Genomic DNA, 57,671 nt, shown 5'->3' with positions numbered 1-57,671 from the left:
GGTCTGCGCGCGCTGTCCCGTGATGGTCGAGTGCAGGGAGCACGCGCTGCTGCAGCCCGAGCCGTACGGCGTCTGGGGCGGCCTCACCGCCGCCGAGCGCCGCGTGGTCCTCGCCCGGCGCCGCCGCCGCGACGTCGAACTGCAGAAGGCGGCCCGCTCGTCGGGGACGATAGCCGCGGCCGGCTGACCGTACGGCGATGGGGCGCCCCCTCCGCACAGGGGGCGCCCCATCGCCGTACGCGAGCCCGTGTGAACAGCCCGGCCGACGGCGCTGCTTCCGGTGGAGCTACTTCGCGCGGTCGAAGTCGATCGCGCTGTAGGCCCGCAGCTTCGCCAGCCGGTGCTCCGAGGTGATCTGCCGGACCGTTCCCGACTTCGAGCGCATCACGATCGAGTCGGTCGTCGCGGTCTCGGGGCGATAGCGCACTCCCCGCAGCAGCTCGCCGTCCGTGATGCCGGTCGCCACGAAGAAGACGTTCTCGCCGGAGACCAGGTCGTCGGTGAGCAGGACGCGGTCGAGGTCGTGCCCCGCGTCCACGGCGCGCTGCCGCTCCTCGTCGTCCTTGGGCCACAGCTTGCCCTGGATGGTGCCGCCCAGGCACTTCACGGCGCAGGCCGAGATGATGCCCTCGGGCGTGCCACCGATGCCGAGCAGCAGATCGATGCCCGTGCCCTCGCGCAGCGCCAGGATCGAGCCCGCGACGTCGCCGTCGGAGATGAGCTTGATGCGCGCGCCGGTCTCCCGGATCTCGTTGATGATGCCCTCGTGGCGCGGCCGGTCGAGGATGACGACCGTGACGTCCTCGGGCGTGACGCGCTTGGCCTTGGCGACCCTGCGGATGTTCACGGACACCGGGGCGTTGATGTCGACGAAGTCCGCGGCCTCGGGGCCGGTGACCAGCTTGTCCATGTAGAAGACCGCGGACGGGTCGAACATGGTGCCGCGGTCGGCGGCGGCCAGCACCGCGATCGCGTTCGTCATGCCCTTGGCGGTGAGGGTGGTTCCGTCGATCGGGTCCACGGCGATGTCGCACTCGGGGCCCGTTCCGTCCCCGACCTGCTCTCCGTTGAAGAGCATCGGGGCCTCGTCCTTCTCGCCCTCCCCGATGACGACGACGCCGTTCATCGAGACGGTGGAGACGAGGGTCCGCATGGCTCGTACCGCCGCGCCGTCGGCGCCGTTCTTGTCGCCGCGGCCGACCCAGCGGCCCGCGGCCATCGCGGCGGCCTCGGTGACCCGGACGAGCTCCAGGGCGAGGTTGCGGTCGGGGGCCTCGGACGGGACCTCGAGTTCGGACGGCAAGTGATGCTCGGTCATCGGAGCGCACCTTTCTGATACGAGACAAAAACTGCGCCCGTAGGGCGGCCTTGGAAGGGCGGTGGTGGGAGACGGGCGGGCGGCCGGTGAGGGTTCGGGCCGACTCTATCCCCAGTCCGACAAAATGAGCAGGGGGCCCCACGGATGAGCAGACCAGTACACCTGCGACGATGGGGACGTGGCAGGAATGAAAGGCAAGCAGTCGGTCCGGGACATGGTGTTGTCCCTGGGCCTGATCGGCATCGTCGCGGGCTTCATCTACGTCTTCATCCCCAATGACGACTCGGAGCCCCCTCTCGAACGGGTCGACTACCGCGTGGAGCTCCTCACGGCGCGCCGCGCGGCCGCCTATCCGGTGGCGGCGCCCGAGGGCCTGTCCCGGGAGTGGAAGGCGACCTCGGTGAGGTTCCGGGGAGACGACTTCGACGCGTGGCACCTCGGATTCCACGACCCCGACGGGGAGTACGTGGCGATCGAGCAGTCCACTCAGAAGCCCGTCACGTTCATCGAGGACGCCAGTCAGGGTGCCGAGGAGACGAACGTCGAACAGCGCATCGGCGAGCGGACCTGGAAGCGGTACAAGGGCGCGCGGTACGACGCGCTCGTGCTCCGCGAGAAGAACTCCACGACCGTGGTCACGGGCACGGCGTCGTTCGCTCGGCTGGCGAAGATGGCGGAGGCCCTGAAGACGTCGTGAGCGCGAAGGCACGGCAGCCGCGTCCCGCCCGACCCGGCACATGACGGAACATGCGAGAAGCCCCCGGCGCGGCCGGGGGCTTCTCGCATGTCCGGGGCGCGGCCGGGGGCTGCCCGGCCGGCACGGATCAGATCATCAGACCGTCGTGATGACCTGGTCGGCCTCCAGGCGCGGGGAGCGCGCGAACCAGGCGTCCTCGGCGGGCCTGCCGATGTTGACCACCATCAGCGGGGTGTGGTCGTCGTCGAGGAACTCCTTCTGGACGCCCGCGAAGTCGAAGCCCGTCATCGGGCCGGCGGACAGGCCGGCGGCGCGGACGCCGACGATGAAGTACGCGGCCTGCAGCGCGGCGTTGAGGGCGGCGGCGTTCTCACGCACCGGGCGCTCGCTGAAGAAGAGGTCCTTGGCCTGCGGGAAGTGCGGGAGGAGATACGGCAGCTCGTCGTGGAACTCGTTGTCCGCGGAGAGGATCGCGACGAGGGGGGCGGTGGCCGTCTTCGGCTGGTTGCCCTCGGCCATGTGCTGCACCAGGCGCTCGCGGGCCTCGGCGGAGCGGACCAGGGTGATGCGCAGCGGCGACTGGTTGAAGGCGGTCGGGCCGTACTTGACCAGGTCGTAGATCGCCTGCACCTGCTCGTCGGTCACCGGCTCGTCGGTGAAGGCGTTGGCGGTGCGGGCCTCGCGGAAGAGCAGGTCCTGGGCGGCGGGGTCAAGAACGAGGGACATGAAGAACAACCTTCTCGGGACGTGCGTCGGATCCCGTGGGATCAGCTGGCCCGTCCGACGATACGGCGATGAGGTTTAAGCTTCAACCAAAAGTGGAGCAGGGTGATCCGATTCACAGGGCACGGGGTCGCGGGGCAGGAGGGCCGCGGGGCACGGGGGCATAGAGCACGGGCGAGAGTCATGAAGCGCAAGTCGTGAGGCACGAGCCGTGGGCGCAGGCCGCGCGGTGCGCAGCTCGTGGGCCGGAACTCGCAGGACCCGGCCCGGCGTCGGCGGCTGTGGGCACGCCGCTGCGGAACCAGGGGTTCTCATCGCCGACCGCAGCCGAGCTGGAAGGGGTCCGCATTACTCGCGGAGGCGGTCCGGACAGGGTCCGGAGAGGGGTCCCGGACATTCGGGCCCGGCCCGCCTGCTCGGAGCCGCCCCCCGGTTATTCGGAGCCGGCCCGACCACCTCGGACCCGGCCCCGGGCCGGACCGACCGGAGTCCGGCCGGGGGTGGCGTGGACCTACTGGCCGTCGGTGGTGTCCGTCGCCGAGCCCGCCGTCGCCGTCTCCTCCTCGGCCAGGGCCGCGTCGAGGCGCGCGCGGGCCCCTTCCAGCCACCGCCGGCACACCTTCGCCAGCTCCTCGCCCCGCTCCCACAGGGCGAGCGACTCCTCGAGTGTCGTACCGCCCGTCTCCAGGCGTCGGACGACCTCGATGAGCTCGTCCCGCGCCTGCTCGTACCCGAGCGCCTCGTCCGTCTTGCTGGTCATGCGTCCACCCTAGGTTCTGTCTCGGACATCGGCTCGTACCGTGAACTCGCCCTCGGCGACGCGCGCCCGCAGGGGCTCGTCCGCCGTCACCTCGTCGGGGGACCGGACGGCGTGGCCGTCGGACTTCTGCAGGACCGCATAACCCCGTTCGAGGGTCGCGGCGGGGGAGAGGGCCACCACGCGCGCGTGCGTGTGCGTCAGCTCCGAGTCCGCGCGGTCGAGGAGATGCCCGAGCGTGCGGCGGCCGCGGTCCAGCAGCGAGGACACGTGGTCCGCCCGCTCGTCGACCATCCGGTGCGGATCCTCTATCGAGGGACGCGCCAGCGCGTGCGCGAGGCCCCTCTCCTCCCGGTCGAGGAACGACCGGACGCTGCGCCGGGCGCGGTCCCGCAGGAGCCGGACACGCTCGTACTCCTCGCCGACGTCCGGTACGACCTTCTTCGCCGCGTCGGTCGGAGTGGAGGCACGCAGGTCGGCCACGTGGTCCAGCAGCGGGTTGTCGGGCTCGTGGCCGATGGCCGACACCACGGGAGTACGGCAGGACGCGACCGCGCGTACGAGCTGCTCGTCCGAGAACGGAAGGAGGTCCTCCACGCTGCCGCCGCCGCGCGTCACGATGATCACGTCGACGTCGTCGAGGGCGTCCAGCTCCTTCACCGCCTGGACGACCTGGGGGACCGCGTGGACGCCCTGCACGGCGACGTTGCGCACCTCGAAGCGGACGGCGGGCCAGCGGTGCCGCGCGTTCTCCAGCACGTCCCGCTCGGCGGCGGAGGCCCGGCCGCAGACCAGCCCGACGAGCTGGGGCAGGAAGGGCAGCGGCTTCTTCCGGTCGGCCGCGAACAGCCCTTCCGCGGCAAGGGACTTCTTGAGCCGCTCCAGCCGGGCGAGCAGTTCACCGACGCCCACCGGCTTGATCTCGACGGCCCGCAGCGACAACTGCCCACGCGGCGCGTACCACTCGGGCTTCGCGTGGACGACGACGCGGGCGCCCTCGCTCACCACGTCGGCGACCGCGTCGAACACCTGCCGGTAGCAGGTCACGCTCACGGAGATGTCGTGCGACGGGTCGCGCAGCGTCAGGAAGACGACGCCCGCGCCCGGGCGGCGCGACAACTGGGTGATCTGCCCCTCGACCCACACCGCGCCCAGGCGGTCGATCCATCCCCCGATGAGCCGCGACACCTCACCGACGGGCAGCGGAGTGTCCGCGGACGTGTTGAGAGCCATGCCGCGAGCGTAGCGGCCGCCTCGGACAGCGCCGCCCATACGTGCGCGGCGGGGCGCGACCCCCGGCTCAGCCGGCCGCCGGCGCCCGCCCCCGCTGAACCAGCAGCACCACGAGCCCCACCGCGAACCACACCGCCCCCACCACCTGCGCCGCCCCGGACGCCTCGAAGATCACCAGGACGGTGATCCCCGCGCCGACGACGGGCACCAGCACATGCCGCCACCACACGACAGGCCCGCCCCGCCGCCGCACGGCGAACCAGCCGACCACGCTCGCGTGCAGCAGGGTGAAGGCGGTCAGCGCCCCGACGTCCACCACCGACACCAGGTGGTCCATCCCGTCGTCGCGCCGCGCCGCCCACACCGCGGCGACCAGGGTGATGACGGCCGCACAGGACAGGGCGACGCGCGGCACCCCGGAGTCCGTCCTCGACAGGGCGCGCGGCAGCCGCCGGTCCCGGGACATCGCGAACAGCAGCCGCCCCGCCGCGGCCTGCCCGGCCAGCGCCGCGAACGCCGCCCCGATCGCCTTGCTCACGGCCACCAGGTCGTGCAGCCACGTGCCGACCGAGGCGTCCACGGCGTCGTAGAAGGCCGATCCCTGCCGGACGGGATCGGCCGCGAGCTGCGCGGACGACACCGGCTCCAGGAGGGCGACCAGGTACGTCTGTGCGATGAACAGCACACCGGCGAGGGCGAGACAGAACAGCACCGCCCTCGCGACCTTCTCCGAACTGCCGGTGACCTCCTCCGCGAAGGAGGCGATCGCGTCGAAGCCCAGGTACGACAGCACGGCGATCGACACGGCTCCGAGGACCGCGGACAGCGCGAACGCCCCCTGGGAGCCGTCTCCGGAGAAGGGCGACAGCCAGCCCCGCTGTGCCCCGTCGCGCGCGAGGACCACGACCGCCGACACGACGAAGACGAGAAGGACCACGATCTCCATCGCGAGCACCAGGAAACCGACACGGGCCGCGGCCCGCACCCCCCACAGGTTCAGCAGCGTCGTGACGACGACCGCGAGCGCCGTCCACACCCACCGCGAGACCTCGGGGACCAGGGCGTTCATCGCGATCCCGGAGAAGAGGTACGCCACCGCCGGGATGAGCAGGTAGTCCAGCATCGCCATCCACCCGGCGACGAACCCCGCCTCCTTGCCGAGCCCCGCGCGCGCGTAGGCGAACACCGAACCCGCCTGGGGGACCACCCGCACCATCTGCGCGTAGCTGAATGCGGTGAACGCCATCGCGACCGTGGCGACGACGTAGACCAGCGCGACCGCCCCGTGCGACTTCGCGTCGAGGGCCCCGAAGACCCCGACCGGGGCCATGGGGGCGATGAACAGCAGGCCGTAGACGACCAGGTCGCGGAAGCCGAGACTGCGCCGCAGCCCCCTGCCCTCGTCGGCCGCGCGGGCCGGGGTCTGAGTGCCGGACATCCATTGCCTCCCGATGGTCGTGCCGTACCCCCCTCCCAGCTCCCCGGCCTCAGACCAGTCTCCCCAAGGAGGTGATCTTTGACCCGTCGGGCGCGGCCTTACGATGGGAGGCATGACTGCTTCTACCGGCCGCCGTGTCCTGCTCGCCGCCCCCCGGGGCTACTGCGCGGGAGTCGACCGTGCCGTGATCGCCGTCGAGAAGGCCCTGGAGCAGTACGGGGCCCCGATCTACGTCCGCCACGAGATCGTCCACAACAAGTACGTCGTGCAGACCCTGGAGAAGAAGGGCGCGATCTTCGTCGAGCAGACGGCGGAGGTCCCCGAGGGGTCCATCGTCATGTTCTCCGCGCACGGCGTCGCCCCCGTCGTCCACGACGAGGCCGCGGCCGGCCGGCTCGCCACCATCGACGCGACGTGCCCGCTCGTCACCAAGGTCCACAAGGAAGCCGTCCGGTTCGCGGACGAGGACTTCGACATCCTCCTCATCGGCCACGAGGGCCACGAGGAGGTCATCGGCACGTCCGGTGAGGCGCCGGACCACATCACGCTGGTCGACGGCCCCGGGGACGTGGCCAAGGTCGAGGTCCGCGACCCGTCCCGGGTCGTCTGGCTCTCCCAGACCACGCTGTCGGTCGACGAGACCATGGAGACGGTGGGCGCCCTCAAGGAGAAGTTCCCCCAGCTCATCTCCCCTCCGAGCGACGACATCTGCTACGCCACGCAGAACCGTCAGCTCGCGGTGAAGCAGATGGGCGAGCAGGCGGAACTCGTGATCGTGGTCGGCTCGCGCAACTCCTCGAACTCCGTGCGGCTCGTCGAGGTCGCCAAGCTCGCGGGAGCCCGCGAGGCGTACCTCGTGGACTTCGCCGACGAGATCGACGAGAGCTGGCTGGACGGCGTCTCGACGGTGGGTGTCACCTCCGGGGCCTCGGTGCCGGAGATCCTCGTCGAGCAGGTCCTGGAGTACCTCTCCACCCGCGGCTACGAGGACGTCGAACTCGTCAAGGCTGCCGAGGAGTCCATCACGTTCTCCCTGCCCAAGGAACTCCGCCGCGACCTGCGCGCGGAGGCGGCGGCTCTCGTGGCGGAGCGCACCGGTACCACCCCCTCGGCCGAGTGACTGTCCGTCGTACGACGTAACGTAGAGCCATGCAGATCTTCGGCGTGGACATCGGCGGATCAGGGATCAAGGGCGCTCCCGTGGACCTGGACCGGGGCGACCTGGCGGAGGAGCGCCACAAGGTGCTCACCCCGCACCCGGCGACGCCCGACGCGGTGGCGGACGGCGTCAAGGAGGTCGTCGACCACTTCGGCTGGACGGGCCCGGTCGGCATCACCTTCCCGGGAGTGGTCACCGACGGCGCCACGATCCGCACGGCCGCGAACGTGGACAAGAAATGGATCGACACCGACGCGCGCGCCCTGCTCGGCGACCGGCTGGGCGGCCTGCCGGTGACCGTCCTGAACGACGCGGACGCGGCGGGCGTGGCCGAGATGCAGTTCGGCGCCGGCCGGGACCGCCGCGGCACGGTCTTCCTCCTCACCTTCGGTACGGGGATCGGCAGCGCCCTCTTCGTGGACGGCGTCCTCGTCCCGAACACGGAGCTCGGCCATCTGGAGCTGAACGGCCACGACGCGGAGAAGCACGCCTCCACCAAGGCCAAGGAGGACCACGACCTCTCCTGGGAGCACTGGGCGCACCGCGTCCAGAAGTACCTCGCCCACGTGGAGATGCTCTTCTCGCCCGAGCTGTTCATCATCGGCGGCGGCGTCAGCCGCAAGGCCCAGAAGTTCCTGCCGCTGATCGAGGGCATCAGGGCGGAGATCGTGCCGGCCCAGTTGCAGAACAACGCGGGAATCGTGGGCGCGGCGATGCGGGCGGCGAAGGCCGGCTAGGCGACAGGCGGCCAGGCGACAGGCGGCCAGGCGACAGGCGGGCGCCCGGCTCGGGTGCCCGCCGTCTCGTGTGACGGGCCGTTCCGGACGGCGCGGCACCCGCGCCGGCGCGGCCCGGGCGGAGCCGGTCGGCCGTGCGAGACCGGCAGGCGGGCCGGGACGGCCCGAACCTCAGGCGGCCCGAATCTCAGGTGATCCGAATCTCAGGCGGCCCGGCGCCGCTGTGCGGCTCGGCGGCTCATCATCCGCACCTTGCGCACGGTCACGATGAGCCCCGCCACCAGCGTGCCCCCGTACAGCCATCCCGCGTGTGTCGCGAGCGCGGTGACCAGTCCCATCAGCCGGCCGCCGATGCCGCCGCCGCTGTCGGCGATCGGCAGCAGACCGACGGCGAAGGCGATGGGCACGGCGACGACCGCGGTGACGAGGTCGGCCCGCCGCACCCACACCGCGGTCAGCGCGCAGACCGGCAGGAAGAGGACGCCGTAGACGACGAGCGACGCCCCGAACAGCAGCTGGACGAGACAGGCCAGCGCGAACATCGAGGCGGCGCAGAACAGCCCGCTGCCCAGTCCGGTGAGCCGGGGGTTGGGAAACCGGCGCACCGCCTGCACGAGCGGTGAGACGGGCGCCGCGGTCCGCGGGACCCCGGCCCCGGCCTGCCGGGCCGTACGGGCACCGCCCCGCCCGGCCTGCGGGGGAAGGGGCGTGCCGCGCCGTGACGGCTGTGACTGGGGGGGACGCGTCCTGTGTTGCTCCACTGGTCCAACTTAGGTCGGGTTATGTGCGGAATGGGCCTCGAGACACGCCCTTTGGCCGACCTTGGGCAAGCGTTCGATACGTCGCCGGGGTGAGGTGCCGCACGCCGTAGACTGGTGGATCGGCCCGCGCATCACGAAGTGAGGGCCCCGGGCCCGTCCGAACCCCGGTTCTGTCGCCCCGGTCCTCGTCCTCCAACCTCACGTACGGGAAGTCGCAACGTGTCGCTCACGATCGGAATCGTCGGTCTGCCGAATGTCGGCAAGTCGACCATGTTCAACGCCCTGACCAAGAACGACGTGCTGGCGGCCAACTACCCGTTCGCCACGATCGAGCCGAACGTCGGCGTGGTCGGTGTCCCGGACGCGCGCCTCGCGAAGCTGGCCGAGATCTTCGGCTCGCAGAAGATCCTTCCGGCGACCGTCGACTTCGTCGACATCGCGGGCATCGTGAAGGGCGCCTCGGAAGGCGAGGGCCTGGGCAACAAGTTCCTCGCGAACATCCGTGAGTCCGACGCGATCTGCCAGGTCATCCGCGCCTTCCAGGACGAGAACGTCGTGCACGTCGACGGCAAGGTCTCACCGAAGGACGACATCGAGACGATCAACACCGAGCTGATCCTCGCGGACCTCCAGACCATCGAGAAGGTCCTGCCGCGCCTCCAGCGGGAGTCGCGCATCAAGAAGGACATCGGACCGAAGGTCGCCGCCGTCGAGGCCGCCAAGGAGATCCTGGAGAAGGGCGACACCCTCTTCTCGCAGGGCATCGTGCAGGGCTCCGGCAACGAGGAACTCCTCCACGACCTGCACCTCCTCACCACCAAGCCCTTCCTCTACGTCTTCAACGTCGACGAGGACGAACTGGTCGACGAGGCCTTCAAGGCCGAGCAGAGCGCCCTGGTGGCGCCCGCCGAGGCGATCTTCCTCAACGCCAAGCTGGAGGCGGACCTCGCCGAGCTCGACGAGGAGGAAGCGATGGAGCTCCTGGAGTCGGTGGGCGTCGAGGAGCCCGGCATGGCGACCCTGGCCCGCGTCGGCTTCGACACCCTCGGCCTGCAGACCTACCTCACGGCCGGTCCCAAGGAATCGCGCGCCTGGACGATCCAGAAGGGCGCCACCGCCCCCGAGGCCGCCGGAGTCATCCACACCGACTTCCAGAAGGGCTTCATCAAGGCGGAGGTCATCTCCTTCGAGGACCTCGTCGAGATGGGCTCGGTCGCCGAGGCCCGCTCGAAGGGCAAGGCCCGCATGGAGGGCAAGGACTATGTGATGCAGGACGGGGACGTGGTGGAGTTCCGCTTCAACGTGTAGCCGCCGCACGCCGCACGGTTGCGTCACCCGTGCAGGCGGTACCCGCGCAGACGGAAGGGGCCGGGCTCCGAAGAGTCCGGCCCCTTCCGCGTTCGCTGTGCTCACATGGTGCCGAGGTCTCAGCTGCCCGGGCGTACCAGGTGCGACTGGGGCAGGGGAGCAGGGCGGTCGTAGACGTTCTCCGGGGTCACGACCTCGGTGATCGCGCGGGCGACCAGCGAGGACGGCTCCTGGCCCTCGTAGGTGATGTCGGTGTTGAGGAGGATCACCAGGGTGGCCTTCTTCGAGGGCAGGTAGACCGTCACGCTCTCGTATCCGGGGATGGAGCCGTTGTGCCCGATCCAGCCGTCGGACTCGAAGATGCCGAGGCCGTAGTTCGTGCCGGGGTGGCCGGTCGGCAGCATCCTGAGCCGCTCCCGCTGGGTCTCGGGGCTGAGCAGTGTCCCGGTGGCGACGATCCTGGCCCAGCGGCGCAGGTCGTGCAGGTTCGAGATCATCGCCCCGGCCGCCCAGCCCCAGCTGGGGTTCCAGTCCGTGGCGTCCTCGACCTCGCCGCTCAGCGTCTGGTTGGTGTACCCGCGCGCGTGCGGCTCGGGGAACTCGGCGTCCGTGGGGAACAGCGTGTGGCGCAGGTGGGCCGGGCGCAGCACCCGCTTCTCGATGAAGTCGACGAGACGGTGACCGCTGACCTTCTCGATCACCAGGCCGAGGAGGATGAGGTTGCTGTTGGAGTACTGGAACTTCTTCCCCGGAGCGAAGGTGTTCCGGTGCTTGAAGCCGTACGCGAGCACCTCCCGCGGGGTGAACGAGCGGCTCGGGTCACTCAGCAGGTCGTGCGCGAAGTCCGCGTCGGCGCTGTACGGGAACAGGCCGCTGCGCATCTCGGCGAGATGACGCAGCGTGATGCGGCGGCCGCCCGGCACGCCGCCGATGTACTTCGCGATCGGATCGTCGAGCCGGATCCGGCCGTCGTCGACCAGCTTGAGCAGCGCGGTGACCGTGAAGGTCTTGGTCTCGCTGCCGATCCGCGAGAACAGGTCGGTGGTCATCGGCCTGCCGGTGGCGGTGTCGGCGACCCCGGTGGCGCGGACGTACCGTCCCTTGCCCGGCATCCACAGCCCGACGACGACGCCGGGGATGCCGGCCTCCCGGCGGACTTCCTCGACGGCCTTGTCCAGCCGGGCGGTCAGCTTGGGACCGAGACCGTCCGACGGGTGCCCGTCCTTGTCGGACGTCACGGATGTCACGGACGTCTCGGACGTGCCGAAGGACTCGGACCGGTCGATGCCCGCGGCGTGGACGGCCGTACCGGGCATCGCCGTCATCGGGGCCAGCACGGACGCCACGAGGAGTGCCGCGGTGAACAGCCGTCGGGAGGGGGTACGTCGCATGTGGGGGCGCCTCTTCCAGGTCAGGGGCTCTCGGACGGCAACGTCACCATCCGGACCCCGGGTGGAGGTCTCCGTCCGGTACGCGCTCCCGCGAGTCCACTCGTTCGGAGCCACCCGCAATTCCGGGACGGTCCTCGCCCGGGCTCTGTCAGTGGCCCGTGGAAGGATGTCCGCTCGATCGGGGTGTCCGGCACACGAGGGGTGTCATGGCGGAGGGCGAGGGGGCGGTCAACAGCCCCGTACCGGTGGGGCGCAGGGCGCGTGAGGTCGTCGCGCGGGCCGAGCGGTTGTCCGGGCTCGCGCGGGGCGTCCTCGCCGATCACGCCCGGGCGGTCGACCAGGTGCGTACGGCCCTCGCACCGCTCCTCGCCGAGCTGGTCGCCCAGGAGCTGGAGGGCATTCCCGTCTCCCGGCTGAAGGACGTCACCGAGGGGCGGCTGCGGCTCGGGGCCCTGGAGACGGCCGGATTCGGCAGCGTACGGCCGGTGTTCGAAGCGAGTCGGCACGAGTTGCGGCAGATACCGGGAGTCGGGGCACAGACCGCGGACCAGGCGCTCGCCGCCGCCCGGCAGATCGCCCGGGCGCTCGAGGAGACCGTGTCCGTGCGGATCGACGTCGATCACCCGGAGCCGCGGACCACCGCCCTCGTCATCGCGTTGCGGCGGATCGTCGAGGCGGGGCCCGAACTGCGCCGGGCCGTGGATGCCGCCGGGAAGGCGGAGCGGAGGATCGCGGCGCTCCTTCCGGTGGCACGGCCGGCGGGCGGGCGCCTGCGGATGGCCCTCGCGGGAGGGGCCGGGCGGGAGCGCGCGCTCACGGCGGTGGGCGAGCTGCGCGCGCTCGTCGCGGACGCCGTCTCCAAGGGCGTACCGATGCTGCTCACGCAGGCCTCCACCGACCTGCTCAGGGAGTCCGCCTCCGACGCCGAGGCATGGGTGGACTTCGCGCTGCGGTCCACGGAGTACTACAGCCAGCTCGCCTCGATCGCGGGCAGCGCACCCGACGTCGAGGCCGCCGAGGGCTTCCTGCCGGCGGAGGTCGCGGACCGTGTGCACGCGCAGGGACTCGACGACACCCACTGCCGGGTCTCCCTGCGCGGCTACCAGTCCTTCGGCGCGCGGTTCGCGCTCGCCCAGCGCCGGGTGGTCCTCGGCGACGAGATGGGGCTCGGCAAGACGGTCCAGGCCATCGCGGTCGTCGCGCACCTCGCCGCCGACGGGCACCGCCACTTCCTGGTGGTGTGCCCGGCGAGCGTACTGATCAACTGGACGCGCGAGATCCGCTCCCGCAGCACCCTGCGCGCGGTGCCCGTGCACGGCCCCGGCCGGCTCGACGCGTACGCCGAGTGGCGCGAGCGCGGTGGCGTCGCGGTCACCACCTTCGACGTGCTGCACAGCCTGCCGGACCCCAGGAAGGCCGAGAAGCACCCGCTGGACGCGCCCGCCGCGCTCGTCGTCGACGAGGCGCACTACGTCAAGAATCCCGACGCCCGCCGCTCCCGTGCCGTCGCGCGCTGGACGAACCTCTGCGAGCGCGTCCTGTTCCTCACGGGCACGCCGATGGAGAACCGCGTCGAGGAGTTCCGAACGCTCGTGCGCTACCTCCAGCCCGACCTGGTGCCCAGGATCCAGGGCAGCGACGCGGTGGCGGGGCCGCACACCTTCCGCAGGTCCGTCGCCCCCGCCTACCTGCGGCGCAACCAGCAGGACGTGCTCACCGAACTGCCGGCGCTGGTGCAGGTGGACGAGTGGGAGGAGCTCGGGGCCGCCGACCTGGACGCCTACCGCGAGGCGGTTGCCGCCGGGAACTTCATGGCGATGCGCAGAGCCGCGTACGTGCACGCCGAGAAGTCGGCGAAGCTCCAGCGGCTGCGTGAGCTGGTCGAGGAGGCCGCGGTGAACGGCCTGAAGGTCGTGGTCTTCTCCTACTTCCGTGACGTCCTCGCCACCGTCCGTCAGGCGCTGGGCGACGAGGTGCTGGGGCCGCTGGCGGGAGGCGTTCCGGCCGCCCGCCGACAGCAGCTCGTCGACGAGTTCACGGCCGCGCCCGGCCATGCGGTGCTGCTCTGCCAGATCGAGGCCGGCGGGGTCGGGCTCAACCTCCAGGCCGCGTCCGTGGTGATTCTCTGTGAACCGCAGGTCAAGCCCACGCTGGAGCATCAGGCCGTTGCCCGGGCCCACCGGATGGGGCAGGTCCGCTCGGTCCAGGTGCACCGGCTGCTCGCGGCGGACAGTGTGGACGAGCGGCTGCTGCACATTCTGGAGAGCAAGGCCCGGCTTTTCGACGCGTATGCGCGGCGTAGTGATGTCGCCGAGGCGACGCCGGATGCGGTTGATGTCTCGGACGGCACGATTGCTCGGCGCATCGTGGAGGAGGAGCAGGAGCGGTTGGCTGTCGCCGGTGGGGGTGTGTCGCGGGGCGACCGGGAGTAGTAGGGGAGGGGCGGCGGAGGTCGTTCTTCGGGTGCGGGTGGGTGGGGGCTGGTCGCGCAGTTCCCCGCGCCCCTTAAAAGATTGCGCAGTTCCCCGCGCCCCTGAGACGACTGCGCCGAGCGCCGTGCGCCGGAAACGGCCGGGCCGATCGCCGCGCCTCCGACAAGATTGCGCCGTTCCCCGGGCCCCTGAAGCGACTGCGCCGAGCGCCGTGCGCCGGAAACGGCCGGGCCGATCGCCGCGCCTCCGACAAGACTGCGCAGTTCCCCGCGCCCCCAAGACGACCGTGCAGCTCCACGCTCGCCCTAAGGCGACCGCGCCGTTCCCCGCGCCCCAAGAGACCGCGCAGCTCCCCGCTCGCCCCAGTGACGCGCCCCTGTCAGAGGCTCGCCCTAGTGACGCGCCCCTGTCAGAGGCTCGCCCCAGTGACGCGCCCCTGTCAGGGTGTCGTCGTCAAGCCCGTTTTCAAGCCTGCGCCGCACAGTGGTACCACCGCTGTGCGGGTGCCCAGGGTGCCCTCGCGTACTGCCGCCCAGCAGGCCACGCCCGTCGACTCCACGTACAGGCCGCGGGAGGCCAGGTCGGTCTGGGCGTGGCGGATCTGGTCCTCCGTCACGGTGAGGAAGGTGCCGCCCGACTCGCGTACCGCCCGCAGGATCTGGCGGGCCCGCGGCGGGTGCGGGATCGCGATGCCCTCGGCGAACGTGGGGGCCGCGGGGGTGACCCCGACCAGGTCGTCCGCGCCGTCGGCCCAAGCGTGGGCGAGCGGGGCGACGGCGGCGGACTGGACGGCGTACAGGGCGGGTCTGCGGTCGATCAGGCCCGCCGCGTGCAGTTCGGCGACGGCGAGGGCCGCGCCGAGCAGCAGTGTGCCGTTGCCGACAGGGACGACGATCACCTCGGGGAGCCGTCCGCCGAGGTCCTCCCACAGCTCGTGGACGTACGTCTTGGTGCCGTGCAGGAAGTACGGGTTGAAGACGTGCGAGGCGTAGAACGTGCCCTCCTCGTCCGCCGCCTCCCGGGCTGCCCGGGAGGCGGCCTCGCGGTCGCCCGGGACCACTTCCGGGCGGGCCCCGTGCGCCCCGATCTGCTCCAGCTTCTTGGCGGACGTGCCCTCGGGGACGTACACCGTGCACGGCAGCCGGGCGCGGGCGCAGTACGCGGCCACGGCCGTGCCCGCGTTGCCGCTGCTGTCCGCGACGACCTGCCGGGGCCGCAGCCGCAGGGCCAGCTCGGCGAGCAGGACGGCCCCGCGGTCCTTGAAGGAGAGCGTCGGCATGAGGAAGTCCAGCTTGGCCGAAACACCCTCGGTCAGCGGGACCAGCGGGGTGCGCCCCTCGCCCAGCGACACCGAGGGGCCCGACAGCGGCAGGCACTCCGTGTAGCGCCAGAGTGAGTTCACCCTGCCCGTCAGGGACTTGAGGGACGCCGGCGTGGGTGCGAAGTCCAGGTCGAGCGGGCCGCGGCAGACCGGGCAGCACCACGCGAGCGAGTCCGTGGGGACGCGCGTGCCGTCCACCGGGCAGAAACAATCCGGCAAGGGAGTCATCCCCGCAGGTTAGATGCCCCGATTGGTGACGGACTGTCATGGCTGGCATATGGCAGCTGCGTTACGTGTGTGCAGGCCTCTTGTGCAATTCCTGTGGAAGCCCCAATCTTTCGGCTGAGCGCAGGGTCGGCTTGTCGAACAATTTGGCATGTACCTGCCTTTGACGTGCCCGTGTGCCCCTGTGCCCGTGCGAACCGCACCACCTCGTGAGTGCTCGACCGCACCACCGTGTGTGCCCCATCCGCACCACCCCCCACCAGCGCACCACCGATTGAGGAGGATCCTCAGATGGCAGTGATGCGTCATGCCCGGCGAAGACTTGCCGGTATCGGCTCGGCGGCACTCGTTGCCGGCATCATCTCCGCGCTCCCGGCCCAGGCCGCGGACACCGAAGGCCGGATCCAGTACGCGGGCGCGCCCGACGCGATCGCGAACAGCTACATCGTGACGCTCCACGCGGACGCCGCGAAGGCCGGTTCCGCCGAGGGCAGGGCCCTGGCGAAGGAGTACGGCGCCACCATCGAGCGCACGTACAAGAAGGCGCTGAACGGCTACGCCGTCGAGGCCGACGCGGCCGAGGCGAAGAAGTTCGCCGCCGACCCGGCCGTCGCCTCCGTCGTCCAGAACCGTGTCCTCTCGATCGAGACGACCCAGCCCAACCCGCCCTCCTGGGGCCTGGACCGCATCGACCAGGCGGCCCTCCCGCTCAACCAGAGCTACACCTACGACGACACCGCCGGTGAGGGCGTCACCGCCTACATCATCGACACCGGCGTCCGCATCACCCACACCGACTTCGGCGGCCGGGCCTCCTACGGCTACGACGCCGTCGACAACGACAACACCGCCCAGGACGGTCACGGCCACGGCACGCACGTCGCCGGCACGGTCGGCGGCACCGCGTACGGCGTCGCCAAGAAGGCGAAGATCGTCGGCGTCCGTGTGCTGAACAACTCCGGCCAGGGCACCACAGCGCAGGTCGTCGCGGGCATCGACTGGGTGACGACCAACGCCGTCAAGCCGGCCGTCGCCAACATGAGCCTGGGTGGTGGTGCCGACACCGCGATCGACACCGCCGTACGCAACTCCATCGCCTCCGGCGTCACCTACGCCGTCGCGGCCGGCAACGAGTCGACGAACGCCTCGACGCGCTCACCCGCCCGCGTCACCGAGGCCATCACCGTCGGCGCCACCACCAGCACCGACGCCAGGGCCAGTTACTCCAACTACGGCGCGGTCCTCGACCTCTTCGCCCCCGGCTCCTCCATCACCTCCAGCTGGGGCACGAGCGACAGCGCCACCAACACCATCTCCGGTACGTCGATGGCGACCCCGCACGTCGCCGGAGCCGCCGCGCTCCACCTGGCGGACAACCCCACCGCGAGCCCGTCCGCCGTCCAGAGCGCGCTGGTCAACGCGGCCACCACCGGAGTCGTCACCAGCCCCGGCACCGGCTCCCCGAACCGTCTGCTGAAGGTCGGCGGCGGCACGACCCCGCCGCCGGGCGACCTCTTCGAGAACACCGCGGACTACGCGATCGCCGACAACTCCACCGTGAACTCCCCGGTCACGGTGAGCGGAGTCACGGGCAACGCGCCCGCCGCCCTGAGCGTGCCGGTGAACATCGTCCACACCTACATCGGTGACCTCCAGGTCCAGCTGATCGCCCCCGACGGGACGGCCTACACGCTGAAGGCGTACGGCACGGGCGGTTCGACGGACAACATCAACACCACGTACACGGTGAACGCCTCGTCCGAGGCCGCCAACGGGACGTGGAACCTGCGGGTGAGCGACAACGCCGCACGCGACACCGGGTACGTCAACTCGTGGGGTCTGCAGTTCTGATCCCGCAGGACCGCGCCCCTGAGCGGTGACGGTCGGTCGGGCCGCTCGTCGGCCCGACCGAATCGTCGCGCTCGTCCCCCGCGTTCCGTGTCCGTCCGTCCCGCGCTTACCATGCGGCCTGTCGTACGTCGGCATCCCTCGTCGTACGCCGGTTCTGGCAGCGCTCGGATCACCACACGGACGAGGAGCACGGTACTAGTGGAGATACCCCCGCCCCCCGGGCCACAGCAGCCCCAGGGGCAGCCGCACGGGCAGTACCCGCCGGCGGGTACGGGCCCGGGTCCGGGTCCGTACGGCGCGTATCCCGGACAGCCGGTCCCACCGGGGTATCCGGGGTATCCGGGGTATCCGGGTCAGCCGCAGGGGCCGGACCCGTACGGACACCAGCCCTGGGGGCACGGATACTCCCCGTACGGCGGCCCGGCGCCCGTCAACGGCCTCGCGATCGCGGCGCTCGTGCTCGGCATCCTGTGCTTCCTGCCGCTCGTGGGGCTGGTCCTCGGGCTCTTCGCGCTGGCGCAGATCAAGCGGAAGGGCGAGCGCGGCAAGGGCATGGCCGTCGCCGGGATGGTCCTCTCCGGCATCGGTGCCGCCCTCCTCGCGCTCACGCTCGCCACCGGCGGCGTGGCCGGGTTCTGGGAGGGCTTCAAGGAGGGGGCGCGCGAAGCGAGCGAGGACAGCGCCACCTTCTCCGTGGACAAGGGCGAGTGCTTCGACACGCCGGGCGGCTCCCTGGAGGGCATGGCCTACGACGTGGACACGGTGTCGTGCGAGGACGAGCACGACGGTGAGGTCTTCGCGAACTTCAAGATGGCGGACAGCCGTTACCCCGGTGACGACGCCATCACCGAGGCCGCCGACGACAGGTGCTACACGCTCCAGTACGCGTACGCGATGGACTCGTGGGCGCTCCCGGACGACGTCGACATCTACTACTTCACGCCCACCCGGGACAGCTGGAGTATCGGCGACCGCGAGATCAGCTGCCTGTTCGGCCACGTCGACGGGAAGAGCGGCCTGACCGGATCGCTGCGCCAGGACGCCACCACTCTCGACGCCGACCAGCTTGCCTACCTGAAAGCGGCCCAGGTCCTCAACGAGGCGATGGACTCCGTGCCCGACGAGGAGTACGTCGAGGACGACCTGCCCGGCCACAAGCGGTGGGCGGCCCGCGTCTCGGGCGCCATCACCGAGCAGGTCGGCCTGCTCCGCGGGCACGAGTGGCCCGCCGACGCGCGAAAGCCGGTCACCGCGCTGGTCGGGCACCTGGAGTCGGCGAAGGAGGAGTGGGCCGAGGCGGCGAAGGCGGCCGACGCCGACGCCTTCCACGAGCACTACGACAAGGCACTGGACCTCACCGACCCGCAGAGGACGGTGACGGCACGCAAGGCCCTGGGCCTCGCGTCGACGCCTCCGCCTTCCTACGAGGAGGGCGACGGCGGGGACGCCGGTACGGGGGACGGCTCGGGAGGCAGCGGCGCCGAGGTGTGAAGACGGCGGCAGTGGGGAGAAAGTGCCTGCGTAACGCCCTCGGCAGCGATCCGTCATCACATCGAGTGATTCTCTGGCCTTCACTTGCCTGGCACAACCCACGGTTGCCACCCTGTTGCTGTCTGTACAACTCGACGGGAGTGGCCAGTGACATTCGGTGAGCAGCCGGCGTATCTGCGCGTCGCAGGCGATCTTCGGAAGAAGATCGTCGACGGATCGCTGCCACCGCACACCCGGCTCCCGTCACAGGCCAGAATCCGCGAGGAGTACGGGGTCTCGGACACGGTCGCCCTGGAGGCCCGCAAGGTACTGATGGCCGAGGGGCTGGTCGAGGGCCGCTCCGGCTCCGGGACGTATGTGCGCGAGCGCCCGGTGCCCCGCCGTATCGCCCGCTCCGGGTACCGGCCCGACAGTGGCGCGACCCCGTTCCGCCAGGAGCAGGCCGACCCTGCCGCGCGCGGCACCTGGGAGTCGCACAGCGCGCAGGCGGAGGCGAGCGGCGGCGTGGCCGAGCGTCTCGGTATCCAGGCCGGTGAGCGCGTGATGTGCACGAAGTACGTCTTCCGGGACGCGGGCGAGGTGATGATGCTCTCCACCTCCTGGGAGCCCCTCGCCGTCACGGGCCGCTCCCCGGTGATGCTTCCGGAGGAGGGGCCGCTCGGCGGCATGGGAGTGGTCGAGCGCATGGCCGCCATCGACGTGATCGTGGACAACGTCACGGAGGAGGTGGGCGCCCGCCCCGGCCTGGCCGAGGAGCTGTCGGCGCTGGGGGGCGTGCCGGGGCATGTCGTGGTCGTCATCCAGCGGACGTACTACGCGTCGGGCAGGCCGGTGGAGACGGCGGACGTGGTCGTGCCGGCGGACCGGTACCGCATCGCCTACCACCTGCCGGTGAAGTAGGGCGTACGGCCGGCGGCCGGCGGGCTGCGGGGGCGCGGGGCCGCGGCAGTGACGGGGTGGCGGCCGGAGAGGCGGCGTGCGGGCCGGTGGAATCCGGTCGTTCTCGCGGAGGGCCGGTGCCCGGTCCCCGTCCTGCTGGCGGGACCCGGAGCCGGTGCGAGGGGGCGTATCCATGAGGATGCGCCCCCTCCGGCCTGGCCGGTTGCTTACCTCGTGCGTACCTCTTTGTGAAATTCCGTATTCGCTGCGTGAAGGTTAGGCGTAGGCTCGGGCATATGCGGATTGCGGTTTCCTTATGGGACGGGGCTGGGCGCGAGCCGGGGGCGGGGAGCGGAGGGGCGCGATGAACGACAGCACGATCACACTTCCCTGGCTCGTCATACGACAGGACGACAACGGCAATCGCTACCGCGTCGGCAGGTACGCGACCAGGGCCGAGGCCCAGAAGATCGCGGACAGCCTCGACGACCGCGGGCACAAGCAGCTGTACTGGGTCGAGCGGATCGCGCAGAACGGCGCCAGGTGACAGGCGCGAAGGGCTGCGCGCGGCTCCCGTAGGCTCCGGCGCATGACCGAACGGATCGTGGTGGTGGGGGCCGCCGTGCTGAGCGACGGGCGCCTTCTCGCGGCGCGTCGCAGTGCCCCCGCGGAGCTGGCCGGGCGCTGGGAGCTGCCCGGCGGGAAGGTCGAGCCGGGGGAGACGCCCGAGCAGGCGCTGGTCCGGGAGCTCCGTGAGGAGCTGGGGGTCGAGTCGGAGCCGGTCGGCCGGGTGCCGGGTGAGTTTCCCCTGAAGCCGCCGTACGTGCTGCATGTCTGGACCGCTCGCCTCCTGCCCGGTTCGCCCGCGCCCCTGGCCCTCCAGGACCACGACGAGCTGCGCTGGCTCACGCCGGACGAGCTCTGGGACGTCGACTGGCTGGACCAGGACGTGGCCGCCGTCCTCGAAGTCGCGCGGAGGGCCTGGGGGAGCGGGGCTCCGGCGGTGTGAGAGCCGGCCCGCCCGTGTTCGGGAGCGGGGCCGTCCGGGCCGGGATCCCGGGGGTCCGGGGGTGCGGCCCCGCAAGCGGAGGGTGTCACCCAGGTGTGACCATCGCAACTTCGTGCACTCGAGTCTGCGGGGTGCGGTACGCGCACCGTACGTGGGACGCTCGGCCTCGCGGGGCGCATGTGGTGACTGGTGCGAGCTCCGAGTACGCCGTTCGTGCCACTGTGCGCCCTCGCGCACGGTACTCCGCCCGGGATATCGGGTATGTGCCAATTAACCCCACGAAACCGGACACGGTCCGCTTCTGGCCTGGGAGTGATCTGCGTGATCCACACCGAGGGCGATGTCGCCGAGTGGACCTTTCCCGCGGACCCGGGCGCCGTCAGGACCGCCCGCACCGCCGTCCGGGGCCAGCTGCGCTCCTGGGGCCTCGACTCCCTGCAGGACGTGACCGCGCTGCTGGTCAGTGAGCTGGTGACCAATTCCCTGCGGCATGCCACCGGCCCCATCGGCGTCCGCCTCGTACGGCCCTCGGAACCGCTCGACGCCCTGCTCGTGGAGGTCTCCGACCCCCTGCCCGACCCGCCCCGTGAACGGGCGGCCCAGGCCGAGGACGAAAGCGGCCGCGGGCTCCAGCTGGTGGCGAACTCCTCGCGCCGCTGGGGCACCCGACCGGGCGCGACGGGCAAGACGGTGTGGTTCGAGCTGGCCCTGCCCGGCTGACCGGGAGCCCGTCGGAAGGTGTCCCGGGGCGGTCCGTCCGCCCCGGGCGGCGAGGACGGGCAGAGTCGGTGGTTCGACGGGGTGTCTGGTGGTTAGAAGACTGGGAGTGTTGGTCGCGGCCGGTCCTAAAAGCATCGGGACCGTGCTGTGATCGTGAACACCGTGTTGTGCGGCTCCGTAGTGCTGGATACTGCGGGCAGCCGCTGCCGGTGACCGGTGCCGGGCGCGGTGAGCTGGAGGGGACGGTTCGCGTGAGCGAGATACCAGCGAAGGCCACGGAGTCCGAGGACCCGTCGGGCGGCGCGATGGCTGATGCGACGACAGGCGATGGCGGCACGCCAACAGCGGGCCGCGCGCCGGACGAACAGTGGGGCGAGGCACCCGGCGAGGTCGTGTGGCAGAGCAGTCCGCCCGGGTCGATCTACGACTACATCAAGGTCGCCTCGTTCTCGATCGGCCCCGACGGCCTCGTCGACCAGTGGAGCCTGCGCGCCGAGCAGCTCTTCGGCATCCCGACCGATCGTGCCGTGGGCATGGACCCCATCGCGGCCTTCGTCGCCGAGGACCGGCGCGACTTCGGCCAGCGGAAGATGGCAGAGGTGCTCGACGGCAGGGAGTGGACCGGCGTGGTCCCCTTCCGGCTGCCCGACCCCGAGGGCACCGGCCGGGTCACCGAGGGACTCGCCGAGGTGTACGTCATGCCGACGCGGACCGAGGAGGGCGAGCGGGCCGCCGTGTGCATCGTCGTGGACGTGCGCACGCTGCGTCGCATCGAGACGGACCTCGCCGCCTCGCAGGCCATTTTCGGTCAATCTCCTTTCGGATTCCTCCTGATCGACCCCGACCTGCGGATCCGCCGCGCCAACCAGCGGTTCGCCTCGACCTTCGGCGGCACCGTCGACGACCACCGCGGCCGCACCGTCAGGGACTATCTGTCGCCGGGTGAGGCCGAGCGTGTCGCGGCGATACTGCACCGGGTACTGGAGACGGGCGACTCCGTCACCGAGATGCTGGTCACCGGCACCGTGCCCGGCTCCACCGAGCGCCGCCACTGGTCCATCAACCTCTATCGCGTGCACAGCGGTTCGGGCCGCCCGATCGGCATCGCGTGGCTCGGCACCGACATCACGGCGCGCCGCGCAGCCGCGCGCGAGGCCGCCCAGGCCCGGCGCAATCTCGCCCTCCTGAACGAGGCGGGCGCCCGCATAGGCAACTCCCTCGACCTGGAGACCACCGCCCGCGAACTGCTCGACGTGGCCGTCCCCGGCTTCTGCGACCTGGCGTCCGTCGACCTCTACCAGGGTCTGCTCGCCGGTGACGAGACCCCGCCCGGCCTCGCCGACGGCAGCGCCGAGCTGCGCCGCGTCGCCTTCGCCAGCGCCGTGTCCGACGCGCCCTTCATCGGCGGCCCGGAGCCCGTGAACGTGGGAGCGGTCCACCACTACGCCTTCAACTCCTCCTGCGCGGACGCCCTGCGCACCGCGAAGCCGCAGACCGTCGCCGCCGAGGAGGGCGGCCTGATCCAGTCCACGCTCGCGGTGCCGATGGTCGCCCACGACACGGTCGTCGGCCTCGTCCAGTTCTCCCGTACGAAGGGCAGCGAGCCGTTCGGGGAGCGCGACCGGGCCCTGGCGGTCGAACTGGCCGCCCGGGCCGCCGTCTGCATGGACAACGCGCGCCTCTACCGCCGCGAGCACGAACGCGCCCTCATCCTCCAGCGCTCCCTCCTGCCCCCCGGCGACCCGGAGGCCTCCGGCCTGGACATCGCCTGCCGCTATCTCCCCGGGAACGCGGCCACGGAGGTCGGCGGCGACTGGTTCGACGTCATCGAACTGCCGGGCCACCGCACCGCGTTGGTCGTCGGCGACGTGATGGGGCGCGGCCTGCGGGCGGCCGTCGCGATGGGTGAACTCCGCACGGCCGTACGCACCCTGGCCCTCCTCGACCTCGAACCGGCCGAGGTCCTCTCCGCGTTGGACGAGATCGCCCGAGGTCTCGGCACGCCCGGAGGCACCCAGCAATCTACGCGCGGTGCCCGCCAGTCCCGGGACGCCGACCTCTCCGAGGTGTACCTCGCCACCTGCGTGTACGCGGTCTACGACTCCGTCACCCGCCGCTGTACGTTCGCCAACGCCGGCCATCTCCCGCCGGTCCTGGTCGAGCCGGGCGAGAGCGCGCTCATGCTCGACGTGCCGCCGGGGATGCCGCTCGGCGTCGGCGGCGAGCCGTTCGAGGAGGTCGAGGTCGAACTCCCCGAGGGTGCCCTCCTGGCGCTCTACACGGACGGCCTGGTCGAATCGCGCGACCACCCCCTCGACGAGGGCCTGCAGGCCCTCGTGGGCGCTCTGGTCGACCCCTCCGACCCTCTTGAGGACGTCTGCGACCACGTCCTCAACACCCTGGACACGCACCACGGCGAGGACGACATCGCGCTGCTGATGGCACGTGTCCAGGGGCTGCCCGCCGAGTCGGTGGGCGACTGGACCCTGCCGCGCGAGCCGCGCAGCGTGGGCCGCGCCCGGGAGTTCGCCCGCAACCGACTGGTCGGCTGGGACCTGGAGCCGCTCGTCGACACGGCCGAACTGCTCGTCAGCGAACTCGTCACCAACGCCCTGCGCTACGGCGAGGGCGAGATCCGCCTCCGTCTCCTCCTCGACCGCACCCTGGTCTGCGAGGTCTGGGACGCGGGTCTCGTCCAGCCCCGCCGCCGCCGGGCCCGTGACACGGACGAGGGCGGCCGGGGGCTCCAGCTCGTGGGCCTCCTCAGCGCCGCCTGGGGCTCGCGCCGTACACCCCGCGGGAAGACGGTGTGGTTCGAACTGCCCCTACCCAACGGCGGAAAGGGCCTCACGGACCCGGCGGAGGCACTGCTGAGCCTGTTCTGAGCCGCGGAGCCCGCCGGAGCAGGACGGCGGCGGGCCCCGCGAGGCAGGGCTCGCGGGGCCCGCCCCGCCCCGACGGCGCTCACCAGGGCCGTACCGCGGCGCAACAGCACGGTGGCCGGACCCCGGGCCGACTCCGCGGCCGACGTCGAAGAGGTGCGACCGGCCGCCCCTCTACGTGGGCCCGGACGGCCTCCTGCGGATCTTGCTGCCCAGCCAGACCAGCGGGTCGTACTTCCGGTCGACCGCCCGTTCCTTCAGGGGGATCAGCGCGTTGTCCGTGATCTTGATGCCCTCGGGGCAGACCTCCGAACAGCACTTGGTGATGTTGCAGTAGCCGAGCCCGTGCTCGTCCTGGGCCGTCTTCTTGCGGTCCAGGCCGCTCTCCTCGGCCGCGTCCAGCGGATGCATGTCCAGCTCGGCCACCCGCATCAGGAAACGCGGACCGGCGAAGGCGGTCTTGTTCTCCTCGTGGTCACGCACCACGTGGCACGTGTCCTGGCACAGGAAGCACTCGATGCACTTGCGGAACTCCTGCGACCGGTCCACGTCCTCCTGCATCATCCGGTACTCGCCGGGACCGACCCCCTCCGGCGGGACGAACGCGGGCACCTCCCGCGCCTTCATGTAGTTGAAGCCGACATCGGTGACGAGGTCGCGCACGACGGGGAAGGCACGCAGGGGAGTCACGGTGATCGTCTCCTCCCGCGTGAACACCGACATCCGCGTCATGCACAGCAGCCGCGGCCGGCCGTTGATCTCCGCCGAGCACGAACCGCACTTGCCCGCCTTGCAGTTCCAGCGCACGGCGAGGTCGGGGGCCTGGGTCGCCTGGAGCCGGTGGATGATGTCGAGGACCACCTCGCCGTCGTTCACCTCGACCCCGAAGTCCTCCAGGCCGCCGCCCCCGACGTCCCCGCGCCACACCTTGAAGCGGGCCTCGTAGCTGCTCACTCGTAGAGCTCCTCTTCGGCGAGGTACTTGACCAGCTCCTCCTTGTCGAAGAGGGCGAGCAGGTCGGGACGGATGGGCTCGGTGGTCTCCCGGACGAGGTCGATCTGGCCGTGCACCGGGTCCGTGGCGGCCAGGCCGCCCGTGGGATCGGTCAGCTGACAGAGCAGGTTGACGCGCCGCCACGCCCGGTCCATCGCCGGATGGTCCTCCCGGGTGTGGCCGCCGCGCGACTCCGTACGCTCCAGCGCGGCCCGGGCCACGCATTCGCTGACGAGCAGCATGTTCCGCAGGTCGAGTGCCAGGTGCCAGCCCGGGTTGAACTGCCGGTGTCCCTCGACCCCGGCCCGCCGCGCCCGTACGCGCAGGTCCGCGAGCTTCTCCAGGGCCGCCCCCATCTCCGCCTCCCTGCGGATGATGCCGACGAGGTCGTTCATCGCCTGCTGGAGCTCCTGGTGGAGGGTGTACGGGTTCTCAGGCGGCCGGCTGTTCTCGGCGCCCGGCTCGGGGCCCTCGGCCGAGAAGGGCCGCAGTGCCTCCGCCGCCGCCGTGTCGACCTGCACGTCGTCCACGAGGGGACGTCCGCCGGTGAGCCCGGTGGCGTACTGGGCCGCGTGCAGCCCCGCCCGCCGCCCGAACACCAGCAGGTCGGAGAGCGAGTTCCCGCCGAGCCGGTTGGAGCCGTGCATCCCGCCCGCGACCTCGCCGGCCGCGAACAGCCCGGGCACCCCGCGGGCCGCCGCGGTGTCCGACTCGACCGCGATCCCGCCCATCACGTAGTGACAGGTCGGCCCGACCTCCATCGCCTCGGCGGTGATGTCGACGTCCGCGAGTTCCTTGAACTGGTGGTACATGGACGGCAGTCGGCGCCGGATGACCTCGGCGGGCATGCGGGTGGAGACATCGAGGAACACCCCGCCGTGGGGCGACCCGCGGCCCGCCTTCACCTCCGAGTTGATGGCCCGCGCCACCTCGTCCCGCGGCAGCAGTTCAGGCGGGCGCCGGTTGTGGTCCGGGTCCTCGTACCACCGGTCGCCCTCCTCCTCCGACTGCGCGTACTTCTCCTTGAAGACGTCGGGGATGTAGTCGAACATGAACCGCTTGCCCTCGGAGTTCCTGAGCACCCCGCCGTCCCCGCGCACCGACTCCGTGACGAGGATGCCCTTCACGGACGGTGGCCAGACCATGCCCGTCGGGTGGAACTGCACGAACTCCATGTTCAGCAGCGGCGCCCCCGCGAGGAGCGCCAGCGCGTGCCCGTCGCCCGTGTACTCCCACGAGTTCGACGTCACCTTGAAGGACTTGCCGATGCCTCCGGTGGAGACCACGACCGACGGGGCCTCCAGCACGAAGAAGCGGCCGGACTCCCGTTCGTAGCAGAACGCCCCGGAGACCCGGCTCCCGTCCTTCAGGATCCGGGTGACCGTGCACTCCTGGTAGACCTTCAGACGCGACTCGTAGTCGCCGGTCTCCTTGAAGTCCTCCTGCTGCAGCGACACGATCTTCTGCTGGAGCGTGCGGATCAGTTCGAGACCCGTACGGTCGCCGACGTGCGCGAGCCGCGGGTACTCGTGCCCGCCGAAGTTGCGCTGGGAGATGCGCCCGTCCTTCGTACGGTCGAAGAGGGCGCCCCAGGTCTCCAGTTCCCATACGCGGTCGGGGGCTTCCTGCGCGTGCAGCTCGGCCATCCGCCACTGGTTGAGGAACTTCCCGCCGCGCATGGTGTCGCGGAAGTGGACCTGCCAGTTGTCGCCGGAGTTGACGTTGCCCATCGCCGCCGCGATGCCGCCCTCGGCCATCACCGTGTGCGCCTTGCCGAACAGGGACTTGCAGATCACGGCCGTGCGGGCGCCCCGCTCGCGGGCCTCGATGGCGGCACGCAGGCCCGCGCCGCCCGCGCCCACCACCACGACGTCCCACTCCTGCCGGTCGACCACGGACATCAGAAGGCCCCACTCATCTAGAAAAACCTCGGATCGTCGAAGACGCCGGACGCGACCAGGTACACGTAGAAGTCGGCGAGCGCCACGCTCACCAACGACGCCCAGGCGAGCTGCATGTGCCGGGCGTTCAGCTTCCCGACGAGCTGCCAGGTCCGGTAGCGCACGGGGTGCTTGGAGAAGTGCTTGAGCTTGCCGCCGACGATGTGCCGACACGAGTGGCAGGACAGGGTGTAGGCCCAGATCAGCACGATGTTGACGAGGAACACGAGCGTGCCGAGCCCCATGTGTCCCCACGCGTAGTGCTCGTCCCGGAAGGCGAGGACCGTGTCGTACGTGAGGATCCCCGCGACCGGCACCGCCGCGTAGAAGAAGTAGCGGTGGATGTTCTGGAAGATCAGCGGGAAGCGGGTCTCGCCGGTGTACTTCTTGTGCGGCTCGGCGACCGCGCAGGCCGGTGGCGAGGCCCAGAAGCCCCGGTAGTAGGCCTTGCGGTAGTAGTAGCAGGTCAGCCGGAAGCCGAGCGGGAAGATCAGGACGATCAGGGCGGGGGACAGGCCCCACCAGGTGCCGAAGAGCTCCCAGTTGGGCCCGTTCCTCATCGGCTCGCAGTTCTCCGCCAGACACGGCGAGTAGAACGGGGAGACGTAGGGAGCCGCGTAGTAGTCGCTGTTCGAGAACGCCCGCCAGGTCGAGTAGACGACGAAGGCCAGCAGCCCGGCCGCCGTAGCGGCGGGCGCCAGCCACCAGCGGTCGGTCCGCAGATGCGGGGCGGTGATCGCGGCGCGCGTACGGTTCCGTACGCCGCCGCTCTTCGTATGGGGTTCCGTACCAGTGGCCAAGGAGAGCTCCGGTCGGGGATCAGGGTGCGTGGCGGTCGCGGGCGCCGAGTCCTTCGTCGTCGGAGTCCGTCCACAGGGTGTTGTCGTACGGGGTGTCGGGGATGGACACGAGGTCGGGGCGCCGGGGCTTGCCGAGGCCGGGTGCGGCCTCGCGCAGCAGCGCCACGCTCTCGCGCAGGTGGTCGGCGTCGGTGCGCACCCTGCGCATCTCCAGACCACCGCCACCCATCTGCTGTTCCAGTCGCTTCACGGACCTCACCAGGTCGTCGAGAGAGCGCTGTATCGATGTCAGGTCGTCGTGCACGGACATGGCGTGCCCTCACTTCCGCGGACCCATCGGCCCAAGGCGGCAACGTTCATGCGCCTGCGAGTGTCGCGCGTCACACCTGCTGGTGTGAAGGGATGTGCATGGATTGGCAGGGGCGTGCGGGTGCGAAGGGCTCCGCGCCGCGGGCTCGGGCCGTTGCGCCGCACGGGTGGGCTTGCCCGCCGCCGTCGCCGTGTCGCCCCCCGGCGCCGAACCCTTTCCTCTTCAGTGGCGGCATACATCTGATCAACTCCAAATACCGCCAAACGTGATCAGACACCCCGTGTTCACCTGTGGAGCGGCCCCCCGGAGGTACCAGTCATGTCCCACGACGGCGTCGGACTGCGCGCGGTGACGCGCTCGGTCGCGTTCCTCACGGCGGGTGTCCTCGCGGTGCCGGCCCTCGCCGGGTGCAGCGAGCAGGACGAGGCGGGCAGGCCCACCGCGGGCCAGGACATCGCGCCCGCGGGCCGTGATCTGATCGCGGACGGCGGCACCATGCGCTGGGCCGTGGACAACGTCCCGGAGACCCTCAACGCCTTCCAGGCCGACGCGGACGCCGCCACCTCCCGGGTCGTCGGCGCCGTACTGCCCACCATGTACCGGCTCGACGCGAACGGCCGGCCGCAGCGCAACCCCGATTACCTGGAGTCGGCGAAGGTCGTCGAGCGCGAGCCCAAGCAGGTCGTGCTCTACAAGCTCAACCAGCAGGCCGTCTGGAGCGACGGCCGCGAGATCGGCGCCGCGGACTTCTCGGCCCAGTGGCGCGCCCTGTCCGGCAAGGACACCGCGTACTGGACCGCCCGCAACGCCGGCTACGACCGCATCGAGAAGATCGAGCGCGGTGCGAACGACCTGGAGGTCCGGGTCACCTTCGGCAAGCCGTACGCGGACTGGCAGTCGCTGTTCTCGCCGCTGTACCCGAAGGACGTCATGGGTACCCCGGACAGCTTCAACGACAGTGCCCGCCGCAAGCTGAAGGTCACCGCGGGCCCCTTCGTGATCGACGCGATCGACCGCGAGTCCGGCGACCTCACCCTGAAGCGCAACCCTCGCTGGTGGGGCCGCCCCGCCAAGCTCTCCACGCTGGTCCTGCGTGCCGTGCCGCGGGACAAGCGCGCCGCCGCGCTCGCCGCCGGCCGGCTCGACCTGGCCGAGATCGACGCGGCCGAGGCGCACCGCGTCACGCTCGCCGGGCGGGAGAAGAAGGCGGCCAAGGGGGCCCCGCTCACGCACGGTCCCGGCGCCGCCCTCACGCCGGGCAGGGCGCTGCGTTCCTGGGCGATCGCGCACGGCTCCGACGAGGAGGCGGCCGACGAGGAGATCACGGCGCGCTCGAAGCGCCGCAAGGCCCTCGCGAAGTACGCCGACGAGCAGTCCTCCCTGCGCGGGTTCGAGGTCCGCAAGTCCCTCGAACCGGCCTTCACACAGCTCGCGTTGAACGGTGCCGAGGGACCGCTCGCCGACGAGCGGGTCCGCCGGGCCGTGGCCCGCGCCCTCGACCGGGACGAGCTCGCCGAGGTGGTGCTGAAGCCCCTGGGCCTGCCTGCCGAACCGGTCGGCAGCCATCTCGCGCTCGCCGGACAGCACGCGTACGCCGACAACAGCGGAGCGCTCGGCGGACAGGACACCGGGGAGGCCCAGGCCCTCCTGTCCGACGCCGGATGGGTGGTGGGCGGGCCCGTCAAGGAGGAGAAGAAGGCCAAGAAGGCGGCCGGCGCGGCAGCCTCCAAGGCCTCGGACGGCTCGGACGGCGGTGGCGACTCCGCCGACGACGGTACGTACGTCGTCGGCGAGACGGACGGGAAGCCGGCCGGCCCGCACGGTGCCGCGGACGACGGCAAGCCCGGCGGGCACGGCGGCTCCGCCGTGCTCGCGCCCGCACCCCTGGTCGAACGCCAGCGGGCCGCGCTCCTCGACCAGGCGGCGGCGCTGGACGACCGCCGCATGGCCGAGAGGGAGAAGGACGGCCAGAAGGACAAGAAGGCGAAGAAGAGCAAGAAGAGCAAGACGGGCAAGAAAGAAAAGAACGAAAAGAAGGCCAAGAAGGAGGGGCGGGGGGAGCGGGACGGGGCCGGCGGAGCGGCGGAGAAGCACCTCGCCCAGGACGGGAAGCAGCAGCTCAAGCACGGTGGCGCCCCGGGCGCGTACGCCCCGAGAGGCACCGCGGCGCCGGGCCGCGCCGCGGCGGGGCCGCTCGCCAAGAACGGCAAGGCGCTGTCGCTGCGCTTCGTGCTCCCGTCGGGCCCCGGCTCCCGGTCGCTGCGGACCGTCGGGGAGCGCATCGCCAGGATGCTGGACCGCGTCGGGATCCGTACCGAGATCTCCAAGGTCGCGGACGACAGCTACTTCAAGGACCACATCGCCTCGGGCGAGTACGACCTGGCGCTGTACTCCTGGCCCGCGTCCGCGTTCCCCGCGACCGACGCCCGCCCCATCTACTCCAAGCCGGTGCCGGCGGCGGACGGCTCCCTGAGCGTCGAGCAGAACTACACGCGGGTCGGCACCGACCAGGTGGACCAGCTCTTCGACCAGGCCATCGCCGAACTCGACACGGGCGAGGCACGCTCCCTGGTCCGCAAGGCCGACGCCCGCATCTGGGCCGCCGCGGGGTCGATCCCCCTGTACCAGCGCCCTCAGCTGACAGCGGTCCGTACCCATCTCGCCAACGCGGGAGCCTTCGGATTCCAGACCCCCCTCTACGAGGACATGGGCTTCCTGAAGAAGGCCCGAAGCCGCAGGTGACGAGCGCCACGTAAGGGGCGCGGGGAGCGGCGCGACCAGCCCCGACCGGCCGGGACCGAGGGTCCCGGCCGGAGCCCTGTCGAGCCCCAGCGGCAGCGGGCCCGTACCATGGGGTAAGGCCGTGGCACGTTTCAGCCCGGCAAGGCCCCGCGCAGCGGATGGCCGTCCACTCACTCCGGGAGAAGCGCCTCAATATGGCCACGCGCCACGACATCCGCAACGTCGCCATCGTCGCCCACGTCGACCATGGCAAGACCACCCTGGTCGACGCCATGCTCAAGCAGGCCGGTGCCTTCGCCGCGCACGCCGCCGAGTCGCTCGACGACCGCATGATGGACTCGAACGACCTGGAACGTGAAAAGGGCATCACGATCCTGGCCAAGAACACGGCCGTGAAGTACCACCCGAAGGATGGCGGCGACGTCATCACGATCAACATCATCGACACCCCCGGTCACGCCGACTTCGGTGGCGAGGTCGAGCGCGGTCTGTCGATGGTGGACGCGGTCGTCCTCCTGGTGGACGCCTCCGAGGGGCCGCTGCCCCAGACCCGCTTCGTGCTGCGCAAGGCCCTCCAGGCCCGGCTGCCCGTCATCCTGTGCATCAACAAGACGGACCGCCCCGACTCGCGCATCGACGAGGTCGTGAACGAGGCCTACGACCTCTTCCTCGACCTGGACGCCGACGAGGAGCAGATCGAGTTCCCGATCGTCTACGCCTGCGCGCGTGACGGCGTCGCGTCGCTGACCAAGCCGGAGAACGGCACGGTACCGGCCGACAGCGACAGCCTGGAGCCGTTCTTCTCCACGATCCTCTCGCACGTCCCGGCCCCCCAGTACGACGAGGAGGCCCCGCTCCAGGCGCACGTCACCAACCTGGACGCCGACAACTTCCTCGGCCGTATCGCGCTGCTCCGCGTCGAGCAGGGCGAGCTGCGCAAGGGCCAGACGGTCACGTGGATCAAGCGTGACGGCACGATGTCGAACGTCCGCATCACCGAGCTGCTGATGACCGAGGCACTCACCCGCAAGCCCGCCGAGAAGGCCGGCCCGGGTGACATCTGTGCCGTCGCGGGCATCCCGGACATCATGATCGGCGAGACCCTCGCCGACCCCGAGAACCCCATCGCGCTGCCGCTCATCACGGTCGACGAGCCCGCGATCTCCATGACCATCGGTACCAACACCTCGCCGCTGGTCGGCCGCGGTGGCACCGGCAAGGGCGCGGAGAACAAGGCCGCGGTCAAGGACCGCAAGGTCACGGCCCGCCAGGTCAAGGACCGTCTGGACCGTGAGCTGGTCGGTAACGTCTCGCTGCGGGTCCTGGACACCGAGCGCCCCGACGCCTGGGAGGTGCAGGGCCGCGGTGAGCTGGCCCTGGCGATCCTGGTCGAGCAGATGCGCCGTGAGGGCTTCGAACTGACCATCGGCAAGCCGCAGGTGGTCACGCAGATCATCGACGGCAAGGTCCACGAGCCCGTCGAGCGCATGACGATCGACGTCCCCGAGGAGCACATGGGCGCGGTCACGCAGCTCATGGGTGTCCGCAAGGGCCGGATGGACAACATGTCCAACCACGGGTCCGGCTGGGTCCGCATGGAGTTCGTGGTGCCGTCCCGCGGCCTCATCGGCTTCCGTACGGAGTTCCTGACCGGCACGCGCGGCACGGGCATCGCCCACTCCATCCACGAGGGCCACGAGCCGTGGTTCGGCGTGCTGGCGACCCGTAACAACGGCTCGCTGGTCGCCGACCGCGCCGGCGCCGTCACCGCGTTCGCGATGACGAACCTCCAGGAGCGCGGTGTGCTCTTCACGGACCCCGGCACCGAGGTGTACGAGGGCATGATCGTCGGCGAGAACTCGCGCGCCGACGACATGGACGTGAACATCACCAAGGAGAAGAAGCTCACGAACATGCGGTCGTCCTCGGCCGACTCGTTCGAGGCGATCGTCCCGCCGCGCAAGCTCTCCCTGGAGCAGTCCCTGGAGTTCTGCCGCGACGACGAGTGTGTCGAGGTGACCCCGGAGTCCGTTCGCATCCGCAAGGTCAACCTGGACGGCCGCGAGCGTGCCCGCGCCGCGAGCCGCGCCAAGCACGGCTGACAAACAGGGCTTGACCTGCCTCTTCCGGTCCCCGGGAGCACGCTCCCGGGGCCGGTGAGGGTCTCATCCGGACGCCCGGTTCTTCGCACGGCGGGGAGCCGGGCCTTCGGTGTGCCCGTACGGCGAAACCGGTTCAGTTCGGGCGACGACGGGTACGACACGGCGGCGTTCGCATATCGGGCAATGCCCAATCAAGTTTCGGACACGTAAACGAAATTTTCCTCAACGTTGTCCGTTTTGCCGGAGTCTCATCTCACCTGTCAAGCGCGCGTAGGTGTCATTCTCTGCAATTTTTGCTCAAAATTTCGAGCGTAGGGACATCCCTATGTCTTCCGCCCTTGACGCGCGTTGACCGACTTGGTGAAAGTTCCCTGAAACCACAGAACCTGCCGGTATCTGTGCTGCGCTCAACTCTCCATCCCCCGGGGGAAGAACAAAGATGACCAGTCCAACCAAGGCCGAGGGCTCCGGGCCGTCGGCGGCCTTGGACCCCGAGCTCGCGTCGAACACCGAGCCCGCCGAGGCCGAGAAGCTGGAAGGCCGTTCCCCCGGGCAGTTGATGTGGCATCGCTTCAAGCGAGACCGTACCGGAGTGATCTCCGCGTGCGTGGTGATTTTTTTCTTCGCGATCGCCGCCCTCGCCCCGGTCATCTCGTCGCTGTACGGCAAGGACCCGTACACGCTGTACGCGCAGGAGCCCGACTACCCCTTCCTGCTCGACGACTTCGCCATGCCCACCGGCTCGTTCGGCGGGATGTCGGGCGACTTCTGGTTCGGCGTCGAGCCCAAGCTGGGGCGTGACGTGTTCACCATGCTGCTGTACGGCATGCGCACCTCGCTCTACATGGCCGTGATCGTCACGCTGCTCAGTGTTCTGACCGGCGTCATCATCGGTATGGTCAGCGGCTACTTCGGTGGCAAGGTCGACTACTGGCTCGGCCGGATCACCGACTTCTTCCTGGCCTTCCCGCAGCAGCTGTTCTTCATCGCCTTCATGCCGGTGGTCACGGCCCTGTTCGTCTCTCCGACGGACGAGACCCCGACCTACCTGCGCGCCGTCGCGATCATCCTCGTGATGTGGTTCCTCGGCTGGATGGGCATGGCCCGGCTGGTGCGCAGCTCCGCGCTCTCCCTGCGGGAGCGCGAGTTCGTCGAGGCGGCCAAGGTCTCGGGAGCGTCCCCGACGCGCATCGTGCGCAAGGAGATCCTGCCGAACATCGTCACGCCGATCCTCGTGCAGGGCACCTACATGCTGCCCAGTTCGATCCTCACCATCGCCTTCCTCTCGTTCGTCGGTGTCGGCTTCGTCGAGCCGACCCCCGACTGGGGCCGGATGTTCGCCATCGGCTCCGAGATCTACGAGCAGGACCCCATGTTCATGTTCTTCCCGGGCGTCGCGATGGTGATCTTCGTACTCGCCTTCAACCTTCTCGGCGACTCCGTCCGGGACGCATTCGACCCCAAGACCGGACGGTAACCGTCCATTGGTGGTGGGGGGACTGCCACCCCCGTTCCGGGAGACCGGACCGTCAGGCAGTACTCGTGGACAACAATCGACAGGTAGGTGCATCGGCATCATGAAGCCCATCAGAACCCGCACCGCGCGTGCCATAGCCGTCGCCATCACGGCCGGCTCGCTGGCGCTGACCGGCTGCTCCAACGACAGCGGCAAGGACAACTCCAAGGACAACTCCAAGTCCAAGGACGACGCCGCGTCACAGTCGAAGCCTGTCGCCTACGGTGACGCCCAGGCGTCCAACGGCCCGGCAGAGCCGGTGGCCGGCGCCAAGACCGGCGGCACCATCAACGTGTACCAGCAGTCCGACCTGACCCACATGGACCCGGGCCAGATCTACGTCAGCGACGCCGGCCAGTTCGCCAACCTGGTCCACCGCGGTCTGACGAACTTCCAGGAGGACGACAACGGCAACCTGACGGTCGTCGGTGACGTCGCCACCGACTCCGGCAAGTCGTCCGACGGCGGCAAGACCTGGACGTACACCCTCAAGGACGGCGTCAAGGACGAGGACGGCAACGTCATCACGTCCGCCGACGTCCGCCACACCATCGAGCGGCAGTACGCGAAGTTCATCTTCGACGGCCCGACGTACGTCCAGACCTGGCTCTCCGGTGCCAAGTACCGCGAGGCGCTGCCGGACGGCCCGTTCAAGGGCAAGCACCTTCCGGACTCCGTCCTGGAGACCCCGGACGACAAGACGGTCGTCTTCCACTTCAAGCAGGCCCAGCCGGACCTCCCGCAGGCCCTGGCCATGGCCGGCTACGCCATCGTGCCCGAGAAGCAGGACACGAAGGAGAAGTACGACAAGGCCCCCGCCTCCCTGGGCCCGTACAAGATCTCCGAGTACAAGGCCGGCAAGTCCGTCAAGCTGGTCAAGAACGACCAGTGGGACGAGAAGACGGACTCGGTGCGCCACCAGTACGTCGACGGCTACAACTTCACCAACACCATCGACCAGGCCAGCCAGACCAAGCGTCTGATCGCCGACAAGGGCGAGGCCAAGAACGCCATCCAGTTCACGGACTCCGTGGACCCGGCGCAGCTGTCGACGGTCATCAGCACCCCGGCCGCCAAGAAGCGCACCATCCAGGGCTACCAGCCGTACGTGTGGCAGCTCTCCTTCAACCTCGACAGCGCCGAGATGAAGGACAAGAAGGTCCGCGACGCGATCACCTACGCGATCCCGAACCAGTCCATGGTCCAGGCGGACGGCGGACGGTACGGCGGCGAGGTCGCGGGTGGTCTGCTGGCCCCGACCCTGCCCGGCTTCGACCCGAAGTACGACCCGTTCGGCAAGCTGAAGAAGCCCAACGGTGACCCGGCGAAGGCCAAGGCGCTGCTGAAGGAGGCCGGCTTCAAGCAGGGCACCAAGCTCAGCTACGCCTACTCCAACACCCCGCGTGGCCAGGCTCAGATGGTCATCATCAAGGACGCGCTGAACAAGCTCGGCTTCGATGTCCAGGCCAAGGAGATCGACCGCGCGACCTTCTACGAGCAGGTCGGCAAGCTCAAGAACCCGTACGACCTGTACATGACCGGCTGGGGCCAGGACTGGCCGTCGCCGGGCACGGTCATCACGCCCGTCTACGACGGCACGCAGGTCGCCGACGGTTCGCCGAACTACTCGCACATCAACGACAAGCAGGTCAACGACTACATCCAGAAGGCTCTGACGGAGGAGCCCGAGGCTGCGGCCAAGACCTGGGAATCGGCTCACCACCGCATCGTGGAGGGCATCAACCCCGGAGCCCCGGTCTACTACTCGAAGCAGATCCAGCTCTACGGTTCGAACATCGGTGGTGCCCGGTACAGCACGGAGTCGAGCTACATCGACATCAACGACCTGTTCCTGAAGCAGCCGTAATCCGTCAGCTCGGCTGATCCGCGGGGGTGTGCGCCAGGCGGAGCGCACCCCCGCGGACGGCACCCCCCTCCTGCCGCCGCGTTTCGAAGAGAGCATCCACCCGCCATGCTTCAGTTCCTCATCCGCAGGCTGAGCGGCGCCGTCGTCATCATGTTCCTGATCGGCGCCTTCACGTTCTTCCTGTTCTACTCAATTCCCCAGGACTTCGCCCAGCTGGCCTGTGGCAAGAACTGCTCCCCCGAGAACATCGCGGTCATCCGCGACAACCTCGGTCTCGACAAGCCCATCACCACGCAGTTCTGGGAATTCATGGCGGGCATCGTGTCCGGCCGGGACTTCCCCCAGGGGCACTGCTCAGCACCGTGCCTGGGTGTCTCCTTCGACAGCGGCGACTTCGTGTGGGACTCGATCATGGACCGCTTCCCGCTGACGCTCTCGCTGACCGTCGGTGGTCTGGTGATCTTCCTGCTGTTCGGTCTCGGTACGGGTCTGCTCGCCGCCTGGAAGCGCGGCACGGCCGTCGACAAGGCGGTCAGCGGCGCCTCCATGGTGCTCAGCTCGTTCCAGATCTACTTCCTGGGTCCGATCGTCCTGAGCCTGCTGGTCTACAGCACCGGCTGGATGGAGAACCCCAAGTACGTCCCGTTCACCGAGGACCCGGGCGGCTGGTTCGTGGGGATGCTGATCCCCTGGGCCGTGATGGCCACGATCTTCACCGCCCAGTACACGCGTATGGCCCGCTCGACCATGATCGAGCAGCTGCAGGAGGAGCACGTCCGCACGGCGCGCGCCAAGGGCATGCGGCAGCGGTACGTCTTCTTCCGGTACGCCTGGCGCGGTTCGCTCATTCCCATCGTCACCATCATCGGCATGGACCTCAGCGCGCTGCTCTCCGGCGCTGTGGTCACCGAGTTCACCTTCGACCTGGCCGGCATCGGGCGTCTCGCGGTCGACGGCTCGCTGACCAAGGACCTCCCGCTGACGATGGGCGTCATGCTGTTCGGGGCCTTCTTCATCCTGATCCTGAACATCATCGTGGACCTCGCCTACGCCTACATCGACCCGCGCGTGCGCCTCGCCTAGGAGAAATACCGTGACCACACTGACCAAGACCGAAGGCGAGAAGGCCCCGAGCGGGCCGGAGGCCTTCCTCTCGGTCCGCGACCTGCGCGTGCGGTTCTCCACCGAGGACGGCATCGTGAAGGCCGTCGACGGGCTCTCCTTCGACGTCGAACGCGGCAAGACACTGGGCATCGTGGGCGAGTCGGGCTCCGGCAAGTCCGTCACCAACCTGACCGTCCTCGGCCTGCACAACCCCAAGACCGCCACCGTCGAGGGCGAGATCGTCCTGGACGGCAAGGAACTGGTCACCGCGACCGAGAAGGAGATGGAGAAGCTTCGCGGCAACAAGGTCGCGATGATCTTCCAGGACCCGCTGACCGCGCTCTCGCCGTACTACACGGTGGGCCGGCAGATCGCGGAACCGTTCATGAAGCACACCGGCGCCTCCAAGAAGGAGGCGAAGGCGCGGGCCATCGAGATGCTCGACAAGGTCGGCATCCCGCAGCCCGCGATGCGCTTCAACGACTACCCGCACCAGTTCTCCGGCGGTATGCGCCAGCGCGCCATGATCGCCATGGCCCTCATCTGCGACCCCGACCTGCTGATCGCCGACGAGCCGACCACGGCCCTGGACGTGACGGTGCAGGCCCAGATCCTGGACCTGCTCAAGGACCTCCAGCAGGAGTTCGGTTCGGCGATCATCTTCATCACCCACGACCTCGGCGTCATCTCCAAGATGGCCGACGACCTGCTGGTGATGTACTCGGGGCGGGCCGTGGAACGCGGCAGCGTCCGCGAAGTGCTGCGCGCCCCCCAGCACCCGTACACCTGGGGCCTGCTGAGCTCGATGCCGCGACTCGGCGGCGACACGGCGCAGGCGCTCACCCCGATCCCGGGGTCTCCGCCCAGCCTGCTGAACCCGCCGTCGGGCTGCCCGTTCCACCCGCGGTGCGGCTTCACCTCCGAGGTCGGCGGAACGCTCTGCTCCAGTGACCGGCCGCAGCTGCCCGCGGGCCGCGGCGCTGCCTGTCACCTGGGCGATGAGCAGAAGTCGACCCTTTTCATCGAACAGATCAAGCCCCGGCTGGGCTAGGGAGAACGACACATGAGCGACAAACTCACCCTGCCGAAGCCGCAGGGCCCGGTGGACGGGGCGGCCGAGACGCTGCTCTCCGTCGAGGGCCTGACGAAACACTTCCCGATCTACGGCGGCTTCCCGATCAAGCGCAAGGTCGGAGCCGTCCAGGCGGTGGACGGGGTCGACCTGTCCGTCGGCGTCGGCGAGAGCGTCGGCCTGGTCGGCGAGTCCGGCTGCGGCAAGTCGACCACGGGCCGGCTCATCACCCGGCTCCTCGAACCGACCGCCGGAAAGATCACGTACGCGGGGCAGGACATCACGCACGCCTCGCGCAAGCAGATCGCCCCCGTGCGGTCCGAGATCCAGATGATCTTCCAGGACCCGTACTCGTCGCTGAACCCGCGGCAGACCGTCGGCACCATCATCAAGTCGCCGATGGAGGTCAACGGGATCAACCCGGCGGGCGGCCGCGAGACACGCGTACGCGAGCTGCTGGAGCTGGTCGGCCTCAACCCCGAGCACTACAACCGCTTCCCGCACGAGTTCTCCGGCGGCCAGCGCCAGCGCATCGGCGTGGCCCGGGCCCTGGCGCTGAACCCGAAGCTGATCGTCGCGGACGAGCCGGTCTCCGCGCTCGACGTGTCGATCCAGGCGCAGGTCGTCAACCTGCTGCAGAAGGTCCAGGAAGAGATGGGCATCGCCTTCCTCTTCATCGCGCACGACCTGGCGATCGTCCGGCACTTCTCGCAGCGCCTCGCGGTGATGTACCTCGGCAAGGTGGTGGAGGTCGGCGACCGCGACTCCATCTACAACCGGCCCCGTCACCCGTACACCCACGCCCTGCTGTCGGCGGTGCCGGAGGTCGAGCTCGACGACGAGACCGAGGAGCGCGAGCGGATCCGGCTCTCCGGTGACGTCCCCTCGCCGATCCACCCGCCGTCCGGCTGCCGGTTCCGTACCCGGTGCTGGAAGGCCCAGGACAAGTGCGCCACGGAGGAGCCTCCGCTGGTGCAGATCTCGGGCAACCGCGAGGGCCACCTCACGGCGTGCCACTTCCCGGAGGACCCGACGACCGAGGCGCGGGACGAGGACATCATCCTGGACCCGGCGCTCGCGGCGCTGGAGAAGGACGCGGAGTAGCAACGACGCGCATCCGCCCCGAACCCCCGCTCCTCGAACGCCGGAGGCACTGATTTCCAGCCTGTCCGGCGTTCGAGGAGCGGGGGTTCAGGCCGATACGGGGGTCTGGGGGCGGAGCCCTCGGTAGGGGCGGCGAGGGCGAAGACCGTGACGAAGCTCCTGGAGGAGCCAGTTGAATCCCAGCATCCACAGCATCACCTTCGACTGCACAGGGGACCCGTACGATCTAGGACTGTTCTGGAGCGAGCTGCTCGGCCGGCCCCTGGCCGACGACGACAAGCCCGGTGACCCGGAGGCACTGATCCAGGATCCGGACGGCGGCCCGAGGCTGCTCTTCGTGCGGGTCCCGGAGGGCAAGACGGCCAAGAACCGTATCCACTTCGACCTGCGGCCGCAGGGACGCACCCGCGCGGCGGAGGTCGAACGCGCCCTCGGCCTCGGAGCCCGGCTGATCGCGGACCGGACCCGCCCGGACGGCGGCGGTTGGTTCCTCCTGGCGGATCCCGAGGGCAACGAGTTCTGCGTGGAGCGGGGCGAGCAGGACTGAGCCCCGCCCCGCTCAGGCCGCGATCCCGGGGTCCGAGGAGAGCCGGGGCCCGGGGACCGTGTCCCTGACCTCCGGATAATGGCAGGCAGTCAGGTGCCCCACCCCGTTCCCGTCGGCCCGCACCAGCGCCGGCACCTCCGAGGCGCACCTCTGCGTCGCCTTCCAGCAGCGCGTGCGGAAGCGGCAGCCCGACGGCGGGTCGAGGGGTGAGGGCACGTCTCCCGTGAGGCGGATGCGTTCGCGGGCCGGGGCGCCACCGGACGCCGTCTCGGCGGTCGCCTCCGGTACGGCGGACAGCAGCGCCCGCGTGTACGGGTGCCGCGGGTTCGCGTACAGGTCGTCGCGGTCGGCGATCTCGACGATCCGGCCGAGGTACATCACGGCGACGCGCTGCGAGAAGTGCCGGACGATCGCCAGGTCGTGGGCGATGAAGACGAACGCGATGCCCAGGTCCTTCCGCAGGGTCTGCAGGAGGTTCACCACCTGGGCCTGGATCGACACGTCGAGCGCGGAGACCGGCTCGTCCGCGACGATCAGCTTCGGGTTCAGCGCCAGGGCCCGGGCCACGCCGATGCGCTGGCGCTGGCCGCCGGAGAACTCGTGCGGGAAGCGGTTGTAGTGCTCGGGGTTGAGGCCGACGGTCTCCAGCAGTTCGTGCACGCGCCGCTCGCGGCCGCCGGGCGGGTCGATGCCGTTGATCTCCATGGGCCCGGAGACGATCCGTCCGACCGTGTGCCGGGGGTTCAGCGAGGCGTACGGGTCCTGGAAGATCATCTGGATCTCGGAGCGGACCGGTGCCAGCTCCTTGCGGCCGGCGTGCGTGATGTCCTGGCCGCGGTACGTGATCTTCCCGGCGGTCGGTTCCAGGAGCCGGGTGATGAGCCGGCCCGTGGTCGACTTGCCGCAGCCGGACTCGCCGACCAGGCCCAGGCTCTCGCCCTCGGCGACCCGGAGATCGAGCCCGTCGACGGCCTGGACCGCGCCGACCGTGCGGCGGAGGGGGAAGCCGCCCCGCACCGGGAAGTGTTTGGTGAGCCCGGTGACCTCCAGCAGGGGGTTCGTGCTGCTCATGAGGGTGAAGTCCCATCTCTCGCGGGTCAGTTGGGCTGGGGCGTCGCGTAGTCGGTGAAGAACTCCCGGCGCTGCCCGGCGGTGAGGTGGCAGGCGGCGCCGCGCCCGGCGGTGATGCGCAACTCGGGGCTGTCCGTGGCGCACAGACCCGCGTGGACCTTCTCCACGAACGCGCACCGCGGGTGGAAGCGGCAGCCCGAGGGCGGGTTGAGGAGGGAGGGAGGCAGGCCCGGGATCGGCGACAGCGGCACGTCGACCGGCCCGTCGAGGCTCGGCATCGAGCCGAGCAGGCCCCAGGTGTACGGGTGCTGGGGTGCGCGCAGCACCTCGCCCCGCGTGCCCCGCTCCACGCAGCGGCCGCCGTACATCACCAGGACCTCGTCGGCGACGTGGGAGATGACGCCCAAGTCGTGGGTGATGAAGACGATCGCCGTGCCGAACTCCTGCTGGAGGTCCTTGAGGAGGTCCATGATCTGCGCCTGGACCGTCACGTCGAGCGCGGTGGTCGGCTCGTCCGCGATCAGCAGCCGTGGATCGCAGACCAGGGCCATGGCGATCATCGCGCGCTGGCGCATCCCGCCGGAGAACTGGTGCGGGTAGTCGTCCACGCGAAGGTCGGGCTGCGGGATGCCGACGCGTCTGAGCATCTCCACCGCCCGCGAGCGCGCCGCGTGCCGGGACGCCCCGGTGTGCTTGCGGTACGTCTCGCCGATCTGCTTTCCGATCGTGTGGAACGGCGAGAGCGAGGCCAGCGCGTCCTGGAAGATCATCGACATGGTGTTGCCGCGCAGCCGCTCCAGCTGCCGCTCGGTCGCGGTCAGCAGGTCCTTGCCGTCGAGCAGGATCTCGCCGCCCACCGCGGTGTGGTCGCGGTCGTGCAGGCCGAGGATCGCCAGGTTGGTGACGGACTTGCCCGAGCCGGACTCGCCCACGATGCCGAGCGTCCTGCCCTCGGCCAGGTCGAAGGAGAGCCCGTCGACGGCTCTGACGACACCGTCCTCGGTGGAGAAGTGGACGCGCAGGTCGCGTACGGAGAGGAAGGGGGTGCTCATGGGGCTGTCTCTCCAGATGGTCGGACGGATCCGGCGAGGGGCCGGTGCGGAGCGCCCCGAAGGGACGCGGGGAACTGCGCGACCGGCCACGGCGGTCCTGCAGCCGGCCGAACGCCCGCTGCGGCGCAGCGCCTACGCGAGCCGGACCCGCGGGTCGATGAGGGCGTAGACGGCGTCGACGACGATGTTGGCGACGACGATCGCGGCGGCCGCGGTGAGGACCACGCCCAGCAGCAGCGGCAGGTCGTTGTCCCGTACGGCCTTGATGGACAGGGCGCCGATGCCGTGCAGGCCGAAGGTCTCCTCGGTGATGATCGCGCCGCCGAGGAGATAGCCGATGTCGAGCCCGAGGATCGTGACGATCGGGCCCATCGCACCCCGCCAGGCGAACCGGAAGAAGACCGTCCGGCGGGAGAGGCCCTTGGCGCGCGCGGTGCGCACGTAGTCCTCGTTCAGGGTCTCCACCAGCTGGGAGCGGGTCATCCGGGTGTAGTTGGCGGTGAAGATCAGCGCGAGGACCAGCCAGGGCAGCAGCAGGCCCTTGAACCACGCGGCCGGATCCTGGGTGAACCCGGTGCTGTCCTGCGGCCGGGGCAGCAGATGCCACTGGTCGGAGAGGTAGTACATCGCGACGACGCCGACGATGTAGATCTGCAGCGACGAGCCGACCAGCGAGGCGGAGGACGCGATCTTGTCGAGCGGCCTGCCCTGCTTGACCGCCGCGATCATTCCGGTGCCCACCCCGAAGACCACGAACACGACGGTGCTGCCCAGCGAGAGCGAGAGCGTCGTCGGGAAGCGGTCGGTGATCAGGCCGAGCACCGGCTCGTGGTTGGTGAACGAGTAGCCGAGGCACGGCGCGGGGCAGTTCCCGAGGCCCGTGTAGTCACGGCCGGCGAACACGCCGACCAGCCAGTGCCAGTACTGGACCGGCAGGGGGTCGGAGATCCCGAGGTTGTGCCGGACCAGCGCGAGTGTCTGCGGTGTGCACAGCTTGCCGCAGGCGGCGCGCGCCGGGTCACGGGGGGCGACGTAGAAGAGCACGAAGGTGAGGGCGCTGATGATCAGGAGGATCAGCAGCGCGCCGAGCGTCCGGCGGACGAGGAAACGGAACATGGCGATGCGATTCCCTGGTGGCCTCAGGCCTTGGCGTAGAGCTTGTAGAGGATGAACGCCGAGAACAGCGGGTCGAACTCGCCCCCGCCCACCTTGGATCCGTACAGGTAGTAGCGCCGCTGGTACGTCTCGGGGATGATCGGCGCCTCCTCCGCCATGATCCGGCGGTCCAGCGCCGCCCAGGAGGCGTTGGCCTTGGTGGCGTCCGTGATGACGGCGTTCTTCTTGATCGCCGAGTTGACCCAGCTCACGTTCAGCTGCGAGACGTTGTTGGCGCCGTTGGCGATCGTGGTGCCGTCGAAGAGGGGCTGGATGAGGGTGTAGCCCGTCGGCCAGTCGGGGGACCAGCCGAACCACATCACGTCGAACTGGTTGTCGATCTGCTGGACCTGGTCGTAGTAGCTGGTCGACTCGACGGGCTTCACGACCGGATCGAAGCCGGCCTCCTTCAGTGCGTTCGCGATGACGACCTTGGTCTTGTCGTACGCGTCGCTCGCACCCTGCGGATAGGTGTAGACGATCTTCTGGCCGAGCTTTCCGGCCTCCTTCAGCAGGGCCTTCGCCTTCGCCGTGTCGCCCTGGGGCTTGGTCAGCTTGCCGTACACGTCGAACTTCACCCGCCCCGCGATGTCCGGGGACAGGATGGTGGTGGCGTACTCGCCCGCGGACGGGCCGCCGTAGATCCGGCGGATCTGCTCCAGCGGCCAGGCGTGGTTGAGCGCCTGCCGCACCTTGACGTCCTTGATGCGTTTGCAGTTGATGGCGTAGTAGTAGAGGCCGGTCAGCAGGCCGTCGACGGTACGGGCCTTCAGGTCGGCCGTGCCGAGCACCTTCTGGATGCGCTCGGCCGGCACCCCGCTGTAGGCCATGACCGCGTACTGGTCGTCCCCGGAGTCGGCGATCAGCCGGTCCGTCGCCTGCAGTCCCTCGGGACCGAACTCGAAGACGAAGGAGTCCGGGTAGGCGTTGCGGATCGCGTCCGTCGCCGGGTCCCAGTGGGTGTTGCGCACCAGGGTCAGCGACTTGTCGACGGAGTGCTGCTTGATCCGGTACGGGCCGCAGGAGACCGGGTCCTTGTCGTACTTCTCCTTGGTGTCGTGCTTGACGGGCACGGCGCCGTAGGAGTGCATGGCGAGGGTCCAGTTGAGGTCCGGACGGGCCGCCTTCAGGTGGAAGGTGATGGTCTTCTTCGCGGCGTCCGTGACGACCGAGCTGAGGTGCTTGCCGCCGTACGGGCCCTTGTAGACCGAGCGGAAGTCGTTCGTGCCGGTCAGCGCCGACTGGAGGTAGGTGGCGCCCTCGGTGGTGAAGCTCGCGAAGCCGCGCTCGATGCCGTGGCGTACGTCGTCCACGGTGAGCTCGCTGCCGTCCTCCCACTTCAGGCCGTCCTTCAGCGTGAAGGTCCATGTTTTGCCGCCGTCGGACATGGTGCCGGTGTCGGTGGCCAGGTCGCCGACGAGCTTCATGCCACCGCCCGGGGCGATTTTGTAACCGGTCAGGCAGCGGATGTAGAGGTTGCCGACCGTGGAGTTCCACGAGTAGTAGATGCGCTGCGGGTCGAGGTGCGAGAAGTCGTCCGGGCCGATCGCGTGGATCGTGCCGCCCTTGCGTGAGCCGGTGATCTCGGGGGCGGGCCCGGTGGAGTCGTCCGCCGTTCCGATGGTCACCGCGGAGTACTTGGCGGTGCCGGCGGAGCCACCGCCTCCCGTACCGCCGCCGCCCCCGCCACTGCTGCACGCGGAGAGGACCATTGATCCACCGGCCGCGACCGAGGTCGCGATGACAAAGTTTCTGCGCGAGAGAGACATGGGTGTCCTGCCTGAATCAGGGAGATGGGAGAAGCGGGGGCGCCCCTTTCCGGGGCGCGGGGCTGTGTCGATGTGCGGCTCCGCCGCGTGGGCGCGACCGGCCACGACGAACCTGCGGGTTCGGGACGGCCTGTCCGGCGGAGTTATCGGCGTCGGGTCTTGGGATCCAGCGCGTCCCGCACGGAGTCGCCGAGCAGGTTGAAGGCGATCACGAAGATCACCATCGCCAGGCCGGGGAAGAGCATGTAGGTGATGTCGTTCTGGTAGACCTGCGCCCCGCGCTGGATCATCACGCCCCAGTCGGGCGTCGGGTCGCTGAGCCCGACGCCGAGGAAGGCGAGGGCCGCCTCCGTGGTGACGTACATGGGCAGCGCGAGGGTCGCCTGGATGAGGATCGGCGTCCACAGGTTGGGCAGAAGTTCCCTGAAGATGATCCGGGCCGGTGAGGCGCCGGTGACCTTGGACGCCTCCACGAACTCCCGCTCGCGCAGGGCCAGTACCTCGCCCCGCAGGAGCCGTGCGATGGGCGCCCAGCCGAACGCGGTCATCACCGAGATCAGGCTGACCACCGTGAGCCAGGTCGGGGTGTTGTCCTCCGGCGAGACGAGGATCGAGATCATCACGGGCCAGAAGGCGATGAAGAAGAGCGTGGAGGGGAAGGCCAGCAGGATGTCGATGACCCGGCCGACCAGGTAGTCGGTCCGGCCGCCGAGGTAGCCGGCCGTCAGCCCGACGACGATGCCCAGCAGGGTGACCAGCAGGGTCGTCACCGTGGCGATCAGCAGCGAGTTGCGGATGCCGTAGAGGAGCAGGGTGAAGACGTCCCGCCCGAGCTGCGGCTCGACGCCGAACCAGAAGTCGCCGCTGATACCGCCGTTGGGCCGGACGGGAAACCCGAAGTCGTTGAGCAGGCCCGCCGTGTTCTGGCCGTACGTCGTGTACGGGTCCTTGCCGTACACCCCGGCGATCAGCGGGGCGCCGATACCGGCGACGAAGAAGAACAGCACGACGTAGGCCGAGACGACGCCCGTGCGGTCGCGCCGGAAGCGCAGCCAGGCGAGCCGGCCGGGGGAGCGGCTGTCACCGCCCCGGGGAGGGGGCGCGGGTGTGGTGCGTACGGCGGTGTCGGCCACCGCCGTGGGTGGGGCGGCCGCGGAGGGCGTAGGGGAGGTCATGGTGCTCCTGGCCCGAATTGATGGGGGTCGACAGGCTTCGACCCACGGGCTAGCGCGACCATTTCAACGCCGTTCGCCCGGCGTCAATGAATCGTTGACGCCCTTGATCTGGTCTTTTGCAGTTTGACCCGGGGCTGGTCGCCGCTTGGCCCGGCTTGGGACTGCCATGACCAAAGTGCGGTCCGCTATGCGGTCCACGTGTCGCGCCATGCGTGCGTCCGTCAGGGGCGCGCGATGCGTACATCCGGCGGATGCCCCCACCCGGACGGGTGGAGTGAATGTGCGCTATGAGAGCTATCGGCCGATATTGGGCGCTAAAGGCATATGACTACGGCGCCGGAGCCGCAGCGCACCGAAGAGGAGGCACTCCATGCGTGGAGCCACGCACGCCAGATGGGCCGCATGCGCGGCGGCGGTAGCGCTCGCCGCGACGGCCTGTGGGGACGACGGGGGCGGCGACAGCGGCGGCAGCGGCGACGGCTCCGGCATCGTCAGTTCCTCGTGGGGCGACCCGCAGAACCCCCTGGAGCCGGCGAACACCAACGAGGTGCAGGGCGGCAAGGTCCTCGACATGCTCTTCCGCGGTCTCAAGCGCTACGACGCCAAGACCGGCAAGGCCAACGACATGCTCGCCGAGAAGATCGAGACCACGGACTCCCAGAACTTCACCGTCACCGTCAGGAGCGGCTGGACCTTCAGCAACGGCGAGCCCGTCACCGCCAAGTCGTTCGTGGACGCCTGGAACTACGGCGCCGGCCTCAAGAACAACCAGAAGAACGCGTACTTCTTCGGGTACATCGACGGCTACGACAAGGTCCACCCCGAGGACGGCGGCAAGCAGACCGCCGACACCCTCTCCGGTCTGAAGGTCACCGGCGAGAACACCTTCACGGTCAAGCTCAACCAGAAGTTCTCGACCTTCCCCGACACCCTCGGCTACGCGGCCTTCTCGCCGCTGCCCAAGGCGTTCTTCGACGACCACGACGCCTGGCTGAAGAAGCCGGTCGGCAACGGCCCGTACGTCGTCGACTCGTACGCCAAGGGCTCGGTGATGAAGATGCGCAAGTGGGGCGAGTACCCCGGCGAGGACAAGGCCCGCAACGGCGGAGTGGACCTCAAGGTCTACACCGACAACAACACCGCCTACACGGACCTGATGGCCGGCAACCTCGACCTCGTCGACGACGTGCCCGCCTCCCAGCTCAAGAACGCCAAGAGCGACCTCGGCGACCGGTACATCAACACGCCCGCCGGCATCATCCAGACCCTCGCCTTCCCGTTCTACGACAAGGCCTGGGACAAGGACGGCATGGAGAAGGTCCGCACGGGCCTGTCCCGGGCCATCGACCGCGAGCAGATCACCGAGACCATCTTCCAGAAGACACGGACCCCCGCCACCGACTGGACCTCGCCCGTCCTCGGCGAGGAGGGCGGCTTCAAGGAGGGGCTGTGCGGTGACGCCTGCGAGTACGACCCCGACGAGGCCAAGAAGCTGATCGAGGAGGGCGGCGGGCTGCCCGGCGGCCAGGTCAAGATCTCGTACAACGCGGACACCGGCTCCCACAAGGAGTGGGTGGACGCCGTCTGCAACTCCGTCAACAACGCGCTGGACAACGACAAGGCCTGCGTCGGCAACCCCGTCGGCACCTTCGCCGACTTCCGCAACCGGATCACCCAGTCCAAGATGTCGGGCCCCTTCCGGGCCGGCTGGCAGATGGACTACCCGCTGATCCAGAACTTCCTGCAGCCGCTGTACTACACCAACGCCTCGTCCAACGACGGCAAATGGACCAGCGCCGAGTTCGACAAGCTCGTCGACGAGGCCAACGCGGAGACCGACCGGGCCAAGGCCGTCGAACTGTTCCAGCAGGCCGAGGAGGTCCTGCGGGACGACATGGGCGCCATCCCGCTCTGGTACCAGAACGGCAGCGCCGGCTACTCGCAGCGGATCACCGACGTGGCGCTGAACCCGTTCAGCCTCCCCGTCTACAACGAGATCAAGGTCAGCTGAGCCGCGGGGGCACCCGTCGGCACACGGGTGCCCCCGCCTACCTCCGGAGCCCTCATGGGACGGTACGTGATCCGGCGTCTGCTGCAGATGATCCCGGTCTTCTTCGGCGCCACCCTGTTGATCTTCCTGATGGTGAACGTGATGGGCGACCCCATCGCGGGCCTGTGCGGCGACCGCGAGTGCGACCCCGCCACGGCCGCCCAGCTGCGCAAGGAGTTCGGCCTCGACAAGCCCGTGTGGCAGCAGTACGCGACCTACATGGGGAACGTCTTCACCGGCGACTTCGGCACAGCGTTCAACGGGCAGGAGGTCACCGAGCTGATGTCGACCGCCTTCCCGGTCACCATCCGGCTCACGATCGTGGCGATCCTCTTCGAGATCGTCATCGGCATCACGCTGGGCGTCGTCACCGGACTGCGCCGCGGCCGTCCCGTCGACACCGGCGTCCTGCTGGTCACCCTGGTCGTCATCTCCGTGCCGACCTTCGTCACCGGTCTGCTGCTCCAGCTGCTGCTCGGTGTCGAGTGGGGCTGGATCAGTCCGTCCGTCTCCCCCGAGGCACCCTTCGACGAGCTCATCGTGCCGGGCCTGGTCCTCGCGTCCGTCTCCCTCGCGTACGTCACCCGGCTGACCCGCACCTCCATCGCGGAGAACCGGCGCGCCGACTACGTCCGTACGGCCGTCGCCAAGGGCCTGCCCCGGCGCCAGGTCATCACCCGGCACCTGCTGCGCAACTCGCTGATCCCGGTGGTCACCTTCATCGGCACCGACATCGGCGCCCTGATGGGCGGCGCGATCGTCACCGAGCGGATCTTCAACATCCACGGCGTCGGCTTCCAGCTCTACCAGGGCATCCTGCGCCAGAACACCCAGACCGTCGTCGGCTTCGTGACCGTCCTCGTCCTCGTCTTCCTGGTGGCCAACCTGCTGGTCGACCTCCTGTACGCCGTACTCGACCCGAGGATCCGCTATGCCTGAACCGATGCCGCCGGAGCCGCACCTGTCGGGCGGGGGCCGCACCCCGGAGGACGGTGCCATCGCCGCTACGGGCATGGGCGGCGCGATGGACCTGGCGACCCAGGAGGCCTCCTCGCTGGAGAAGACCTCCGGCGGTCCGCACGGCCCGGAGCCCTCGGACGGACGGGCCCGCTCCCTGTGGTCCGACGCCTGGCGCGACCTGCGGCGCAACCCCGTCTTCATCATCTCCGGGCTCGTCATCCTGTTCCTGCTCTTCATCTCCCTGTGGCCCTCGGTGATCGCCTCCGGCAACCCCCTCAAGTGCGACCTCGCCAAGGCCCAGGAGGGCTCCCAGCCGGGACACCCCTTCGGCTACAACGGCCAGGGCTGCGACGTCTACACCCGCACGGTGTACGGGGCCCGGGTGTCCGTCACCGTCGGTGTGTGCGCCACGCTCGGGGTCGCGATCCTCGGCTCGCTGCTCGGTGGCCTCGCCGGGTTCTTCGGCGGAGCCTCGGACGCGGTCCTCTCCCGTGTCACCGACATCTTCTTCGCGATCCCCGTCGTACTCGGCGGCCTGGTGCTGCTCTCCGTCGTCACCAGCTCCACGGTCTGGCCGGTGATCGGCTTCATGGTGCTGCTCGGCTGGCCGCAGCTCTCCCGCATCGCCCGCGCGTCCGTCATCTCCACCAAGCAGAACGACTACGTCCAGGCCGCCCGCGCGCTGGGCGCCTCCAACACCCGGATGATGCTGCGGCACATCACGCCCAACGCCGTCGCCCCGGTCATCGTCGTGGCGACCATCGCGCTCGGTACGTACATCTCGCTGGAGGCGACCCTGTCCTACCTCGGTGTCGGGCTGAAGCCGCCCACGGTGAGCTGGGGCATCGACATCTCCTCGGCGTCCCAGTACATCCGCACGGCGCCGCACGCGCTGCTCTGGCCGGCCGGCGCCCTCGCTGTCACCGTCCTCGCGTTCATCATGCTCGGCGACGCGGTGCGCGACGCCCTCGACCCGAAGCTGAGGTGACCGCCGTGCTGCTCGAAGTGCGCGACCTGCACGTGGAGTTCAGGACCCGCGACGGGGTCGCCAAGGCCGTCAACGGCGTCACCTACGGCGTGGACGAGGGCGAGACGCTCGCCGTGCTCGGCGAGTCCGGCTCCGGCAAGTCCGTGACCGCACAGGCGATCATGGGCATCCTCGACACCCCGCCCGGGAAGATCACCGCGGGCGAGATCCTCTTCCAGGGAGAGGACCTCCTGAAGTTCAAGGAGGAGAACCGGCGCAAGGTCCGCGGCGCCCGGATGGCGATGATCTTCCAGGACGCGCTGTCGTCCCTGAACCCGGTGCTCAGCGTCGGCGCCCAGCTCGGCGAGATGTTCATCGTCCACCAGGGCATGTCCAGGAAGGACGCCAGGGCGAAGGCGGTCGAACTGATGGACCGGGTGCGCATCCCGGGCGCGGCCTCCCGCGTGGGCGACTACCCCCACCAGTTCTCCGGCGGCATGCGCCAGCGCATCATGATCGCGATGGCGCTGGCCCTGGAACCCGCCCTGATCATCGCCGACGAACCCACCACCGCCCTCGACGTCACCGTCCAGGCCCAGGTCATGGACCTCCTCGCCGAGCTCCAGCGCGAGCTCAACATGGGGCTCATCCTCATCACCCACGACCTCGGCGTGGTCGCGGACGTCGCCGACCGCATCGCCGTGATGTACGCGGGCCGGATCGTCGAGTCCGCCCCGGTCCACGACATCTACAAGGCCCCGGCGCACCCCTACACCAAGGGCCTCCTGGAGTCGATCCCGCGGCTCGACCAGAAGGGCCAGGAGCTCTACGCGATCAAGGGCCTGCCGCCGAACCTCATGAACATTCCACCGGGCTGCGCCTTCAACCCGCGCTGCCCCATGGCCCAGGACGTCTGCCGCACCGACGTGCCGCCCCTGTACGAGGTGACCGAGGCGGGCACGGACCGGGTGAGCGCCTGCCACTTCTGGAGGGAGTGCCTCCATGGCTGAGCGGAAGAGCGGAGCGGTGGCGGAGTACCGGGACGCCCCGGTGGGCGAGCCGATCCTCCAGGTGCGCGGCCTCGTCAAGCACTACCCGCTCACCCAGGGAATCCTGTTCCGCAAACAGGTGGGCGCGGTCCGGGCCGTCGACGGAGTCGACTTCGAACTCGGCGCCGGGGAAACCCTCGGCATCGTCGGGGAGTCCGGCTGCGGCAAGTCCACCGTCGCCAAGATGCTGGTCAACCTCGAGCGGCCGACCGCGGGCGAGATCAGGTACAAGGGCGAGGACGTCACCAAGCTGTCCGGCCGCGCCCTGAAGGCGGTACGCCGCAACATCCAGATGGTCTTCCAGGACCCGTACACCTCGCTCAACCCCCGTATGACCGTCGGCGACATCATCGGCGAGCCGTACGAGATCCACCCCGAGGTCGCGCCCAAGGGGGACCGGCGCCGGAAGGTCCAGGACCTGCTGGACGTGGTCGGGCTCAACCCGGAGTACATCAACCGCTACCCGCACCAGTTCTCCGGCGGCCAGCGCCAGCGCATCGGCATCGCGCGCGGTCTCGCCCTGCGCCCCGAGATCATCGTCGCGGACGAGCCGGTCTCCGCCCTCGACGTGTCCGTGCAGGCGCAGGTCATCAACCTGATGGACCGGCTCCAGAGCGAGTTCGACCTCAGTTACGTGTTCATCGCGCACGACCTGTCGATCGTGCGGCACATCTCCGACCGGGTCGGCGTGATGTACCTCGGCCGGATCGTGGAGACCGGCACGGAGGCCGAGATCTACGGGCACCCGACGCACCCCTACACACAGGCCCTGCTGTCCGCCGTGCCCGTCCCGGACCCGGAGGCACGCGAGCACCGGGAGCGGATCATCCTCTTCGGCGACGTGCCCTCGCCGGCCGACATCCCCTCCGGCTGCCGCTTCCGCACCCGCTGCTGGAAGGCCAGGGAGAGGTGCGCCCTGGAGGTCCCGCTGCTCGCCGTGCCCGCCGTGTTCCGGTACGAGGCCGGTCCGGCCGCCCACGGGTCGGCGTGCCACTTCGCGGAGGAGAAGCAGGTCGTCCCACCGGAGACGACGGAGACGACGGAGATGAGGGAGACGCCGGAGACGGACAGGGGCCCGCACGAGGGCGCGGGTGAGGGCACGGGCGGAACTCCGTACACGACTCCCGGCACGAGCCTGGGCAAGATCCCGGACGAGCCGGGGGACGAGCCGCAATAGGATGACAAATGCGCATCAACTTCGTTAACACGCAGGCAACTTGGCCGACCCGATTCCGATATACGGACGCGTCAGTCTGAACAGCGTACGGCCGTGCGGGTGCCGTAGACCGGCCGGGGGGCGCCATGTTTCCCCGGCCGGTCGCATGTCCGCGCCCGGCTTCGCTACCGCATTCCCAGCGAGCGCTTCAGGAAGTCCACCTGGAGGAGCAGCAGGTTCTCGGCGACCTGCTCCTGCGGGGTCATGTGCGTGACCCCGGACAGCGGCAGCACCTCGTGCGGGCGGCCCGCCGCCAGCAGTGCGGAGGACAGCCGCAGCGAGTGCGCGACCACCACGTTGTCGTCGGCGAGACCGTGCACGATCATCATGGGCCTGGCCGGTTCGGCGGCCCCCACCAGGCCGTTGTCGTCGAGCAGCGAGTTCGCCGCGTACACCTCGGGCTGCCGGTTCGGATCACCCAGGTACCGCTCCGTGTAGTGGGTGTCGTACAGCCGCTGGTCGGTGACCGGCGCGCCCACCACACCCGCGTGGAAGACGTCCGGGCGGCGCAGCACCGCGAGCCCCGCGAGATAACCGCCGAACGACCAGCCGCGGATCGCCACCCGGCTCAGGTCCAGCGGGAAGCGCTCGGCGAGCGCCCGGAGCGCGTGGATCTGGTCGTCGAGGACGACCGCCGCCAGATCGTCCTTGATCACCTTCTCCCAGGCAGGCGAGCGGCCCGGCATGCCCCGCCCGTCCGCCACGACCACGGCGAAGCCCTGGTCGGCGAACCACTGCGGGGTCAGGTACGCGTTGTGCGCGGCCAGCACGCGCTGCCCGTGCGGCCCGCCGTACGGGTCCATCAGCACCGGCAGCGGGCCGTCCGTGTAGCCGGTGGGGAGCAGAACGGCGCACGGCACGCGCCGTTCGCCCGCCTCCGTGAGCGTCACGCGCGGGCTCAGCCCGGGGTGTTCGGCCAACGAGGCCACCGTCGCCGCGCTCCCCCTGCCGGTCGCCGCCCCGCGCCCCTTGCGGTCGCCGTCGCGCACCACCTGGACCTGGGCTCCCGGCCGGTCGGGCACGGCCGACACGAGGACCGTCACGCCGCCCGCCCGCACCGCCGAATGCACTCCGGGCTCCTGCGAGACCCGCTCCACACCGAGGTCGTTGACCCGGTAGACGTGCACCTCCCCGATCTCCGCGTCGGCCGCCGCCTCGCCGGCCGACGCGGACACCAGCACGTCCTCGTCCGACACGTCGAGCACCGCGCGTACGTGCAACTGCGGTCCTGTGAGCGGCCGTTCACCCACCGCGAGCACGCGGGCCCCGCCCTCGTCGACGATCCGCACGAGCTGTCCGCTCGGGCTCCAGCAGGGCACACCGGGGAAAAGATCAAGCCATTGTGGATCTTCGTCCGCGTGCACCATCCGGGTCGCCCCCGTGTCCGGGTCGACGGCCAGATAGAGCTGGCTGGCCTGGTCGCGGGCCTGCACCAGCAGCAGCGGCGCACCGGCCGACGACCAGTGCACCCGCGCCAGGTAGGGGTAGCGGGCCCGGTCCCACCGGACCTCCGTGCGCGCCCCTTCGAGCCCCAGGACGAAGAGCCGCACGTCCGCGTTGTCGGTACCCGCCGCCGGGTACGCGACCTGCTGCGGCTCCCGTTCGGGATGCGCCGGATCGGCGATCCACCAACGGCGCACGGGGGCGTCGTCGGCCCGCGCGACCAGCAGCCGGTCCGACTCGGGCGACCACCAGAAGCCGCGCGAACGGCCCATCTCCTCGGCCGCGATGAACTCGGCGAGCCCGTAGGTGACCGTGTCCGATTCGGGCTCCACGAGCGCCCGGTCGCCCTCGCCCTCGGCGCCGACGACGCGCAGGGCGCCCCCGGCGACGTACGCGACGAACCGTCCGTCGGGAGAAGGGCGGGGGTCCAGCACAGGCCCGGGAACCGGCAGCTCACGTGCCGTTCCGGCCCTCAGCTCCGCGGTGAACAGCCGCCCCGACAGGGCGAAGGACGCCAACTCCACGGCCGCGTCGGTGGCGTAGCCGACGATGCCCGCCCCGCCCTCGCGGCTGCGCTCGCGCCGGGCCCTCTCCGCCGCCGAGAGCCGTTCCGAGGAGCCTTTGAGCAGCGCCGCCGGGTCGGCGGCGGGGCGCTCCTTGCCGCCCGCCACGTCGAGGACCCACAGCTGGTTCGCCCGGTCCGTGCCGGACGAGGACCGCAGGAACACGACCCGCGAACCGTCGGGCGCCACGGTGAAAGCGCGGGGCGCGCCGAGCGTGAAACGCAGGGTGCGCGCCTGCCGGCGCGGAAAGGAGAGAGGCTCGGTCGTCATGCTCCGACCATATTGGCCATGCGCCCCCTTGTGCGGCCGTGCGCCGATCGATGCGCACGCACGAATAGTTATGATCACTAGCGCTGCGTGGGTATCAACCTGCTGGCCGCTGTATGGATTTACTGCCCCCATTGTCCGACCCCGCCCCCCGTGTCCCTGGGATCTTTGGAGGTGAGCCGCCGTGGCACTTTCGATTTCGGCGGTAGTGCTGCTGGCGATCATCGTCTTCATCCTGATCAAGAAATCAGGACTGAAGGCGCCTCACGCCATCGTCTGTGTCCTGTTCGGCTTCTACCTGGCCAGTTCGACGATCGCGCCGACCATCAACGACCTGACCACGAACATCGCCGGCATGATCGGGGACATCAAGTTCTGACCCGCCTCGTAGGGTGGGCCCATGACGGAACTGCCCTCCACCAGCCTGCGGCCGGGGAACTCCCCCTCCCGCCCCGCTGGGCGTCTGCTCCTGGTGCACGCGCACCCGGACGACGAGGCGATCAACAACGGCGCGACCATGGCCAGGTACGCGGCCACGGGAGCCCAGGTCACGCTCGTCACCTGCACGCTGGGTGAGCAGGGCGAGGTCATCCCGCCCGAGCTCGCCCATCTGTCGGGCGAGGCACTCGGCGAGCACCGCATGGCGGAGCTCGCCGGGGCGATGCGTGAGCTGGGGGTGCGTGACGCCCGCTTCCTCGGCGGCCCCGGCCGCTACCAGGACTCCGGGATGATGGGCCTCCCGGACAACGACAACCCCCGCTGCTTCTGGCGGGCCGACGTCGACGAGGCCGCCGCCGAACTGGTCCGGGTGATCCGGGAGGTGCGCCCCCAGGTTCTCGTCACCTACGACCCGGACGGCGGGTACGGCCACCCGGACCACATCCAGACCCACCGCGTCGCCATGCGGGCCGCGGACCTGGCGGCCGAGCCGGACTTCGGACCCGGCCTCGGCGAACCGTGGACCGTCGCGAAGATCTACTGGAACCGCGTACCGCGCTCCGTCGCCGAAGAGGGCTTCGCCCGGCTGAAGGACGTGCTCGGCGAACTGCCGTTCCCGGCCTCTGCGGCGGTCGACGACGTGCCGGGCGTGGTGGACGACTCCGCGATCACCACGGAGATCGACGGAACCGCCCACGCCGCCGCCAAGGCCGCCGCGATGCGGGCCCACGCCACGCAGATCGAGGTCGCCGAACCGTGGTTCGCGCTCTCCAACCACCTCGCTCAGCCGCTGTTCACCACCGAGTACTACGAGTTGGTGCGCGGCGAGAGGGAAGGCCCGGCGCGGGAGACGGATCTGTTCGCCGGGATCACCGAAGAAGCCGGGATCACCGAAGAGGGTGTCCGATGAGTCGTGGGGGACACCTGATGCGTACTGAGGTGCATGTCCGATGAGCGCAACGAACAAGCCGGGCCAGGGAAGCCTGCTGGCCCAGCCGCCGGCCCTGCCCTCGCTCTCCCGGGCCGCCGCTCACCTGGGGCTCTTCGTGCTCGGAGCCGTGGTCGCGGCGGCCGGGGCCCTGCTCCAGTCGGGCTGGTTCCCGGGCGGGCTGCTGCTCGCGCTGGCCGGCGCGGCGGGGCTGTTCCTGGGCGGGGTGCGCGCGACCGGCGGCCGGGGCGGGGCAGTCGCGCCCGCGGCCGGCTGGATGATCGCCGTCATCCTCCTCACCGCCAGCCGTCCCGAGGGCGACTTCCTCTTCGCCGCGGGAGCCGGGTCCTACCTCTTCCTGCTCGGCGGCATGGCCGTGGCTGTGATGTGCGCCACCCTTGGCGCGGGGCGGCAACCAGGCGGGCCCGCCGCCCGACTTGGCAAGTGACGTACCACTTCGCCACAGCGGGCAGGTGCAAGTCCGGTGTGGGTTTCCCCGACGGCCGTAAAACGTGTGCGACAAGTGGCCAGTATGGTGGTGCGCGCCGCCGAGCCGCCCGAATCGAGGTCGAGTAACCGGGCGGTGGAGCCAACCAGGAGAACCTGCCTTGAGTCGTGAAACTGACAGTTCGTCCTCCGGGCCCAACGGGCGCGGCGGAACCGCATACCCGTCGGGGACTCCGCCGTACGGAACGCCCATGGCTTCCGACGCCGCCGCCGACGCGGCACGTTCCGCCGCCGAGCGGCCGGAACAGCCCAAGACCGAGACCACGCTGACGACGCGGATCCGGATCAACATCCCCGGATCCCGGCCCATTCCGCCGGTCGTCATGCGCACGCCCGTCGCGAGCGGCGAGTCCTCCGACGCCACAGGTGCGTCGCGACCGGCCGCCGCGGACGCGGGTCCGCCCGCGGGCGTGGGCGGACCCGTGGACTCCGACACGGGGTCCCACGCGCTGCCCGTCGACGGTACCGACGAGAAGCCGAGCGACTGGTTCGCTCCCCGCAAGTCCGGTGCGCCGAAGGGCGGCCCGGGCGGTGGCGGTACCAACGGCGCCGGGATGGCCGCCGGTTTGAGCGCGCAGGGCCCGGGGACGGGCGCCGGTGCGGGAGTTGGCGCCTCCGGCGGACCCGGAGCG

At 70.1% G+C, this 57,671-nt stretch carries 47 protein-coding genes and 1 pseudogene (1 of these 48 running past the window's edge); 30 read left to right on the top strand and 18 right to left on the bottom strand.

Going from position 1 to position 57,671, the window contains the following annotated elements:
* Positions 1 to 187 carry the 3' portion of a WhiB family transcriptional regulator gene (locus KUF83_RS19140; protein WP_217455948.1) on the top strand. Its footprint begins 191 nt before the window's first position, so 187 of the gene's 378 nt are visible here — the last part of the coding sequence; its start codon lies off the left edge, out of view; it ends in the stop codon at positions 185 to 187.
* 99 nt (positions 188 to 286) lie between these two features.
* On the opposite strand, the gene glpX is transcribed toward KUF83_RS19140, so the two are convergent.
* On the bottom strand, positions 287 to 1,318 hold the full coding sequence (gene glpX / locus KUF83_RS19135; protein ID WP_217455947.1) for a class II fructose-bisphosphatase: 1,032 nt from the start codon (positions 1,316 to 1,318) through the stop codon (positions 287 to 289).
* A 178-nt stretch (positions 1,319 to 1,496) separates the two neighbouring features.
* On the opposite strand from glpX, the gene KUF83_RS19130 reads away from it, so the two are divergent.
* Positions 1,497 to 2,015, top strand: a complete 519-nt coding sequence (locus KUF83_RS19130; RefSeq protein ID WP_217455946.1) for a DUF4245 domain-containing protein — start codon at positions 1,497 to 1,499, stop codon at positions 2,013 to 2,015.
* A 135-nt stretch (positions 2,016 to 2,150) separates the two neighbouring features.
* On the opposite strand, the gene KUF83_RS19125 is transcribed toward KUF83_RS19130, so the two are convergent.
* The 4 genes from KUF83_RS19125 to KUF83_RS19110 all read right to left on the bottom strand — a co-directional run bounded on the left by KUF83_RS19125 (position 2,151) and on the right by KUF83_RS19110 (position 6,166).
* Entirely contained in the window at positions 2,151 to 2,741 is a 591-nt protein-coding gene (locus tag KUF83_RS19125; RefSeq protein WP_217455945.1) for a malonic semialdehyde reductase, read from the bottom strand.
* A 508-nt stretch (positions 2,742 to 3,249) separates the two neighbouring features.
* On the bottom strand, positions 3,250 to 3,498 hold the full coding sequence (locus KUF83_RS19120) for an exodeoxyribonuclease VII small subunit (protein WP_217455944.1): 249 nt from the start codon (positions 3,496 to 3,498) through the stop codon (positions 3,250 to 3,252).
* A 9-nt stretch (positions 3,499 to 3,507) separates the two neighbouring features.
* Positions 3,508 to 4,728, bottom strand: a complete 1,221-nt coding sequence (xseA, locus tag KUF83_RS19115; protein WP_217455943.1) for an exodeoxyribonuclease VII large subunit — start codon at positions 4,726 to 4,728, stop codon at positions 3,508 to 3,510.
* Positions 4,729 to 4,795: 67 nt separating this feature from the next.
* Positions 4,796 to 6,166 (bottom strand): APC family permease, encoded by a 1,371-nt coding sequence (locus tag KUF83_RS19110; RefSeq protein WP_217455942.1) that lies wholly within the window; start codon positions 6,164 to 6,166, stop codon positions 4,796 to 4,798.
* A 103-nt stretch (positions 6,167 to 6,269) separates the two neighbouring features.
* On the opposite strand from KUF83_RS19110, the gene KUF83_RS19105 reads away from it, so the two are divergent.
* Complete coding sequence (locus tag KUF83_RS19105; protein WP_217455941.1) at positions 6,270 to 7,286, top strand: 4-hydroxy-3-methylbut-2-enyl diphosphate reductase; 1,017 nt, start codon at positions 6,270 to 6,272, stop codon at positions 7,284 to 7,286.
* 29 nt (positions 7,287 to 7,315) lie between these two features.
* Positions 7,316 to 8,062 carry a polyphosphate--glucose phosphotransferase gene (gene ppgK / locus KUF83_RS19100; protein WP_217455940.1) on the top strand — a complete coding sequence of 249 codons (747 nt, stop codon included), beginning with the start codon at positions 7,316 to 7,318 and terminating at the stop codon, positions 8,060 to 8,062.
* 203 nt (positions 8,063 to 8,265) lie between these two features.
* On the opposite strand, the gene KUF83_RS19095 is transcribed toward ppgK, so the two are convergent.
* Positions 8,266 to 8,667 (bottom strand): DUF6542 domain-containing protein, encoded by a 402-nt coding sequence (locus KUF83_RS19095; RefSeq protein ID WP_308403055.1) that lies wholly within the window; start codon positions 8,665 to 8,667, stop codon positions 8,266 to 8,268.
* A gap of 375 nt (positions 8,668 to 9,042) precedes the next feature.
* Here KUF83_RS19095 and ychF point away from each other — a divergent pair, with 375 nt between their 5' ends.
* Positions 9,043 to 10,131 (top strand): redox-regulated ATPase YchF, encoded by a 1,089-nt coding sequence (gene ychF / locus KUF83_RS19090; protein ID WP_217455938.1) that lies wholly within the window; start codon positions 9,043 to 9,045, stop codon positions 10,129 to 10,131.
* A 119-nt stretch (positions 10,132 to 10,250) separates the two neighbouring features.
* On the opposite strand, the gene KUF83_RS19085 is transcribed toward ychF, so the two are convergent.
* The gene (locus tag KUF83_RS19085) at positions 10,251 to 11,522 is read right to left on the bottom strand and encodes a serine hydrolase (RefSeq protein ID WP_217455937.1); all 1,272 of its coding nucleotides are present in this window, start codon (positions 11,520 to 11,522) and stop codon (positions 10,251 to 10,253) included.
* A 206-nt stretch (positions 11,523 to 11,728) separates the two neighbouring features.
* Here KUF83_RS19085 and KUF83_RS19080 point away from each other — a divergent pair, with 206 nt between their 5' ends.
* Positions 11,729 to 13,954: a DEAD/DEAH box helicase gene (locus tag KUF83_RS19080; RefSeq protein ID WP_217455936.1), complete on the top strand. Its 2,226-nt coding sequence runs from the start codon at positions 11,729 to 11,731 to the stop codon at positions 13,952 to 13,954.
* Between the two features lie 439 nt (positions 13,955 to 14,393).
* On the opposite strand, the gene KUF83_RS19075 is transcribed toward KUF83_RS19080, so the two are convergent.
* Complete coding sequence (locus KUF83_RS19075; protein ID WP_217455935.1) at positions 14,394 to 15,503, bottom strand: threonine synthase; 1,110 nt, start codon at positions 15,501 to 15,503, stop codon at positions 14,394 to 14,396.
* Positions 15,504 to 15,791: 288 nt separating this feature from the next.
* Between KUF83_RS19075 and KUF83_RS19070 the strand changes: the two genes are divergently transcribed.
* From KUF83_RS19070 to KUF83_RS19040, 7 genes are all read left to right on the top strand, one after another.
* The gene (locus tag KUF83_RS19070; RefSeq protein WP_217455934.1) at positions 15,792 to 17,351 is read left to right on the top strand and encodes a S8 family peptidase; all 1,560 of its coding nucleotides are present in this window, start codon (positions 15,792 to 15,794) and stop codon (positions 17,349 to 17,351) included.
* Between the two features lie 198 nt (positions 17,352 to 17,549).
* A complete protein-coding gene (locus tag KUF83_RS19065) occupies positions 17,550 to 18,842 on the top strand; it encodes a DUF4190 domain-containing protein (RefSeq protein WP_308403054.1) in 1,293 nt (430 codons plus the stop codon).
* A 147-nt stretch (positions 18,843 to 18,989) separates the two neighbouring features.
* Positions 18,990 to 19,742, top strand: a complete 753-nt coding sequence (locus KUF83_RS19060; RefSeq protein WP_217455932.1) for a GntR family transcriptional regulator — start codon at positions 18,990 to 18,992, stop codon at positions 19,740 to 19,742.
* 343 nt (positions 19,743 to 20,085) lie between these two features.
* Complete coding sequence (locus KUF83_RS19055) at positions 20,086 to 20,268, top strand: SPOR domain-containing protein (protein ID WP_217455931.1); 183 nt, start codon at positions 20,086 to 20,088, stop codon at positions 20,266 to 20,268.
* A 42-nt stretch (positions 20,269 to 20,310) separates the two neighbouring features.
* The gene (locus tag KUF83_RS19050) at positions 20,311 to 20,730 is read left to right on the top strand and encodes a (deoxy)nucleoside triphosphate pyrophosphohydrolase (protein ID WP_217455930.1); all 420 of its coding nucleotides are present in this window, start codon (positions 20,311 to 20,313) and stop codon (positions 20,728 to 20,730) included.
* 261 nt (positions 20,731 to 20,991) lie between these two features.
* Positions 20,992 to 21,450: an ATP-binding protein gene (locus KUF83_RS19045; RefSeq protein WP_217455929.1), complete on the top strand. Its 459-nt coding sequence runs from the start codon at positions 20,992 to 20,994 to the stop codon at positions 21,448 to 21,450.
* A gap of 251 nt (positions 21,451 to 21,701) precedes the next feature.
* Positions 21,702 to 24,335, top strand: coding sequence for a SpoIIE family protein phosphatase (locus tag KUF83_RS19040; RefSeq protein WP_217455928.1), 2,634 nt, complete (start codon positions 21,702 to 21,704; stop codon positions 24,333 to 24,335).
* Between the two features lie 171 nt (positions 24,336 to 24,506).
* Here the strand turns inward: KUF83_RS19040 and KUF83_RS19035 are convergent, their stop codons facing one another.
* The 4 genes from KUF83_RS19035 to KUF83_RS19020 are packed head-to-tail and all read right to left on the bottom strand — an operon-like array spanning position 24,507 to position 28,375.
* Complete coding sequence (locus KUF83_RS19035; protein ID WP_217455927.1) at positions 24,507 to 25,286, bottom strand: succinate dehydrogenase/fumarate reductase iron-sulfur subunit; 780 nt, start codon at positions 25,284 to 25,286, stop codon at positions 24,507 to 24,509.
* Complete coding sequence (locus tag KUF83_RS19030; protein WP_217455926.1) at positions 25,283 to 27,226, bottom strand: fumarate reductase/succinate dehydrogenase flavoprotein subunit; 1,944 nt, start codon at positions 27,224 to 27,226, stop codon at positions 25,283 to 25,285. Before KUF83_RS19030 ends, KUF83_RS19035 begins: the two co-directional genes overlap by 4 nt.
* A gap of 17 nt (positions 27,227 to 27,243) precedes the next feature.
* A complete protein-coding gene (locus KUF83_RS19025; RefSeq protein ID WP_217455925.1) occupies positions 27,244 to 28,065 on the bottom strand; it encodes a hypothetical protein in 822 nt (273 codons plus the stop codon).
* A 19-nt stretch (positions 28,066 to 28,084) separates the two neighbouring features.
* Positions 28,085 to 28,375, bottom strand: a complete 291-nt coding sequence (locus KUF83_RS19020; protein ID WP_217455924.1) for a hypothetical protein — start codon at positions 28,373 to 28,375, stop codon at positions 28,085 to 28,087.
* A 318-nt stretch (positions 28,376 to 28,693) separates the two neighbouring features.
* On the opposite strand from KUF83_RS19020, the gene KUF83_RS19015 reads away from it, so the two are divergent.
* From KUF83_RS19015 to KUF83_RS18980, 8 genes are all read left to right on the top strand, one after another.
* The gene (locus KUF83_RS19015) at positions 28,694 to 31,117 is read left to right on the top strand and encodes an ABC transporter family substrate-binding protein (RefSeq protein ID WP_217455923.1); all 2,424 of its coding nucleotides are present in this window, start codon (positions 28,694 to 28,696) and stop codon (positions 31,115 to 31,117) included.
* Positions 31,118 to 31,311: 194 nt separating this feature from the next.
* Positions 31,312 to 33,219, top strand: coding sequence for a translational GTPase TypA (typA, locus tag KUF83_RS19010; protein WP_217455922.1), 1,908 nt, complete (start codon positions 31,312 to 31,314; stop codon positions 33,217 to 33,219).
* A gap of 439 nt (positions 33,220 to 33,658) precedes the next feature.
* Positions 33,659 to 34,696 (top strand): ABC transporter permease, encoded by a 1,038-nt coding sequence (locus tag KUF83_RS19005; RefSeq protein WP_217455921.1) that lies wholly within the window; start codon positions 33,659 to 33,661, stop codon positions 34,694 to 34,696.
* 100 nt (positions 34,697 to 34,796) lie between these two features.
* Positions 34,797 to 36,602: an ABC transporter substrate-binding protein gene (locus KUF83_RS19000; protein WP_217455920.1), complete on the top strand. Its 1,806-nt coding sequence runs from the start codon at positions 34,797 to 34,799 to the stop codon at positions 36,600 to 36,602.
* 105 nt (positions 36,603 to 36,707) lie between these two features.
* A complete protein-coding gene (locus KUF83_RS18995; protein WP_217455919.1) occupies positions 36,708 to 37,685 on the top strand; it encodes an ABC transporter permease in 978 nt (325 codons plus the stop codon).
* A gap of 10 nt (positions 37,686 to 37,695) precedes the next feature.
* Positions 37,696 to 38,757, top strand: a complete 1,062-nt coding sequence (locus KUF83_RS18990) for an ABC transporter ATP-binding protein (protein WP_217455918.1) — start codon at positions 37,696 to 37,698, stop codon at positions 38,755 to 38,757.
* A 12-nt stretch (positions 38,758 to 38,769) separates the two neighbouring features.
* A complete protein-coding gene (locus KUF83_RS18985; protein WP_217455917.1) occupies positions 38,770 to 39,882 on the top strand; it encodes an ABC transporter ATP-binding protein in 1,113 nt (370 codons plus the stop codon).
* A gap of 172 nt (positions 39,883 to 40,054) precedes the next feature.
* Positions 40,055 to 40,429 carry a VOC family protein gene (locus tag KUF83_RS18980; RefSeq protein ID WP_254644068.1) on the top strand — a complete coding sequence of 125 codons (375 nt, stop codon included), beginning with the start codon at positions 40,055 to 40,057 and terminating at the stop codon, positions 40,427 to 40,429.
* A gap of 12 nt (positions 40,430 to 40,441) precedes the next feature.
* Here KUF83_RS18980 and KUF83_RS18975 read toward each other — a convergent pair whose 3' ends face one another.
* The 5 genes from KUF83_RS18975 to KUF83_RS18955 all read right to left on the bottom strand — a co-directional run bounded on the left by KUF83_RS18975 (position 40,442) and on the right by KUF83_RS18955 (position 46,651).
* Entirely contained in the window at positions 40,442 to 41,500 is a 1,059-nt protein-coding gene (locus tag KUF83_RS18975) for an ABC transporter ATP-binding protein (RefSeq protein WP_217455916.1), read from the bottom strand.
* 26 nt (positions 41,501 to 41,526) lie between these two features.
* The gene (locus KUF83_RS18970) at positions 41,527 to 42,552 is read right to left on the bottom strand and encodes an ABC transporter ATP-binding protein (protein WP_217455915.1); all 1,026 of its coding nucleotides are present in this window, start codon (positions 42,550 to 42,552) and stop codon (positions 41,527 to 41,529) included.
* Positions 42,553 to 42,684: 132 nt separating this feature from the next.
* Entirely contained in the window at positions 42,685 to 43,668 is a 984-nt protein-coding gene (locus tag KUF83_RS18965; protein ID WP_217455914.1) for an ABC transporter permease, read from the bottom strand.
* 23 nt (positions 43,669 to 43,691) lie between these two features.
* Positions 43,692 to 45,476, bottom strand: a complete 1,785-nt coding sequence (locus tag KUF83_RS18960; RefSeq protein ID WP_217455913.1) for an ABC transporter substrate-binding protein — start codon at positions 45,474 to 45,476, stop codon at positions 43,692 to 43,694.
* A 143-nt stretch (positions 45,477 to 45,619) separates the two neighbouring features.
* Positions 45,620 to 46,651, bottom strand: a complete 1,032-nt coding sequence (locus KUF83_RS18955) for an ABC transporter permease (RefSeq protein WP_217455912.1) — start codon at positions 46,649 to 46,651, stop codon at positions 45,620 to 45,622.
* A 370-nt stretch (positions 46,652 to 47,021) separates the two neighbouring features.
* On the opposite strand from KUF83_RS18955, the gene KUF83_RS18950 reads away from it, so the two are divergent.
* From KUF83_RS18950 to KUF83_RS18930, 5 genes are read left to right on the top strand one after another with little or no spacing between them, the layout of a single operon-like run.
* Positions 47,022 to 48,662, top strand: a complete 1,641-nt coding sequence (locus KUF83_RS18950) for an ABC transporter substrate-binding protein (protein WP_217455911.1) — start codon at positions 47,022 to 47,024, stop codon at positions 48,660 to 48,662.
* 54 nt (positions 48,663 to 48,716) lie between these two features.
* On the top strand, positions 48,717 to 49,640 hold the full coding sequence (locus KUF83_RS18945) for an ABC transporter permease (RefSeq protein WP_217455910.1): 924 nt from the start codon (positions 48,717 to 48,719) through the stop codon (positions 49,638 to 49,640).
* Positions 49,633 to 50,649 carry an ABC transporter permease gene (locus tag KUF83_RS18940; RefSeq protein WP_217455909.1) on the top strand — a complete coding sequence of 339 codons (1,017 nt, stop codon included), beginning with the start codon at positions 49,633 to 49,635 and terminating at the stop codon, positions 50,647 to 50,649. Before KUF83_RS18945 ends, KUF83_RS18940 begins: the two co-directional genes overlap by 8 nt.
* A gap of 5 nt (positions 50,650 to 50,654) precedes the next feature.
* Complete coding sequence (locus KUF83_RS18935; protein ID WP_217455908.1) at positions 50,655 to 51,638, top strand: ABC transporter ATP-binding protein; 984 nt, start codon at positions 50,655 to 50,657, stop codon at positions 51,636 to 51,638.
* Positions 51,631 to 52,854, top strand: a complete 1,224-nt coding sequence (locus KUF83_RS18930; RefSeq protein WP_254644067.1) for an ABC transporter ATP-binding protein — start codon at positions 51,631 to 51,633, stop codon at positions 52,852 to 52,854. The genes KUF83_RS18935 and KUF83_RS18930 overlap by 8 nt, the downstream gene beginning before the upstream one ends.
* 164 nt (positions 52,855 to 53,018) lie before the next feature.
* On the opposite strand, the gene KUF83_RS18925 is transcribed toward KUF83_RS18930, so the two are convergent.
* Positions 53,019 to 55,169 carry a S9 family peptidase gene (locus KUF83_RS18925; RefSeq protein ID WP_217455907.1) on the bottom strand — a complete coding sequence of 717 codons (2,151 nt, stop codon included), beginning with the start codon at positions 55,167 to 55,169 and terminating at the stop codon, positions 53,019 to 53,021.
* A 181-nt stretch (positions 55,170 to 55,350) separates the two neighbouring features.
* On the opposite strand from KUF83_RS18925, the gene KUF83_RS18920 reads away from it, so the two are divergent.
* From KUF83_RS18920 to KUF83_RS18905, 4 genes and pseudogenes are all read left to right on the top strand, one after another.
* Positions 55,351 to 55,545 carry a hypothetical protein gene (locus tag KUF83_RS18920; RefSeq protein WP_055611106.1) on the top strand — a complete coding sequence of 65 codons (195 nt, stop codon included), beginning with the start codon at positions 55,351 to 55,353 and terminating at the stop codon, positions 55,543 to 55,545.
* A 21-nt stretch (positions 55,546 to 55,566) separates the two neighbouring features.
* Positions 55,567 to 56,514 carry an N-acetyl-1-D-myo-inositol-2-amino-2-deoxy-alpha-D-glucopyranoside deacetylase gene (gene mshB / locus KUF83_RS18915; RefSeq protein ID WP_217455906.1) on the top strand — a complete coding sequence of 316 codons (948 nt, stop codon included), beginning with the start codon at positions 55,567 to 55,569 and terminating at the stop codon, positions 56,512 to 56,514.
* A gap of 40 nt (positions 56,515 to 56,554) precedes the next feature.
* A complete protein-coding gene (locus tag KUF83_RS18910) occupies positions 56,555 to 56,980 on the top strand; it encodes a DUF6113 family protein (RefSeq protein ID WP_217455905.1) in 426 nt (141 codons plus the stop codon).
* A 160-nt stretch (positions 56,981 to 57,140) separates the two neighbouring features.
* Positions 57,141 to 57,671: pseudogene (locus KUF83_RS18905) on the top strand (hypothetical protein); the annotation flags it as partial.

This window comes from Streptomyces sp. BV286 (assembly GCF_019090165.1).
Classification (GTDB): Bacteria; Actinomycetota; Actinomycetes; order Streptomycetales; family Streptomycetaceae; genus Streptomyces.
Note: the sequence above shows the minus strand (reverse complement) of the source record. Positions and strands in the feature narration are given on the sequence as shown.

Excerpts from the sequence above, each read along its gene's own strand:
- KUF83_RS18925 (WP_217455907.1), bottom strand. The coding sequence starts at position 55,169 with ATGACGACCGAGCCTCTCTCCTTTCCGCGCCGGCAGGCGCGCACCCTG.
- KUF83_RS19030 (WP_217455926.1), bottom strand. The coding sequence starts at position 27,226 with ATGTCCGTGGTCGACCGGCAGGAGTGGGACGTCGTGGTGGTGGGCGCG.
- xseA (WP_217455943.1), bottom strand. The coding sequence starts at position 4,728 with ATGGCTCTCAACACGTCCGCGGACACTCCGCTGCCCGTCGGTGAGGTG.
- ppgK (WP_217455940.1), top strand. The coding sequence starts at position 7,316 with ATGCAGATCTTCGGCGTGGACATCGGCGGATCAGGGATCAAGGGCGCT.
- KUF83_RS19125 (WP_217455945.1), bottom strand. The coding sequence starts at position 2,741 with ATGTCCCTCGTTCTTGACCCCGCCGCCCAGGACCTGCTCTTCCGCGAG.
- KUF83_RS19110 (WP_217455942.1), bottom strand. The coding sequence starts at position 6,166 with ATGTCCGGCACTCAGACCCCGGCCCGCGCGGCCGACGAGGGCAGGGGG.
- KUF83_RS19075 (WP_217455935.1), bottom strand. The coding sequence starts at position 15,503 with ATGACTCCCTTGCCGGATTGTTTCTGCCCGGTGGACGGCACGCGCGTC.
- KUF83_RS18940 (WP_217455909.1), top strand. The coding sequence starts at position 49,633 with ATGCCTGAACCGATGCCGCCGGAGCCGCACCTGTCGGGCGGGGGCCGC.
- typA (WP_217455922.1), top strand. The coding sequence starts at position 31,312 with ATGGCCACGCGCCACGACATCCGCAACGTCGCCATCGTCGCCCACGTC.
- KUF83_RS19000 (WP_217455920.1), top strand. The coding sequence starts at position 34,797 with ATGAAGCCCATCAGAACCCGCACCGCGCGTGCCATAGCCGTCGCCATC.
- KUF83_RS19120 (WP_217455944.1), bottom strand. The coding sequence starts at position 3,498 with ATGACCAGCAAGACGGACGAGGCGCTCGGGTACGAGCAGGCGCGGGAC.
- KUF83_RS18970 (WP_217455915.1), bottom strand. The coding sequence starts at position 42,552 with ATGAGCACCCCCTTCCTCTCCGTACGCGACCTGCGCGTCCACTTCTCC.
- KUF83_RS19085 (WP_217455937.1), bottom strand. The coding sequence starts at position 11,522 with ATGCGACGTACCCCCTCCCGACGGCTGTTCACCGCGGCACTCCTCGTG.
- KUF83_RS18945 (WP_217455910.1), top strand. The coding sequence starts at position 48,717 with ATGGGACGGTACGTGATCCGGCGTCTGCTGCAGATGATCCCGGTCTTC.
- KUF83_RS18930 (WP_254644067.1), top strand. The coding sequence starts at position 51,631 with ATGGCTGAGCGGAAGAGCGGAGCGGTGGCGGAGTACCGGGACGCCCCG.
- KUF83_RS18985 (WP_217455917.1), top strand. The coding sequence starts at position 38,770 with ATGAGCGACAAACTCACCCTGCCGAAGCCGCAGGGCCCGGTGGACGGG.
- KUF83_RS19105 (WP_217455941.1), top strand. The coding sequence starts at position 6,270 with ATGGGAGGCATGACTGCTTCTACCGGCCGCCGTGTCCTGCTCGCCGCC.
- KUF83_RS18975 (WP_217455916.1), bottom strand. The coding sequence starts at position 41,500 with ATGAGCAGCACGAACCCCCTGCTGGAGGTCACCGGGCTCACCAAACAC.
- KUF83_RS19020 (WP_217455924.1), bottom strand. The coding sequence starts at position 28,375 with ATGTCCGTGCACGACGACCTGACATCGATACAGCGCTCTCTCGACGAC.
- mshB (WP_217455906.1), top strand. The coding sequence starts at position 55,567 with ATGACGGAACTGCCCTCCACCAGCCTGCGGCCGGGGAACTCCCCCTCC.
- KUF83_RS18955 (WP_217455912.1), bottom strand. The coding sequence starts at position 46,651 with ATGACCTCCCCTACGCCCTCCGCGGCCGCCCCACCCACGGCGGTGGCC.
- KUF83_RS19045 (WP_217455929.1), top strand. The coding sequence starts at position 20,992 with ATGTGCCAATTAACCCCACGAAACCGGACACGGTCCGCTTCTGGCCTG.
- KUF83_RS19055 (WP_217455931.1), top strand. The coding sequence starts at position 20,086 with ATGAACGACAGCACGATCACACTTCCCTGGCTCGTCATACGACAGGAC.
- KUF83_RS19005 (WP_217455921.1), top strand. The coding sequence starts at position 33,659 with ATGACCAGTCCAACCAAGGCCGAGGGCTCCGGGCCGTCGGCGGCCTTG.
- KUF83_RS18965 (WP_217455914.1), bottom strand. The coding sequence starts at position 43,668 with ATGTTCCGTTTCCTCGTCCGCCGGACGCTCGGCGCGCTGCTGATCCTC.
- KUF83_RS18910 (WP_217455905.1), top strand. The coding sequence starts at position 56,555 with ATGAGCGCAACGAACAAGCCGGGCCAGGGAAGCCTGCTGGCCCAGCCG.
- KUF83_RS19070 (WP_217455934.1), top strand. The coding sequence starts at position 15,792 with ATGGCAGTGATGCGTCATGCCCGGCGAAGACTTGCCGGTATCGGCTCG.
- KUF83_RS18950 (WP_217455911.1), top strand. The coding sequence starts at position 47,022 with ATGCGTGGAGCCACGCACGCCAGATGGGCCGCATGCGCGGCGGCGGTA.
- KUF83_RS19050 (WP_217455930.1), top strand. The coding sequence starts at position 20,311 with ATGACCGAACGGATCGTGGTGGTGGGGGCCGCCGTGCTGAGCGACGGG.
- KUF83_RS18960 (WP_217455913.1), bottom strand. The coding sequence starts at position 45,476 with ATGTCTCTCTCGCGCAGAAACTTTGTCATCGCGACCTCGGTCGCGGCC.
- glpX (WP_217455947.1), bottom strand. The coding sequence starts at position 1,318 with ATGACCGAGCATCACTTGCCGTCCGAACTCGAGGTCCCGTCCGAGGCC.
- KUF83_RS19015 (WP_217455923.1), top strand. The coding sequence starts at position 28,694 with ATGTCCCACGACGGCGTCGGACTGCGCGCGGTGACGCGCTCGGTCGCG.
- KUF83_RS18995 (WP_217455919.1), top strand. The coding sequence starts at position 36,708 with ATGCTTCAGTTCCTCATCCGCAGGCTGAGCGGCGCCGTCGTCATCATG.
- KUF83_RS19080 (WP_217455936.1), top strand. The coding sequence starts at position 11,729 with ATGGCGGAGGGCGAGGGGGCGGTCAACAGCCCCGTACCGGTGGGGCGC.